Annotated in this window: 51 protein-coding genes and 1 pseudogene (2 of these 52 running past the window's edge); 21 read left to right on the top strand and 31 right to left on the bottom strand. The window is 73.2% G+C overall.

All coding sequences use genetic code 11. The annotated features are described in order from the left end of the window. From GA0070609_RS09295 to GA0070609_RS09305, 3 genes are all read left to right on the top strand, one after another. On the top strand, positions 1-1,040 hold the 3' portion of the coding sequence (locus tag GA0070609_RS09295) for a hypothetical protein (RefSeq protein ID WP_231928598.1). The gene continues 202 nt to the left of window position 1, outside the view; the window shows 1,040 of its 1,242 coding nt (coding positions 203-1,242); its start codon lies beyond the left edge, outside the window; its stop codon occupies positions 1,038-1,040. 146 nt (positions 1,041-1,186) lie between these two features. After that, positions 1,187-2,572 (top strand): FAD-binding oxidoreductase, encoded by a 1,386-nt coding sequence (locus tag GA0070609_RS09300; RefSeq protein WP_088993437.1) that lies wholly within the window; start codon positions 1,187-1,189, stop codon positions 2,570-2,572. Continuing rightward, entirely contained in the window at positions 2,569-3,636 is a 1,068-nt protein-coding gene (locus GA0070609_RS09305) for a (Fe-S)-binding protein (RefSeq protein WP_197700242.1), read from the top strand. Before GA0070609_RS09300 ends, GA0070609_RS09305 begins: the two co-directional genes overlap by 4 nt. A gap of 108 nt (positions 3,637-3,744) precedes the next feature. Here the strand turns inward: GA0070609_RS09305 and GA0070609_RS35020 are convergent, their stop codons facing one another. Genes GA0070609_RS35020 through GA0070609_RS09320 form a run of 4 tightly spaced genes read right to left on the bottom strand, consistent with a single transcriptional unit; the run spans position 3,745 to position 7,215 of the window. Next, the gene (locus GA0070609_RS35020; RefSeq protein WP_331716934.1) at positions 3,745-4,101 is read right to left on the bottom strand and encodes an FtsX-like permease family protein; all 357 of its coding nucleotides are present in this window, start codon (positions 4,099-4,101) and stop codon (positions 3,745-3,747) included. Positions 4,102-4,160: 59 nt separating this feature from the next. Then, the gene (locus GA0070609_RS09310) at positions 4,161-6,017 is read right to left on the bottom strand and encodes an FtsX-like permease family protein (RefSeq protein ID WP_197700243.1); all 1,857 of its coding nucleotides are present in this window, start codon (positions 6,015-6,017) and stop codon (positions 4,161-4,163) included. Beyond that, positions 6,014-6,694 (bottom strand): ABC transporter ATP-binding protein, encoded by a 681-nt coding sequence (locus GA0070609_RS09315; protein WP_088993438.1) that lies wholly within the window; start codon positions 6,692-6,694, stop codon positions 6,014-6,016. The genes GA0070609_RS09310 and GA0070609_RS09315 overlap by 4 nt, the downstream gene beginning before the upstream one ends. After that, positions 6,691-7,215 (bottom strand): PadR family transcriptional regulator, encoded by a 525-nt coding sequence (locus tag GA0070609_RS09320; protein ID WP_088993439.1) that lies wholly within the window; start codon positions 7,213-7,215, stop codon positions 6,691-6,693. The genes GA0070609_RS09315 and GA0070609_RS09320 overlap by 4 nt, the downstream gene beginning before the upstream one ends. Before the next feature lie 144 nt (positions 7,216-7,359). On the opposite strand from GA0070609_RS09320, the gene GA0070609_RS09325 reads away from it, so the two are divergent. Continuing rightward, the gene (locus tag GA0070609_RS09325) at positions 7,360-7,935 is read left to right on the top strand and encodes a GNAT family N-acetyltransferase (RefSeq protein ID WP_088993440.1); all 576 of its coding nucleotides are present in this window, start codon (positions 7,360-7,362) and stop codon (positions 7,933-7,935) included. Here the strand turns inward: GA0070609_RS09325 and GA0070609_RS09330 are convergent. Then, a complete protein-coding gene (locus tag GA0070609_RS09330; RefSeq protein WP_088993441.1) occupies positions 7,906-8,487 on the bottom strand; it encodes a TOPRIM nucleotidyl transferase/hydrolase domain-containing protein in 582 nt (193 codons plus the stop codon). The two genes, GA0070609_RS09325 and GA0070609_RS09330, sit on opposite strands and share 30 nt — an antisense overlap. A 245-nt stretch (positions 8,488-8,732) precedes the next feature. Further along, entirely contained in the window at positions 8,733-10,256 is a 1,524-nt protein-coding gene (locus GA0070609_RS09335; protein ID WP_088997607.1) for a chitinase, read from the bottom strand. A 210-nt stretch (positions 10,257-10,466) separates the two neighbouring features. Between GA0070609_RS09335 and GA0070609_RS09340 the strand changes: the two genes are divergently transcribed. Then, positions 10,467-10,880 (top strand): hypothetical protein, encoded by a 414-nt coding sequence (locus GA0070609_RS09340; protein ID WP_088993442.1) that lies wholly within the window; start codon positions 10,467-10,469, stop codon positions 10,878-10,880. A 129-nt stretch (positions 10,881-11,009) separates the two neighbouring features. Here GA0070609_RS09340 and GA0070609_RS09345 read toward each other — a convergent pair whose 3' ends face one another. Continuing rightward, a complete protein-coding gene (locus tag GA0070609_RS09345) occupies positions 11,010-11,720 on the bottom strand; it encodes an SDR family oxidoreductase (protein ID WP_088993443.1) in 711 nt (236 codons plus the stop codon). Between the two features lie 105 nt (positions 11,721-11,825). On the opposite strand from GA0070609_RS09345, the gene GA0070609_RS09350 reads away from it, so the two are divergent. Further along, positions 11,826-12,221 carry a MerR family transcriptional regulator gene (locus tag GA0070609_RS09350; protein WP_088993444.1) on the top strand — a complete coding sequence of 132 codons (396 nt, stop codon included), beginning with the start codon at positions 11,826-11,828 and terminating at the stop codon, positions 12,219-12,221. Positions 12,222-12,250: 29 nt separating this feature from the next. Here GA0070609_RS09350 and GA0070609_RS09355 read toward each other — a convergent pair whose 3' ends face one another. From GA0070609_RS09355 to GA0070609_RS09385, 7 genes are all read right to left on the bottom strand, one after another. Next, positions 12,251-13,318 carry an ABC transporter ATP-binding protein gene (locus tag GA0070609_RS09355; protein WP_088993445.1) on the bottom strand — a complete coding sequence of 356 codons (1,068 nt, stop codon included), beginning with the start codon at positions 13,316-13,318 and terminating at the stop codon, positions 12,251-12,253. After that, complete coding sequence (locus GA0070609_RS09360) at positions 13,315-14,145, bottom strand: ABC transporter permease (protein ID WP_088993446.1); 831 nt, start codon at positions 14,143-14,145, stop codon at positions 13,315-13,317. The genes GA0070609_RS09355 and GA0070609_RS09360 overlap by 4 nt, the downstream gene beginning before the upstream one ends. Positions 14,146-14,150: 5 nt before the next feature. Next, complete coding sequence (modA, locus tag GA0070609_RS09365) at positions 14,151-14,927, bottom strand: molybdate ABC transporter substrate-binding protein (RefSeq protein ID WP_088993447.1); 777 nt, start codon at positions 14,925-14,927, stop codon at positions 14,151-14,153. Continuing rightward, positions 14,924-15,349 carry a TOBE domain-containing protein gene (locus GA0070609_RS09370; protein WP_088993448.1) on the bottom strand — a complete coding sequence of 142 codons (426 nt, stop codon included), beginning with the start codon at positions 15,347-15,349 and terminating at the stop codon, positions 14,924-14,926. The genes modA and GA0070609_RS09370 overlap by 4 nt, the downstream gene beginning before the upstream one ends. A gap of 141 nt (positions 15,350-15,490) precedes the next feature. After that, a complete protein-coding gene (locus tag GA0070609_RS09375) occupies positions 15,491-15,883 on the bottom strand; it encodes an SCO5389 family protein (protein ID WP_088993449.1) in 393 nt (130 codons plus the stop codon). 210 nt (positions 15,884-16,093) lie between these two features. Next, entirely contained in the window at positions 16,094-16,582 is a 489-nt protein-coding gene (gene smpB, locus GA0070609_RS09380) for an SsrA-binding protein SmpB (RefSeq protein ID WP_088993450.1), read from the bottom strand. Between the two features lie 21 nt (positions 16,583-16,603). Beyond that, positions 16,604-17,497, bottom strand: coding sequence for a LysR family transcriptional regulator (locus tag GA0070609_RS09385; RefSeq protein ID WP_088993451.1), 894 nt, complete (start codon positions 17,495-17,497; stop codon positions 16,604-16,606). Between the two features lie 95 nt (positions 17,498-17,592). Between GA0070609_RS09385 and GA0070609_RS09390 the strand changes: the two genes are divergently transcribed. Together GA0070609_RS09390 and GA0070609_RS09395 are read left to right on the top strand one after the other, a co-directional pair. Further along, positions 17,593-18,414 carry an NAD(P)-dependent oxidoreductase gene (locus GA0070609_RS09390; RefSeq protein WP_088993452.1) on the top strand — a complete coding sequence of 274 codons (822 nt, stop codon included), beginning with the start codon at positions 17,593-17,595 and terminating at the stop codon, positions 18,412-18,414. After that, complete coding sequence (locus tag GA0070609_RS09395; protein ID WP_088993453.1) at positions 18,411-18,830, top strand: RidA family protein; 420 nt, start codon at positions 18,411-18,413, stop codon at positions 18,828-18,830. The genes GA0070609_RS09390 and GA0070609_RS09395 overlap by 4 nt, the downstream gene beginning before the upstream one ends. A 45-nt stretch (positions 18,831-18,875) precedes the next feature. Here the strand turns inward: GA0070609_RS09395 and GA0070609_RS09400 are convergent, their stop codons facing one another. Further along, positions 18,876-21,122, bottom strand: coding sequence for a hypothetical protein (locus GA0070609_RS09400; RefSeq protein WP_088997608.1), 2,247 nt, complete (start codon positions 21,120-21,122; stop codon positions 18,876-18,878). Positions 21,123-21,282: 160 nt separating this feature from the next. On the opposite strand from GA0070609_RS09400, the gene GA0070609_RS09405 reads away from it, so the two are divergent. The 4 genes from GA0070609_RS09405 to GA0070609_RS09420 all read left to right on the top strand — a co-directional run bounded on the left by GA0070609_RS09405 (position 21,283) and on the right by GA0070609_RS09420 (position 27,713). Further along, positions 21,283-22,941: an FAD-dependent oxidoreductase gene (locus tag GA0070609_RS09405; protein WP_088997609.1), complete on the top strand. Its 1,659-nt coding sequence runs from the start codon at positions 21,283-21,285 to the stop codon at positions 22,939-22,941. Next, positions 22,938-24,389: an ATP-binding protein gene (locus GA0070609_RS09410; RefSeq protein WP_088993454.1), complete on the top strand. Its 1,452-nt coding sequence runs from the start codon at positions 22,938-22,940 to the stop codon at positions 24,387-24,389. The genes GA0070609_RS09405 and GA0070609_RS09410 overlap by 4 nt, the downstream gene beginning before the upstream one ends. A 132-nt stretch (positions 24,390-24,521) precedes the next feature. Next, positions 24,522-26,486: an ABC transporter ATP-binding protein gene (locus GA0070609_RS09415; RefSeq protein ID WP_088993455.1), complete on the top strand. Its 1,965-nt coding sequence runs from the start codon at positions 24,522-24,524 to the stop codon at positions 26,484-26,486. A gap of 177 nt (positions 26,487-26,663) precedes the next feature. Then, positions 26,664-27,713, top strand: a complete 1,050-nt coding sequence (locus GA0070609_RS09420; protein WP_088997610.1) for an aldo/keto reductase — start codon at positions 26,664-26,666, stop codon at positions 27,711-27,713. Between the two features lie 92 nt (positions 27,714-27,805). On the opposite strand, the gene GA0070609_RS09425 is transcribed toward GA0070609_RS09420, so the two are convergent. From GA0070609_RS09425 to GA0070609_RS09450, 6 genes are all read right to left on the bottom strand, one after another. Beyond that, a complete protein-coding gene (locus tag GA0070609_RS09425; protein ID WP_088993456.1) occupies positions 27,806-28,450 on the bottom strand; it encodes a C39 family peptidase in 645 nt (214 codons plus the stop codon). 684 nt (positions 28,451-29,134) lie between these two features. Beyond that, positions 29,135-30,187 carry an NlpC/P60 family protein gene (locus GA0070609_RS09430; protein ID WP_088993457.1) on the bottom strand — a complete coding sequence of 351 codons (1,053 nt, stop codon included), beginning with the start codon at positions 30,185-30,187 and terminating at the stop codon, positions 29,135-29,137. A gap of 38 nt (positions 30,188-30,225) precedes the next feature. Beyond that, positions 30,226-30,711, bottom strand: a complete 486-nt coding sequence (locus GA0070609_RS09435) for a poly-gamma-glutamate biosynthesis protein PgsC/CapC (RefSeq protein WP_088993458.1) — start codon at positions 30,709-30,711, stop codon at positions 30,226-30,228. Then, entirely contained in the window at positions 30,708-31,949 is a 1,242-nt protein-coding gene (pgsB, locus tag GA0070609_RS09440; RefSeq protein WP_088993459.1) for a poly-gamma-glutamate synthase PgsB, read from the bottom strand. The genes GA0070609_RS09435 and pgsB overlap by 4 nt, the downstream gene beginning before the upstream one ends. Position 31,950: 1 nt before the next feature. Further along, a complete protein-coding gene (locus GA0070609_RS09445; protein WP_231928599.1) occupies positions 31,951-34,338 on the bottom strand; it encodes a HAMP domain-containing protein in 2,388 nt (795 codons plus the stop codon). 170 nt (positions 34,339-34,508) lie between these two features. Next, the gene (locus tag GA0070609_RS09450) at positions 34,509-36,398 is read right to left on the bottom strand and encodes a gamma-glutamyltransferase family protein (RefSeq protein ID WP_088993460.1); all 1,890 of its coding nucleotides are present in this window, start codon (positions 36,396-36,398) and stop codon (positions 34,509-34,511) included. 616 nt (positions 36,399-37,014) lie between these two features. Between GA0070609_RS09450 and GA0070609_RS09455 the strand changes: the two genes are divergently transcribed. The 4 genes and pseudogenes from GA0070609_RS09455 (at position 37,015) to GA0070609_RS09470 (ending at position 39,715) form a co-directional block, all read left to right on the top strand. Continuing rightward, positions 37,015-37,629, top strand: a complete 615-nt coding sequence (locus GA0070609_RS09455) for a DUF6230 family protein (protein ID WP_088993461.1) — start codon at positions 37,015-37,017, stop codon at positions 37,627-37,629. 72 nt (positions 37,630-37,701) lie between these two features. Further along, a pseudogene (locus tag GA0070609_RS09460) lies at positions 37,702-38,092 on the top strand (DUF6114 domain-containing protein); the annotation flags it as partial. A gap of 346 nt (positions 38,093-38,438) precedes the next feature. Beyond that, positions 38,439-39,098, top strand: a complete 660-nt coding sequence (locus tag GA0070609_RS09465; RefSeq protein WP_157748097.1) for a hypothetical protein — start codon at positions 38,439-38,441, stop codon at positions 39,096-39,098. Between the two features lie 71 nt (positions 39,099-39,169). Further along, on the top strand, positions 39,170-39,715 hold the full coding sequence (locus GA0070609_RS09470; RefSeq protein ID WP_088993463.1) for an RNA 2'-phosphotransferase: 546 nt from the start codon (positions 39,170-39,172) through the stop codon (positions 39,713-39,715). A 34-nt stretch (positions 39,716-39,749) separates the two neighbouring features. Here the strand turns inward: GA0070609_RS09470 and GA0070609_RS09475 are convergent, their stop codons facing one another. From GA0070609_RS09475 to GA0070609_RS09510, 8 genes are all read right to left on the bottom strand, one after another. Next, the gene (locus GA0070609_RS09475; protein WP_088993464.1) at positions 39,750-40,262 is read right to left on the bottom strand and encodes an NUDIX domain-containing protein; all 513 of its coding nucleotides are present in this window, start codon (positions 40,260-40,262) and stop codon (positions 39,750-39,752) included. A 100-nt stretch (positions 40,263-40,362) separates the two neighbouring features. Then, positions 40,363-41,004: an SRPBCC family protein gene (locus GA0070609_RS09480; protein WP_088993465.1), complete on the bottom strand. Its 642-nt coding sequence runs from the start codon at positions 41,002-41,004 to the stop codon at positions 40,363-40,365. Then, a complete protein-coding gene (locus tag GA0070609_RS09485; protein WP_088993466.1) occupies positions 41,001-41,372 on the bottom strand; it encodes an ArsR/SmtB family transcription factor in 372 nt (123 codons plus the stop codon). Before GA0070609_RS09485 ends, GA0070609_RS09480 begins: the two co-directional genes overlap by 4 nt. 70 nt (positions 41,373-41,442) lie before the next feature. Then, positions 41,443-42,117, bottom strand: a complete 675-nt coding sequence (locus GA0070609_RS09490; RefSeq protein WP_088993467.1) for a TMEM175 family protein — start codon at positions 42,115-42,117, stop codon at positions 41,443-41,445. Between the two features lie 117 nt (positions 42,118-42,234). Then, the gene (locus GA0070609_RS09495) at positions 42,235-43,620 is read right to left on the bottom strand and encodes a GH1 family beta-glucosidase (RefSeq protein ID WP_088993468.1); all 1,386 of its coding nucleotides are present in this window, start codon (positions 43,618-43,620) and stop codon (positions 42,235-42,237) included. A gap of 36 nt (positions 43,621-43,656) precedes the next feature. Next, entirely contained in the window at positions 43,657-44,496 is an 840-nt protein-coding gene (locus tag GA0070609_RS09500) for a carbohydrate ABC transporter permease (RefSeq protein WP_088993469.1), read from the bottom strand. After that, positions 44,489-45,475, bottom strand: coding sequence for a carbohydrate ABC transporter permease (locus tag GA0070609_RS09505; protein WP_088993470.1), 987 nt, complete (start codon positions 45,473-45,475; stop codon positions 44,489-44,491). Before GA0070609_RS09505 ends, GA0070609_RS09500 begins: the two co-directional genes overlap by 8 nt. Positions 45,476-45,562: 87 nt before the next feature. Beyond that, the gene (locus GA0070609_RS09510; protein WP_197700245.1) at positions 45,563-46,858 is read right to left on the bottom strand and encodes an ABC transporter substrate-binding protein; all 1,296 of its coding nucleotides are present in this window, start codon (positions 46,856-46,858) and stop codon (positions 45,563-45,565) included. A 230-nt stretch (positions 46,859-47,088) separates the two neighbouring features. Here GA0070609_RS09510 and GA0070609_RS09515 point away from each other — a divergent pair, with 230 nt between their 5' ends. Beyond that, complete coding sequence (locus tag GA0070609_RS09515) at positions 47,089-48,288, top strand: ROK family transcriptional regulator (protein WP_088993472.1); 1,200 nt, start codon at positions 47,089-47,091, stop codon at positions 48,286-48,288. Positions 48,289-48,504: 216 nt separating this feature from the next. Further along, the gene (locus GA0070609_RS09520; RefSeq protein ID WP_088993473.1) at positions 48,505-51,132 is read left to right on the top strand and encodes a discoidin domain-containing protein; all 2,628 of its coding nucleotides are present in this window, start codon (positions 48,505-48,507) and stop codon (positions 51,130-51,132) included. A gap of 52 nt (positions 51,133-51,184) precedes the next feature. On the opposite strand, the gene GA0070609_RS09525 is transcribed toward GA0070609_RS09520, so the two are convergent. Then, complete coding sequence (locus GA0070609_RS09525; protein WP_088993474.1) at positions 51,185-53,239, bottom strand: amylo-alpha-1,6-glucosidase; 2,055 nt, start codon at positions 53,237-53,239, stop codon at positions 51,185-51,187. Then, complete coding sequence (locus GA0070609_RS09530) at positions 53,236-53,655, bottom strand: SCP2 sterol-binding domain-containing protein (protein ID WP_231928856.1); 420 nt, start codon at positions 53,653-53,655, stop codon at positions 53,236-53,238. The genes GA0070609_RS09525 and GA0070609_RS09530 overlap by 4 nt, the downstream gene beginning before the upstream one ends. A 161-nt stretch (positions 53,656-53,816) precedes the next feature. Here GA0070609_RS09530 and GA0070609_RS09535 point away from each other — a divergent pair, with 161 nt between their 5' ends. The 3 genes from GA0070609_RS09535 to GA0070609_RS09545 form a co-directional block, all read left to right on the top strand. After that, positions 53,817-54,194 (top strand): SCP2 sterol-binding domain-containing protein, encoded by a 378-nt coding sequence (locus GA0070609_RS09535; protein WP_157748099.1) that lies wholly within the window; start codon positions 53,817-53,819, stop codon positions 54,192-54,194. After that, positions 54,191-56,227 (top strand): amylo-alpha-1,6-glucosidase, encoded by a 2,037-nt coding sequence (locus GA0070609_RS09540; protein ID WP_088993477.1) that lies wholly within the window; start codon positions 54,191-54,193, stop codon positions 56,225-56,227. The genes GA0070609_RS09535 and GA0070609_RS09540 overlap by 4 nt, the downstream gene beginning before the upstream one ends. A gap of 159 nt (positions 56,228-56,386) precedes the next feature. Next, positions 56,387-57,103 carry the 5' portion of an RNA polymerase sigma factor gene (locus GA0070609_RS09545; protein ID WP_088993478.1) on the top strand. 495 nt of this gene lie beyond the right edge of the window, so the window shows 717 of its 1,212 coding nt (coding positions 1-717); it begins with the start codon at positions 56,387-56,389; its stop codon lies beyond the right edge, outside the window.

Raw genomic sequence — 57,103 nt, forward strand, 5'->3', positions numbered from 1 at the left:
CGCCGCCGCCGTACGAGACGGCGATGCGCGATCAGCAGCGGGCGGTCTCCGGTCACCGGTGGTTCTCGCTCTGGTTCGCCTGGGACACGTTCCTCTACGACCACCTGGCCCGGCTGCCGCTGGACGAGCCCTGGCGCGACTTCGGCTTCCCGTTGCTCTACCCGTTCCTGGCCCGGCCGCTGGCTCCGCTGCTGGGCGGGGACACCGCGCTGGCCCTGCTGGTGGTCGCCAACGTCGCGTTCCTGCTGATGCTCTACTACGCGTACCGGCTGGGGGAGCGGCTGCTCGGCGACGACCCGGCGGCCCGCCGGTTCGTCCGTTACCTGGTGCTGCTGCCGGCGGCGTTCCTGTTCCAGGCGGCGTTGACCGAGTCGCTCTTCCTCTGCCTGGCGCTGGCCGCGTTCCACTACGCCGAGCGGCGGCGCTGGCTGGTGGTCGGCGTGGTCGGCTTCTTCCTGGCGCTGAGCCGCTCGGTCGGGTTCTTCGTCGTCCTCCCGCTGGCCCTGGTGCTGCTGCGGCAGGGCGACTACCGGCTCGGGCCGCGGGCGCTGTGGCGGTACGTCCGCACCGGCTGGCCGCTGCTGCTGGTGCCCGCCGGCTGGTTGACCTTCATGGCCTTCTGTTACTGGCAGAGCGGGGACTGGTTCGCCTACAAGCACACCCAGGAGAAGGGCTGGGGGATCAGCGTGCAGAACCCATTGCGGGTGATCTGGCACGGCCTGACCGACGCGCCGACGCGGGACGCGCTGCGGGTGTGGATCGCGGTGGCCGTGCTGGTCGTCCTGCTCGCGGCCGCCCGCCAGATCGGCCTGCCGTATCTCGTCTACGGGCTGATCATGGTGCTGGTGCCGCTGTCGATGGGCCCGCCGGTGTACAAGAGCCTGCTGCGCTACCTGCTCGCCGTGTTCCCGGTCGGCCTGGCCCTGGCCCGATGGGCCCGGCACGCCACCCTCGACGTCTGGCTGACCGCCGCCCTGGCCCTGCTGCAGGGCGCGCTCTTCGTCACCTGGCTCGCCTACTGGACCCACTTCATCATCTGACCCGCCCGGAGCCGGCGCGCCCGAACGACCGGCGTCTTCACCTGACCGGCGCCGCTCACTATGATCCGATGAAAGTGATTGCCGGCCGAACGATCAGTGGCCGACAGAAATCTTCGGGCGCGGCCGGCGTGCCGGGAAGGGTTGGCATGGCACTGTCCGCGACCGTCCGGGCCGAACTGGCCGGCATCGTCGGCCCGGCGAACGTGCACGACGCCGACGGCGACCTCGTCGCGTACGCCCGCGACGCCACCCCGCTGTTCACCCACCGGCCGGACGCGGTGGTCTTCCCGGCCGACACCGCCGAGGTCGCCGCGGTGCTGGCGCTGGCCACCCGGCAGGGCGTGCCGGTGGTGCCGCGCGGCGCGGGCTCGAACCTGTGCGCGGCCACCGTGCCGCTGCGCGGCGGGATCGTGCTGGTGCTGACCCGACTGAACGAGATCCTGGAGATCAGCGCGGACGAGTTGCTGGCCCGGGTGCAGCCCGGCGTCTCCAGCGCCGTGCTGGCCGACGCCGTCGCCGCGCACGGGCTGCTCTGGGCACCGGATCCGGGCAGCCGGACCGTCGCCACCGTGGGCGGCACCATCGCCACCTGCGCCGGCGGGCTGCGCGGGCTGAAGTACGGGGTCACCCGCAACTACGTGCTCGGGCTGGAGGCGGTGCTGCCCACCGGCGAGGTGATCCGCACCGGCGGCCGGCTCTGGAAGGACGTGGCCGGCTACGACCTCACCCGACTGCTCACCGGTTCCGAGGGCACCCTCGCGGTGCTCACCGAGGCGACCGTGGCGCTGCTGCCGGCGCCCGCGTCCGCGAACACCGGGGTGGCGTACTTCCCGTCGCTGGCCGAGGCGGGGGAGGCGGTGGCCCGGGTGATCCGGGCCGGGGTGGTGCCGGCGACCCTGGAGTTCCTCGACCGGGCCTGCATCGACGCCGTGGAGGACTTCGCGCACCTGGGGCTGCGTACCGACGCCGGGGCGCTGCTGCTCTTCGGTGACGACGGCCCGGCGGACCTGGTCGCCACCCACCTCGACCGGATCGGCGCGGCCTGCGTCGCGGCCGGCGCGGTGGAGGTCACCACCGCCCGCGAGGTCGCCCAGGCCGAGGCGCTGCTGGCCGCCCGGCGGTGCGCGCTGCCCGCGCTGTCCCGGCGCGGCGGGGTGACCATCCTGGAGGACGCCACCGTCCCCCGGCCGCGGATCGCCGAGATGGTCGACCGGATCGACGCGATCGCCGCCCGGCACGACGTCGCCATCGCCACCTTCGGCCACGCCGGCGACGGCAACCTGCACCCCACCTGCGTCCTCGACTCCGCCGACGACACCGACGCGGTACGCCGCGCCGAGGCGGCCTTCGCCGACGTCTTCGCCGCCGCCCTCGACCTCGGCGGCACCATCACCGGCGAGCACGGGGTGGGCGCGGCGAAGCTGCCGTTCCTGGCCGCCCGGCTCGGCGACGACCAGCTCGCCCTGCTCCGCCGGATCAAGACCGCCTTCGACCCGGCGGGCATCCTCAACCCCGGAAAGCTGGGCTCGTGAGCGGCGACGTGTTCGACCCCGAGCAGCTGTCCCGCTGCATCTCCTGCGGCTTCTGCCTGCCGGCCTGCCCCACGTACGCGATGACCGGCGACGAGGCGTCCTCGCCGCGCGGCCGGATCACCCTGATGCGGGCCCTGCAGGACGGCACGCTGCCTCCGGACGACCCCACCCTCGCCGAGCAGTCCTCGTTCTGCCTGGGCTGCCGGGCGTGCGAACCGGTCTGCCCGGCCGGGGTGCAGTACGGCAGCCTGCTGGAGCAGTGGCGGGTGCACCAGTGGCGCGGCCGGCGCCGGCCACCGCTCGCCCGCGCGCTGACCCTGGTCGCCGGGCAACGCTGGCTGCTGCGCCTGCTCGGCCTGGTACGCGGCGCCGCCCGCGGCCCCGCCGCCGCCCCGCCGACCGGGCAGCTCATGCTGGGCTGCTTCGAGCGGGGGCTCTACCCGGGGGTCAGCCGGGCGGCCCGGTCCCTCGACCCGACGCTGGCCGTACCGGCGGCGCAGGGCTGCTGCGGGGCGCTGCACGCGCACAACGGCGACCTGGCCGGCGGCGAACGGCTGGCCCGGGGGCTCGGCGAGGAGCTGCCGGGCACCATCGTGACCACCTCCGGCGGCTGCGCCGCACACCTGGCCTCGGTGCTCGGGCCGCAGCGGGTGCGGGAGCTGTCCACCTGGCTCGCCGGCCGCCCGCCCGGGGTCGAGCTGCGGGTGGCCGGCCGGCGGGCCCGGGTCACCCTGCAGGATTCCTGCCACCTGCGCAACGGCCTGGGGGTCTTCGCCGAGCCCCGGGCGCTGCTCCGGCAGGTCGCCGACTACGTGGAACTGCCCTCGGCGGCCACCTGCTGCGGCGCCGCCGGCACGTACTCGCTGCTGCGGCCGAAGGACTCCCGGCGGATCCTGGACGGCAAGCTCGACGAGATCGAAGCCGCCGGGGTGGACCTGGTGGTGGCGGTGAACCCCGGCTGTCTGCGCCAGCTGCGTACCGGGCTGCGCCGGCGCCGGTCGGCCGTGCGGGCCGTACACCTGGCCGAGCTGCTGGCCGAGGCGGCCACGCCTGACCGGCCCTGACGGCCGCGCCGCCTCCACGCCGCCGGTCTGACCCGGCCCTGACGCCGGGCCGGACCGGGGCGGCCGGACCGATCCCGGCCGGCGGGGGAGCGCCGGCCGGGATCGGGCTCACTCGGTCCGGATGCCGTCCGGGCGGGTGAGCCGCCGCAGCACGGGCAGGCTGAGCCCGGTGACCAGCAGCACCACCGCCGCGCCGAGGGCGGTGGAGAGGCCGACCACCGGCCAGGCGATCACCACCGGGGCCTGCACCATACGCAGCAGCACCACGCCGAGCCCCAGCCCGAAGACCACCGCCAGGGCCAGCCCGATCAGCACCGGCACCGCGGTCTGCCAGAGCACCGACCAGCTCAGCGTGCCCGGCCGGGTGCCGACCGCGACCAGCATGGCCAGCAGCCGGCGCCGTTCGCGGAGCTGCTCCAGGATGCCGACGAGCATGCTGGCGGCGATCAGCAGCAGGGTGACCACCGCGCCGACGTAGAGGCCGCGCTGGATGTTGACGAACTTGGTGGCCTGGGTGGTGCCGGTCAGCGTGAGGACGCTGGCGAACAGGTCGCCGCCGGCGGCCGCGTTGCGGACGTGCTCGATCGCGTCCGGCCGTCCAGGGTCGAGCCGCAGGTACGCGTCGGAGCGCAGCGGGCCCAGCCGGGCCGCCCCGACCGCGGCCGGGGTGGCCAGCACGGCCGACTCCTGACGGCCGACCGGGTCCGGCCGGCCGGGAACCTCCCGGGCGGTCCCGGGCACCTGCCAGCTGCCGCCGTCGCCCACCGCCACGGCGCTCCGGGCCGGATGGCCGGCCGGCTCTCGGCTGCCGGATCCCGGACCAGGAACACGTCGCCGTCGGCGCAGCGGTCCAGCCGGGCAAACTCGGCCAGCGTGGCACAGTCGCCGATCCGCAGGTCGGCGTAGTCGTGCCCGGCGGTGAGCCCGGTGACCAGCGTGGCGTTGCTGGCGCTGACGCCGGGCGCGGTGGCCAGCCGGTCCACCGCGGCGGTGACGTCGGCCCGGGCCGGGAACTGCACCAGCACCTGGGCGCGGGACGGATCCTGCCCGGTCGAGTGGGTGAACTGGTCGGCCACGCCGGCGAAGAGCATCTGCAGTCCGATGGTGCCGGCGACGGCGACCGCGATGCCGTTCACCAGCCGCGCCGAGGCGGCGCTGTCGATCTGGAGCCGGCGTACCGCCAGCTGCCACGGCACCGGGCCGCCGTGCAGCCGGCGTACCACCAGGTCGGTCAGCCAGGGCAGCAGGGTGACCGTGCCGACCAGCAGCAGCACCGCGCCGGCCGCGGTCTGGTTCTCGGCGCCGGCCGGGGCGACGCCGGCCGCGGCGGCCAGCAGCAGCCCCAGCCCGGCGGCCGGCAGCAGCAGCCGCCACGCCAGCCGGCGACGGACCGGGGTGGCCCGGCGGGTCACCCCGAGCGGCTCGACCACCACGGCGCGCAGCGCCACCATGGCCACCAGCACCGCCAGCGCGGGCACCGCCAGGGCGACCCCGACGACCAGCGGCAGCGGCGGGCGCACGTCGGCCGCGTACACGCTCAGGTCCAGCAGCGTGACCAGCGGCACCACCTGGCGTCCGGCCAGGAAGAACAGCCCACCGACCGCGACGCCGAGCAGCGCGGCGGCGGCGGCCTCGCCGGCGGCGATCCGGCGGATCATGCCGGCGTCCGCACCGACCAGCCGCAGCGCGGCCAGCCGCCGGTCCCGGCGTTCGCCGCCGAACCGCACGGCCGCGCCGAGGAAGACCGCGATGGGCAGCAGCAGTACGACGAAGATGACCACCACGAGCAGCATGAGCACCGGCCCGAACCCCTCGCCCGGCAGCCCGCCGCCGAACTCGTCCAGCCGGGCCGCGCCCTCGTCGGCCGAGAGCGTGTCGCTGCCCAGGTAGTAGGCCAGCTCGTTCGGCCCGGCCAGGCCCTCGGCGCCGATGGTGCCGGTAACCCGGGCGCCACCGAGGCGCGGGGCGAGCAGCGCGCCATCGGGTGAGTCGAGCAGGTCGCGCAGCGCGGGGGAGACCACCACCTCGCCCGGACCGGGCAGCGCGGCGACCCCCGGCGGCACCGGCGCGGCCGGACCCTCCGGACGCAGCACCCGGCCCCGGATCGGCCGGTCCCGGAAGGCGGTGTCGGTCGCCCGGATCAGCAGGGTGTTCGCGGCGGCCGGGATCTGGGCGCCCATCCGTAGGTCGTCGCGGGCGTCGCCGCGGGCCTCCCGGGCGTCCAGCGCCTGCGGTACGGCGGCGGCGAGTAGCAGCATCGCCACGCCGATGCCGACGCCGAGCGCGGTCAGCAGCGCACGCAGCCAGCCGTCCCGGCCACCGGTGACGGCCATCCGGGCGCCCATCGCGAGGTCGGCCGCGCCGGCACGCAGCCGGGTCACGCCGCGATCTCCAGGTCGCGGGTACGCCCGTCGCGCACCACCACCTCCCGGTCGGAGTACGCGGCCACCCGCGCCTCGTGCGTCACCAGCACCACCGCGGCGCCGGTCTCCCGGGCGGCCCCGGTGAGCAGCCGCATCACCCGTTCGCCGTTGAGCGAGTCCAGCGCCCCGGTCGGTTCGTCGGCGAAGACCACCTGTGGCCGGGTCACCAGCGCACGGGCCACCGCCACCCGCTGGCCCTGCCCGCCGGAGACCTCGCCGGGCCGCTTGCCGGCCACCTCGGCGACCTCCAGCCGGTCCAGCCACTCGGCCGCCCGGCGCTCGGCTTCCCGCCGGCCGACGCGGTCCAGCCGCAGCGGCAGCGCCACGTTCTCCAGGCAGGTCAGCTCCGGCACCAGCTGACCGAACTGGAACACGAAGCCGAACGCCGCGCGGCGCAGCGCGCTGCGCTCGGTGTCGGAGAGGGCGCCCAGGTCACGCCCGGCGAAGAGCACCCGGCCGGAGTCCGGCCGGACGATGCCGGCCAGGCAGTGCAGCAGGGTGGACTTCCCGGAGCCGGACGAGCCCATCACGGCCACCACCTCACCCCGGTCGACCCGCAGGCTGGCGCCGGCCAGGGCCCGGGTCGGCCCGAAACAGCGGTGCAGGTCATCGGCGACCAGCAGCGGGGCGGTCACGCCAGCACCGCCTTGGCCAGCTCGTCGAGGCGGGCCGCGGTCAGCTCCAGCCAGCGCAGGTCGGCCTCCAAATGGAACAGGGCGTGGTCGCAGATCAGCTGCTCGGCGAGGTCGCCGTCGCGCTTGCGGCGGGTCAGCTCGCGCATCATCCGCAGGTGCTCCGCGCGCTGCACGTCGAGCAGATCGGCGGCGCTGCGGCCGGTGAGCAGCGCGAGCACCACCTTGGTGTAGAGGGTGCTCTGCAGGTAGGGCTCGGGCTTCTCGGCGCGGGCCAGCCAGCCGGCCACGTCGGTGACACCGGCGTCGGTGATCGCGTACCGCTTACGCTCCGGGCCCTCGCCGGGCTCGACGGCCTCGACCTCGACCAGGCCACTGCGCAGCAGCCGGGACAGGGTGGCGTAGACCTGGCCGTAGGCGAGCGGGCGGGCGTGGCCGAAGCGCTCGTCGTAGAGGCGTTTGATGTCGTAGCCGTGCCGGGGGGTGGCCTCCAGGAGGCCGAGGAAGGTCTGTCCGATCGACATGCGGGGACTATACACACCGCGTATACGCCGGATGTATACACCCGGAAGCTCCCGGCTGTCCGGTCCCGCCAGGGGCGCTCGGGCGGCCGGCTCCGGCCGGCGGCAAGATCAGGGGCGACCTGTCCCGCACCCGACGGAGGTTCCGTGTTCGCCCTGCCCATCACCGAGGACGCCGAGCTGCGTCCGCTCGACCCGTGGCTGGCCGAGGAGTTCCTGGCCCACCTGGACCGGGCCCGCGAGCACATCGCGCCCTGGGTGTCTCCGTCCTTCGTGGCCACCGACCTGCCCTCGGCCCGCGCCGTCCTGCAGCGCTACGCCGACCGCTGGGCGCGCGACGCAGGTGGCATCTGGGGCATCTGGCAGGCCGGCACCCTGGTCGGCGGGGTCATGTTCGTCTCGTTCGACGTGGCGGTCGGCGTGGCCGAGGCGGGCTGCTGGCTGGAACCGGGCGCCGAGGGGCGCGGCCTGATCAGCCGGGCGGTCACCCGGATCGTCGACTGGGCGGTACGGGAGCGGGGCATCCAGCGGGTGGAGTGGCGGACCAACGCCGAGAACGCGCGCAGCATCGCGGTCGCCCGCCGGCTCGGCATGCACCACGACGGAACGCTGCGGCAGGTCTACCCCGGCCCGGCCGGGCGGCGCATCGACATCGAGGTGTGGTCGGTGCTGGAACCCGAGTGGCGCGGCGGGTCAGACGTGCGCGAGCACCGCGTCCAGTGACCGGGGCATCCGGTCCGGCTCCAGCGCCTCGACCAGCAGCCGCCCGTACGCCTCCTTGCGGCCGGACCGGGTGCCGAGGAACCGGCGCAGCTGGGCGGTGACCGGGCGGCCCTGCTGCGCCGGCTGGCGTTCGAAGATCCGGAAGGCGCGCAGCTCGCCCTGGGCGGCGAACACCTCCCGGACGCCGGCGGGGCCGACCGCGCGGACGAGTTCGTCCTCCAGGTCGGCGACACAGGCGTGGAAGCCCAGCTTTGCCATGGCCGCCCGGGACAGGCCGGCGCCGAGGCCGGCCCGCTCCAGGCTCCGCCGGACGAAGCCCTCCTCGTTTTCGTCGTAGAGACCGGCCAGCCGCAGGTCGCGCCCGGGTGGGCCGAGCCGGGCGAGGAAGTGGCCGACGTTGGTGACGCCGCCCATCACCACCACGTGCACGCCCTCGGCGGCGAGGTCGCGACCGCGTCGGGCCGCGAGGGCCAGCACCGCGGCCCGGTCGCTGACCCCCTCGACCAGGACGACGGCGCGGGCGTCGACGACGGCGCCGAGTTCGATCCGCACGGGACACCTCCAGCTCGGTCCCGGCCATCATGCCGGCGACCGCGTCGCGCGCCCACCGTAATTCGCCGTGCGCCACGCCCGCCGCCGCGCCGCTGGACCGCGACCACGGTGACCCGTCCGGCCGGCGGTGACCCGGCTGGCCGGCGGTGACCCGGCCGGCCGGCGGTGCCTCGGCCGGCCCGGCGGGCCCGGTGGTGCCCCGGCCGGGGTCGGCCGGGGCACCGGGCGGCGAGCGGAGGCGCCGGTCAGGGCAGTGCCTTCAGGAAGGGGCCGTGGTTCAGCCGGAACTCCCAGTTGTAGTAGCGGTCCCAGTTGATCGACCAGGTCATCAGGCCGCGGAAGTTGGGGTTGGTGCCGCTGCGCGGGGTGTACGACCCGCAGCTCTGGCCGCGTACCAGGCAGGTCACCGCCGCCTGCACCCCGGCCGGGGCGACGTAACCGTTGCCGGCGCTGACCGAGGACGGCGCGCCGAAGGCGACCTGGTCCTCGCGCAGCGGCGGGAAGACGGCGTTGGCGTTGCCGGCCACCGGGAACCCGGCGAGCAGCATGTCGGTCATCGCGATGTGGAAATCGGCCCCGCCCATCGTGTGGTACTGGTTGTCCAGCCCGACGATCGGTCCGGAGTTGTAGTCCTGCACGTGCAGCACGGTCAGGTCGTCGCGCAGCGCGTGGATCACCGGCAGGTACGACCCGGCGCGCGGGTCCTGCCCGCCCCACGGCCCCGGCCCGTAGAACTGGTAGCCGAGCTGGACGAAGAACGTCTCCGGAGCCATGGTGAGCACGAAGTTCGCCCCGTACCGCTGCTTCAACGCGCGGATCGCGGAGATCAGGTTGACGATCACCGGCGTGGTGGGGTTGCGGAAGTCGGTGTCGCCGGCGTTCAGGTAGAGCGAGTGCCCCTCGAAGTCGATGTCCAGCCCGTTCAGCCCGTACCGGTCGATGATCGCCGAGACGGACCGGACGAAGGTGTCCCGGGCGGCGGTGGTGGTGAGCTGCACCTGGCCGTTCTGCCCGCCGATGGAGAGCAGCACCTTCTTGCCCTGCTGCTGCTTGGCGCGGATCGCGGCGATGAACTCGGCCTCGCTCTCCACGCCCGGGCACTCGGCCGGCGGGCAGAGCTGGAAGCGGATGTCGCCGGAGGTCACCGAGGTGGGTTCGCCGAAGGCCAGGTTGACGATGTCCCAGTCGGCCGGCACGTCGGCCATCCGCAGATAGCCGGAGCCGTTGGCGAAGCTGGCGTGCAGGTAGCCGATCAGCGCGTGCTTGGGCAGCCCGCCGGCGGGCGGCGTGGTGGGCGGCGGCGTGGTCGGTGGCGGGGTCGTCGGCGGTGGGGTGGTGGGTGGGGTGCTGGTGGGCGGCGGCGTGGTCGGCGGGCTGGTCGGGGTGCCACCGCCGCACGGCGCGCCGTTCAACGTGCAGTCGGTGGGGGAGCCGGAACCGGTGGCCAGGAAGCCGAACGAGACCGAGGCGCCGGGGGCGATGGTGCCGTTCCACGAGCGGTTGGTGAAGGTGTGCCGCTGGCCGGCGCTGCTCACCGTGGCGTCCCAGTAGGACCCGAGCGTGGTGCCGGCCGGCAGGCTGAAGGCGACCTGCCAGCCGTTGATCGTGCCGGTGCCGCCGTTGGTGATGGTGTATCTGCCCTCCCAGCCGGTGCCCCAGTCGGCGGTCTTGACGAAGGTGGCGGTCGGGCCGGCGGCCCGGGCCGGGGCGGCCAGGACGAGCGTGGTGGCGGCGGCGGTGGTGAGGGCCGCGACCGCGGCCAGCAACAGGTGTCGGGCAGGGCGACGCATCCGGACCTCCCGGTTCGAGGGCCGTCGGATCGACGGATGCACAATTATTAGGATTGTTAACTGTAGATGTCCAGCCCTCGTCCGGCACTCCTGCCGCGGATCCACCGGGCCGCCGTTGCCTCCGCCGATGATCCGTCCTACCAGGACGCCCGGCCGGAGATTGTCGTACCCGGCGGTCACCATGCATCCATGGCTGTCCCCGCCCGCACCCCGCCGTCGGCCCAGCCGCGCTCGCTGCCCCTGCGCGAGGCGCGCACCCGGCTGACCCAGCTCGTCGCGCTCGCCGAGCTGACCGACACCGTCACGGTGCTCACCCGCGACCGCGACGCCCGTCCGGTGGCCGCGATCGTGCCGGCCGCCGCCGCCCGCACCGCCGCCCAGGCCCGCGCCGACGCCGACCGGCTCGCCGAGGTCACCGCCGGCTGGGCGCGCCGCCTGGACGACCTGCACCGGCAGAGCGGCCGGCGGCACGCCGCCGAGCTGCACGCGGTGCGCACCGCGCTCGCCGAGGTCTGGGCCGAGCTGGACCGCCGGGTGGTGCCGGGCAGCGATCCCGGGCTGACCCGGCTGCGCGCCGCGCACGCCGACCTGCTGCCCCGCTGAGCAGCGCCGCGGCGCCACGTCCGGCCCGGTCGGTGGCGGGCCCGATCCCGGGTGGCACCCGTGGTCAGCACGTCGCCGGCGTCGAGCCACCCCTTCCACTGGCGACGTGGGCGTCCGGGAGATCGGAGTTCAGGCGGCCCGGCCGACCCAGGTGTAGAACTCGCCGGGGTCGCGGGCCAGCGACGCCTTGACGTGCCGGCTCCAGTCGTCGACGAGCACCTCCAGCATGCCCGCCTCGACGCCGTCCAGGGCCGCCCGGGCGACCTCGGCGGGGTCCACCTTGTCCCCTTCGACGTCGGCGCTCATGTCGGTGTCGGCGGCGCCGAGGTGCAGGCCGGTCACCAGCGTCCCCTGGCCGGCGAGTTCGAGCCGGATGCCGTTGGTGAGGTTCCAGGCGGCGGCCTTGGCGGCGGCGTAGGCGTTGGCGCCGTCGTAGGCGAACCAGGACAGCGCGGACAACGTGTTCAGGATCGCCCCGCCCCCGTTGGCGCCCAGCACCGGCGCGAACGCGCGGACCAGCCGCAGGGTGCCGTAGAAGTGGGTGTCCATCTCGAGCCGGATCTGGTCCATGTCCCCGGTGACCAGGTTGGCGTGGGTCAGTACGCCGGCGTTGTTGACCAGCAGGGTGACGTCCGTGGCCACGGCTGCCGCGGCGGCGACCGACGCGGGGTCGGTGACGTCCAGGCGGAGGGGCTCCACGCCCGGGATGTCGACGCGCTCGGGGTCGCGGGCGGTCGCGTAGACCTTCGCCGCGCCCCGCGCCACGAGTTGCTCGGCGAGGCGGCGGCCGATGCCCCGGTTGGCGCCGGTGACGAGTGCGACGGAATCGGCGATCTTCATGCTGGTCTCCCAAGGTCGATGAGTGGGTCGTACGGGCGCTACGCTAAAACCTGACGTTGACGTCAAAGGCAAATGTTGTGACCCGGACCATGGTGAGGAGGACCCGTGCGCATCGGCGAGCTCGCCGCCAGGGCCGGCGTCAGCACCCGGGCCCTGCGCTACTACGAGGAGCAGAAGCTGCTGACCGCCGAGCGCAGCGCGAGCGGCCAGCGGCACTACCCGGAGAGCGCTGTCGCCCGGGTCCAGTGGATCCAGCGGCTCTATGCGGCCGGCCTGCCCAGCCGCACGGTCGCCGGCCTGCTTCCCTGCGTGTTCTCGCCCGATTCGGTCAGCGCGCCGGAGATGCTCGGGAAGATGTCGGCCGAGCGCGACCGCATCGACGCGAAGGTCGCCGACCTGGTCGCCACCCGCGACAAGCTCGACACCCTGATCGAGGCGGCCCGGGAGTTCTTCACCGACCGCTCGACGCCCGCGGGGGCCGGGGAAGCCGTCGGACCGTGACCGGGCCGGCGGAGCCGGTCGAGGGCCGGTCAGCCGCTCGCCGGGTAGGCGTGGGTCTCGGCGGCCTTCACCGCCGCCCAGACCGGCTGCCCGGGCGCCAGGCGCAGCTGGGCGGCGGCCGCCGGGGTGACGTCCGCGGCGACCACGATCGGGCCGTCCAACTGCACCCGCAGGTTGTCGCCGTGCCGCTGCACCCCGCTCACCCGCGCCGGCCAGGTGTTGCGCGGGCTGCCCGCGGGGCGGTCCGGATGCAGGGCCACCGCCGCCGGCCGGAAGGCCACGAAGGCGTCCCCGTCGAGCCGCTCGGCGACGGTGAGCGCCAGGTCGTCGGCGACCCGCACGACGTGCCCGTCCGCCTTGCCGCGGTGCAGGTTCAGCCCGACCAGCCGGGCCACGTAGTCGGTGCGCGGCCGGGCGGTCACCGTGGCGGCGTCGCCCTCCTGCACCACCCGGCCGTCCTCCACGATGACCAGCCGGTCGGCCAGCACCAGCGCGTCCAGCGGGTCGTGGGTGACCAGCAGCGTCGCCCCCGGGTGGGCGGCGAGATGCCGGTGCAGTTCGGCGCGGGTGTCCAGCCGGGTCCGCGCGTCCAGGGCGGCGAGCGGCTCGTCCAGCAGCAGCAGCGACGGCGTGACGGCGAGCGCGCGGGCCAGCGCCACCCGCTGGGCCTGCCCGCCGGAGAGCTGCCGGGGTCGCCGGTGGGCGTGCTCGGCCAGCCCCACCCGGTCGAGCCAGTCGAGGGCCGTCCGCCGGGCGGCACGCCGGTCCAGGCCGTGCCGGCGTAGCCCGAAGGCCACGTTGTCCCGCGCGCTGAGGTGCGGGAAGAGCAGGTAGTCCTGGAAGACCACGCCGACCGGCCGGCGCTCGGTCGGCGTACGCACCCGGCGCCGGGGCCGGTCCAGGTCCGCGCCGGCCAGCGTGACGTGCCCGTCGGTCAGCGGATGCAGGCCGGCGAGCGCGCGCAGCGCGGTGGTCTTGCCGGCGCCGTTCGGGCCGAGCAGCGCGACCACCTCGCCGGCGGCGATCCGCAGCGGCACGTCGAGGTGAAACGTGCCCCGGTCGGCGACGAGGTGGGCGTCGAGCAGCGCGTCGGTCATGGGCTGGTGATCCACCGGTCGCGCAGGGCGGCGAGGATGGCAACCGAGACGGTGAGCAGGATCAGGCTGAGCACCACGGCCGCCTCCAGGTCGGTCTCCAGCGCCAGGTAGACCGCCAGCGGCATGGTCTGCGTCCGGCCCGGGTAGTTGCCGGCGAAGGTGATGGTGGCGCCGAACTCGCCCAGCGCCCGAGCCCAGCAGAGCACCGCGCCGGCGGCCAGCCCGGGGGCCACCAGCGGCACGGTGACGTGGGTGAAGGTGGTCCACCGGCCGGCGCCGAGGGTGGCTGCCGCCTCCTCGTAACGCTGGTCCGCCCCGCGCAGCGCGCCTTCGACCGCGATGACCAGGAACGGCATCGCGACGAACGCCTCGGCGAGCACCACGCCGGCGGTGGTGAACGGCAGGGTGATGCCGAACGTCGCGTCGAGCCAGCCGCCGAGCAGTCCGCGCCGGCCGAAGACCAGCAGCAGCGCCACCCCGCCGACCACCGGCGGCAGCACCAGCGGCACGGTGACCAGGGCGCGGACCAACCGCCGGCCGGGGAACTCGACCCGGGCCAGCAGCCAGGCCAGCGGCACCCCGAGCAGCAGGCAGAGCAGGGTGGCCAGGGTGGCGGTCTGCAGCGACAGCCGCAGCGCGGTGAGCACGCCGGGCTCGGCGAGCCGCCGTGGCAGGTCGGCCCAGGGCGTACGGGCCAGCAGCCCGACCAGCGGCAGGGTGAGGAAGACCAGCCCGAGTGCCGCCGGGAGCAGCAGCGCGACGGGAATGCCCGGGCGCGCCCGGGCCGGCCTGACCCGTGGCGGAGCCGAGGTGTCGGTGCGGGCCATCGGCGCTACGGTGCCTGGAACCCGGCCTCGGCGAGCACCGCCTGCCCCCGGCCGGAGCGGACGTACTCGACGAACGCCCGCCCGCCCGCCGGGTTCGGCGCGTCCCGGAGCGCGACGATCGGGTAGTCGGTGACGGCCCGGGCCGACTCGGGGAACTCGACGCCGGTCACCTTCGCCGCGACGGCCCGGGTGTCCGTGCGGTAGACCAGGGCGGCGTCGACCTCGCCGAGCGTCACCTTGGACAACGCCCCCTTCACGTCCCGCTCGAGGGTGACCGGGGTGAGCGCCACCGACGCGGCGTCCAGCGCAACGCGGGCGGCCGTGCCGCAGGGCACCTGGTCGGCGCAGAGCGCCACCGTCACGTCCGGGCCTGCCAGGTCGGCGAGGCCGGTGATGCCCTTCGGGTTGCCGGCCGGCACGGCGATGACCAACTGGTTGCGGGCGAAGGTGACCGGCGTGCCGTCGGCGTTGCCGGCCTCGGTGACGGTGACCATGGTGCGGGCGGCGGCCGAGGCGAAGACGTCGGCCGGCGCGCCCTGGTTGATCTGGGTGGCGAGCCCGGAGCTGCCGGCGAAGTTGAAGACCACCGTGGTGCCCGGGTGGGCGGCCTCGAAGTCCCGGCCGATCCGGGTGAAGGACTCGGTCAGCGACGCGGCCGCGAAGACGCTCACCGTGCCGGTGACGCCGCCGGTCGCGTCGGCCGGCCCGGTGGCCGGGTCGCCGCCACACCCGGCGACCAGGGCGGCCACCGCGGCGCCGGCCAGGGCCCGCACCCGCCTCACGCGGCGCCCCGTCCCCGGCCGGCGCCGGCCGGCCCGCCGCGCTCCACCACCACGGTGGTCGACTTGATCACCGCTACCGCCACCGTGCCGACCCGCAGGTCCAGCTCGTCGACCGCCTCCCGGCTCATCAGCGACACGAGCCGGAACGGCCCGGCCTGGATGTCGACCTGCGCCATCACGGTGTCCTTGACGACGTTGACGACGATGCCGCGCAGCCGGTTGCGGGCGGAGGAGGCGTCCGAGCGGTCGTCCGGATCGGCCGCCTGCGACCGGGCGTACGCGGCCAGGTCGACGCCGTCGACCACCCGGTGGCCGTGCTCGTCGCGGACCGCGGCGAGCCGGCCGCCGTCGATCCACCGCCGTACGGTGTCCGGGCTGACGCCGAGCAGTTCGGCCGCCTCCCCGATCCGGAACCTCGTCACCGGGCCACCATAGCGGACGCATCTGCGAACCGGTGCTGCCCTGATCAGCCGTGGATCGCGGCTCGGATGGCAGGAACGCCTCGCACCTGCGGCGGGCATCGGGACGTCCCGCGCCGGTGCGGGACGTCCCGACCGGCCCGGTCAGCAGTTGCGCAGCTCGGGGGACTGGTTGAGCAACTGGCCCCGGGCTGAGACGAAGGCCCGGTACGCCGCGGAGTCGACCGCGGCCGGGCGGAACGCGGCCACCCGGTGGCAGTTCTGGAAGGCGAGCCGGACGTTGAAGTGCCGCTCCAGGCCGCCCCGGATCGCGTCGCTGGCCAGGGCCCGCAGCAACTGGCCGCGCTCGGCCTCGGTGGGTGGCGGGACGGCGTCGTCGGCGTGGTCGGCGCCGGTGGCCTCCAGTTCGGTCACCACCCGGCGCACGGTCTCGAAGGCGTACGGCAGGGAGTCGCGGACGCAGGCGACGAACTCGGCGTCGTCGACCGGGCCGCGCTCGGCGGCGTCGAGCAGGGCGGGTGAGACGGTGAGCGACATGGCATCTCCTTCGGTGGGTCCTCAGGTCGGATTGGTAATGAACACGGTTTCCATTACCGACGTACGCTGAGGACACCACAGGGTCGACGAGGGCGTCAACAGGTTCCGGCGGGTCGCGTCGACAGCACGTGATCGGCGGCGGCGCGGCGGTGCGCGTCGGTGACGGGCGGCCGGGCCGTGGCGGGGTACGGGGACGAGGGCTGCCGGCGGTCAGCCGCGCCGGGTCCGGCCCTTGAGGTGGCGGCCCAGTTCCCGGGCGATCTCCCGGTTGGCGTCCCGCTCGGCCAGCGCCTGCCGCTTGTCGTACGACCGGCGGCCCTTGGCCAGGGCGAGCTCGACCTTGGCCCACCCGTTGGCGAAGTACATCGACAGCGGCACCAGGGTCAGGCCACCCTCGCGGACCTTCTCCCGGATCCGGTCGATCTCGACCCGATGCAGCAGCAGCTTGCGGGTCCGCCGCGGCGCGTGGTTGGTCCAGCTGCCGAAGCCGTACTCGGCGATGTGCAGGCCGTACAGCATGAGCTCGCCGTCGCGCTCCTGGGCGAACGCGTCGACCAGCGACGCCCGGCCCTCGCGCAGCGACTTCACCTCGGTGCCGGCCAGCACGATCCCCGCCTCGTACGTCTTGAGCACGGTGTAGTCGTGCCGCGCCCGCTTGTTCGAGGCGATCAGCGTGCGTTCCTGCCGGGACCGGTCCACCGGGCGAAGGATAGCCGCCGGTCAGCCGGCGCGGGCCTGGGTGGCGAGGCCGTCGAGCAGCCGGTCGACCGCGGGCGAGCGGTGCCGCCCGGCGACGGTGGCCGCGTACACCCGCCGCACCGGGGCGTCGTCGGGGTGCAGCCGGAGCAGCGCCAGGTCGGCCGGGGCGGCCCGGACGGCCAGCGCGGGCACCAGCGCGACGCCCAGCCCGGCCGCAACGCAGCCCAGCTTGCCGGTCCAGTCGGCGGCGACGATGTCGATCCGGGGCCGGAAGCCGGGCGGCATGGCGGCCCGCATCAGCGGGTCGTCGGCGCCGGTCGAGCCGGTGACGAACGAGTCGTCGCCCAGTTCGGCCAGGCGTACCGTGCGCCGCCGGGCCAGCCGGTGGTCTCGGGGCACGGCCACCAGCAGCCGCTCGTCGAGCAGGTGGCGCAGGTCGAACCGGCCGGCGTCCAGCGGCTGGTCCGGCGGCGCGGTCACCACCGCCAGGTCGGCGTCGCCGGCCAGCAGCCGCTCCAGCAGGACCGGCGTCCGACCCTCCACCAGGGAGAGCGCCACCTGCCGGTGGGCGGCCCGGAACGCGGCCAGTGCGCGTGGCACGAGGGCCGCCATCGCGGTGGGGAACGCCCCGACCCGGAGGCGGCCGGCACCCAGCCCGCGCAGCGCGTCCAGTTCGCGGTGCACCGTGTCCAGCCGCTCCAGCACCGCCTCCGCGTGCGGCAGCAGGCAGCGCCCCGGTTCGGTCAGCGCCACCCCGCGGGGCAGCCGGTCGAAGAGCACCACCCCGAGGTCGGCCTCCAGGGCGGCGATCTGCCGGGACACGGCCGACTGGGTGTACCGGAGTTCCCGCGCGGCGGCGGTGATCGACCCGTGCCGGGCCACGGTGCGGAACACGTCGAGGGAGTGCGGCTGCATGACCGGCAGGCTATCCGGTGCCATGCGTGGAACGCATGGCAGTCATCCCCAACATTCGTTGGTAGCATCCTTTCGGCGCTCCTACCGTTGCCGGCATGACAGAGATCGCCGTACTCGGCACGGGCCGGATGGGCGCGTCGGTCGCCCACCGGCTGCTCGACGCCGGTCACCCGGTGACGGTGTGGAACCGCACCGCCGTACGCACCGTGCCGCTCCAGCGCGCCGGCGCCCGGGTGGCCGGCTCCCCGGCCGACGCCGTCCGTCGGGCCGCCGTCGTCGTCACCATGCTCACCGACGCGACCGCCGTCGACGCGGTGCTGTCCGGTCCGCACGGCGCGGCGGCGGCGCTGGCTCCGGGCGCCTGCCTCGTCGAGATGTCGACCATCGGCCCGGCCGCGGTGCGGGACCTGGCGCGCCGGCTGCCCCCGGCGGTCGACCTGGTCGACGCCCCCGTCGGCGGCAGCGTCGCCGCCGCCCGGGCCGGCCAGCTACGGGTGTTCGCCGGCGGCGCCGCCCCGGCGGTGGAGCGGGTCACCCCCGTGCTCGCCGCGCTCGGCAGCGTCCGGCACTGCGGCGACCTCGGCAGCGGCGCGGCGCTGAAGCTGGTGCTGAACACCGCGCTGCTGGTCGCGGTCACCGGGCTGGCCGACACGCTCGCGGTGGCCGGCGCGGTCGGTGTCGACCCGCGGACCGCCCTGGACGCGCTGGCCGGCGGCCCGCTCGCCGGGGCGCTCGCCCGGGCCACCGCGCCGGACGCCGACTTCCCGGTCGCGCTCGCCGGCAAGGACCTCGACCTGGTGCGGGCCGCCCTCGCCGGCGCACCGGCACCCCTCGTCAGCGCGGCCCGCACCGCGCTGGCCGCCGCCTCCGACCCCACCGCCGACATCGCCACCCTCGTCACCCGGGAGTACCTGTGAAGCTCACCCTCGACAACCCGAGCACCGTCGCCGCCCCGTTCGGCGACCGCTTCGCCCACCTGGCCCGCCTCGACCTGCCCGGCGGCGGCGCCCTGCTCGTGCTCGCCGGCCAGGTGGCCGTCGACGACGCCGGTGCGGTGGTCGGGGTGGGCGACATCGTCGCGCAGTCCGAGCGGATCTTCGAGATCGTCGGCGGGGTGCTGGCCGCCCACGGCGCGACCCTGGCCGACGTGCTGCACATCCGGACGTTCCTCACCGACCTCGGCGACCTGCCCGGCTACGCCGTGGTCCGGCGCCGGCTCTTCACCGCCGTGCCGCCGCCGGCCAGCACGACCGTGGAGGTGAGCCGGCTCTTCCTGCCCGACGCGCTGATCGAGGTGGAGGTGACCGCCGCCGTGCCGGCCGGGCGGGCCTGACCGCCGGGCGAACCGGCCCGCCCCGGGCCGCCGGGGTCCCGGCGGTCAGCGGTACGCCTGCCGGCGCAGCCGCTCGGCCAGTTCCCGGACCGCCTCGGCGAAGCGGTCGTCGGACTCGGCGGGCCAGTGCCCGAGGATCGGCGGCGGGACGCTGTCGCTGGGCGGGGGCACCACGTCCCACGGGTCACGCAGCCGCCGGTCGACCGTGCCCGCCGGTCCGGGCGCCGCCGGCGGCTCGCCAAGGCGGTGCGGGGAGAAGATCCAGCTGCCGATCTGGTCGGTGTCGCGCCACAGGTTCACCCACCGCCAGCCGACCCGGTCGCCCACCTCGCGCAGCACGTCGGGGTTGACGTACTCGGGGAAGAGCCGGGTGTAGAGCCGGCGCAGCGGCGACCCGTACGTCAGCAGGGCCACCCGGTCGCTGACGTGCGCCGGCAGTTGGAGCACGGTCGCGGCGAGCAGCACCGAGCCGTGACTGTGCCCGGCCAGCAGCACCCCGACGCCGCTCTCGGCGAGGTAGGTGATCCGCCGGCCCAACTCCGGTACGGCCCGCTCGGCGTAGCAGGGCGGCGCGAACGGATGGGCCGCCCGCGGCCAGAAGGTGCCCAGGTCCCACAGCACCCCGATGTACCGGCGGAACTCGGCCGTCCGGTAGGCGAAGATGCCACCCATCACCAGCACGAGCACCACGCCCGCGACCGCGTAGCTGCCCATGCCGATGCCAAAGTTGACCATGTCGGCCGGCACCCCGAGGTACCGCTGGACGAACTCGCCCGGGTGGAGGTCCAGCAGCCCGAGGACGCTGGTGGCCATGCCGAGCGCGATCAGGCAGGCGTACACCGCGGCGAGCGGTTCCAACCGCTCGGTGAACCGGGCCCGCGCGATCGTCCGGGTGACCTGCCGCAGCCGGGCAGCGGCCTCCGGCGGGGCGTCGGGGAAATCCCGGGCGACGGTCGCCGCGGCGGCGCGCAGCCGACCCCGGCGGGTGAGCACGGTGACCAGCGCGGCGGCCAGCAGCATGGTGAGCACCGCGAGGAAGAAGCCGAAGATCGCCCACTTGTACATCAGCGGCGGGCTGAGCGCCACCCGGTCCGCGGTCGGCTCGTTGCGGTCGAGGAAGTCCGCCGCCCGGTAGACCAGCTCGGCGGAGAACGCCACCGCCAGGCCGGTCGCGGCGGCCGCGATGATCGGGGCGCCCAGCGCGCGCAGCGGCCCGCCGCCGTGTCGGCCCCGCCGCCGCCAGCCGCTGCGCCGGACGCGCACCCACAGCACCAGCGCCCCGAGCCCGGCGAGCAGGAGGGTCTGGAAGACCAGCAGGTAGGTGACCATCTCCCCGTGCCCGGGCAGGCCGACCGCGGCGGGCCAGGGCGCCGGGTGCGCCGCCACCACGACGAGCACCAGCACGGTCAGGCCGCTGGCGGTGAACCGTAGCCAGCGGGCCACCCGGTCGACCCGCCGGCCCACCTCGGTCTGGTCGATCGCCGGATGCGCGCAGACCAGCACGACACAGGTCACCAGCACCGCGCCGGTGGCCACCGCGAGCACGACGGTGGCCGGGGCGGCGCCCGCCCGGGCCCGCGCGGTGAGCAGGGCGGCGTCCAGCGTGCCGAACGCGACCGCGACATGGATCGACCGCAGCCGCCCGACCAGCGGCGCCGCGTCCCACTGGCCCACGGCGCTGAGCTGGTGCACGGTGGTGGTGGCGCGCGGCGCCCGGAACGCGTCGAAGTTGCGACCCGGGCGGGCGCCGAGCCGCCAGACCAGGCCGATCGCGGCGATCGGGACGATCGAGAGCACGGCCAGCCGCAGGCCCGCCGGCCGATCGCCGAGCCAGGACAGCCAGGTGCGCTCGCTCAAGCACTGCGGCGACGCCAGGCACCGCCAGGCGACCAGGTCCAGCGCCACCCCGACGATGGAGAGCACGTACAGGGCGGTCAGTGAGAGCGCCAGCACCCGGCACAGCGCCTTGAGTACCAGTTCGCTGCGACCCAGGCCGCGCGGACGCATCCAGATCGCCACGTTGCAGAGCATGAAGGGCAGCAGGAAGACCAGCGACAGCGTCCGGATCGCGGTGCCCGAGGGCAGGTCGCTCCAGCGGTACGCCTCCAGCACCACACCGGCCGACCCTCGGGTGTCCGGGTAGCCGGGGCGCGGCCGGAAGAAGCCGCCGCTGCGGTCCCCGGCCACCTGCGCCACGTTCGGGCGGTCCAGCACCTGGTCCGCGCCCGCGCCGGACACCCCGTGCACCCGCAGCTCCACGACGTCGTACGACGCCGCCGGTCCATCGGACATCGGCTCCCCGAGACGTCTCCGGCCGGTGCCGCCGGCCACCCGGCGCCGGCACCGTCTACCCGTCCTGGGGCTGGTCAACCGTGCCGCCGTGCGGCGCGGGCGACCGTCCGCGCCCCGGCCGGTGGTGCGCCGCCCGGTCGGCGGGTGGTTGGATCACGCCATGGCGAACCCGGTGATCCTGAGCATCGACGACGACCCGGCGGTGTCCCGCGCGGTCGCCCGCGACCTGCGCCGCCGCTACGGCGACCGGTACCGGGTGGTCCGGGCGGCCTCCGGCGCGGACGGGTTGACCGCGCTGCGGGAGATCAAACTCCGTGGCGAGCAGGTGGCCGTGCTGCTGGCCGACTACCGGATGCCGGAGATGAACGGCATCGATTTCCTCGAGGCCGCGATGGACCTGTTCCCGGCCGCCCGCCGGGTGCTGCTCACCGCGTACGCGGACACCGACGCCGCGATCGACGCGATCAACCTCGTCGACCTGGACCACTACCTGCTCAAGCCGTGGCATCCGCCGGAGGAGAAGCTGTACCCGGTGGTGGACACGCTGCTTCGGGCGTGGGCAGCCAGCCCGGACGCCACGGCGACCGAGATCCGGGTGGTCGGGCACCGCTGGTCGGCCCCGTCGTTCAAGGTGCGCGACTTCCTCGCCCGCAACCTGGTCCCGTTCCGCTGGCTGCTGGCCGACGACCCGGAGGGCGTCCGGCTGCTCGCCGCGGCCGGAGCGACCGAGGCGGACCTGCCGCTGGTGGTCACCGGCGAGGGCAAGGCGTTGGTCGCCCCGACCGAGGCGGAGCTGGCCGGGCTGGCCGGGCTCACCGTGGTGCCCGCTGCCGACTTCTACGACCTGGTGGTGGTCGGCGGCGGCCCGGCCGGCCTCGGCGCGGCGGTGTACGGCGCCTCCGAGGGACTGCGCACGGTGCTGGTCGAACGCCGGGCCACCGGCGGGCAGGCCGGGCAGAGCAGCCGGATCGAGAACTACCTGGGCTTTCCCGACGGGGTCTCCGGCGCGCAGCTCACCGACCGGGCCCGCCGGCAGGCGTTGAAGTTCGGCGCCGAGCTGCTCAGCACGCGGGAGGTGGTGGGGCTGGCCGAGGCCGGCTCGGCCCGGCTGCTGCGCTTCGGCGACGGCACCGAGATCGCCGCGCACACCGTGGTGCTGGCCACCGGCGTGTCCTACCGGGTGCTCGACGCCCCCGGGCTGGCCGAGTTCACCGGGCAGGGCGTCTTCTACGGCTCCACCGCGACCGAGGCGCCGAGCTGCGAGGCGCAGGACGTCTACATCGTGGGTGGGGCCAACTCGGCCGGCCAGGCGGCGGTGCACTTCGCCCGGTACGCCGCGCGGGTGCACCTGCTGATCCGCGGTGCCGACCTCACCGCCTCGATGTCGCGCTACCTGATCAACCAGCTCGACCGGATCGACAACATCGTCGTGCACCCGCACACCGTGGTGGCCGGCGGATCCGGCAGCGGCCACCTGGAACAGCTCACCCTCTGCGACACCCGCAGCGGTGAGACCCGCACGGTGGACGCGTCCTGGCTGTTCATCTTCATCGGCGCGGAGCCGCGCACCGAGTGGCTGGACGGGGTGCTGGTCCGGGACCGGCGGGGTTTCGTGGTCACCGGTCCCGACCTGGTCACCGACGGCCGGCGGCCGGCCGGCTGGGCGCTGTCGCGGGACCCGTACCACCTGGAGACCAGCCTGCCGGGCGTCTTCGCCGCCGGCGACGTCCGGGCCGAGTCGGTGAAACGGGTCGCCTCCGCCGTCGGCGAGGGCGCGATGGCCGTCTCGCTGGTGCATCGCTACCTGGAGGCGCAGTGACCACCCCGACCGACCGGCTGACCCCCGACGAGCTGCGCACCCTGTTCCTGTTCGAGGCGCTCGACGACCGGCAGCTCGACTGGCTGGCCGAGCACGGCCGGGTGGAGCAGCGCGCCGCCGGCACCGTCGTCTACGCCGAGGGCGAGCCGGCGACCTGCTTCTTCGTCCTGCTCCGCGGGGCGGTGGCGCTGAGCCGGCGGGTGCACGGCGACGAGGTGGAGGTCACCCGGACCGGCCAGCGCGGGGTGTACGGCGGGGCGACCCAGGCGTACCTCGACGACGAGGCCGAGCAGGTCTACCGCAACACCTTGCGGGCGGTCGACGAGGCGGAGTTCTTCGTGCTCCCCGCGGAGAGCTTCGCGCACGCCGTGCGCTCCTGGTTCCCGATGGCGATGCACCTGCTGGAGGGGCTCTTCATCGGGATGCGGAACGCCCAGACCATCGTCGGCGAGCGGGAACGGTTGCTGGCGCTGGGCTCCCTGTCGGCGGGGCTGACCCACGAGCTGAACAACCCGGCCGCCGCGGCGGTCCGGGCCACCTCGGTGCTGCGCGACCGGGTGGCCGGGATGCGGCACAAGCTGGCGATGATCGCCGACGGGCGGCTGGACGGGCGGGCACTGCACACGCTGGTGGAACTCCAGGAGGAGGCGGTCGCCCGGGTGGCCGCCGCACCGCAGCTGAGCGCGATGGCCGCCGCGGACGCCGAGGACGCCCTGGCCGACTGGCTGGCGGAGCAGCGGATCGGCGCCGGCTGGGACCTGGCGCCGACCCTGGTCGCCGGCGGGCTGGACGAGGAGTGGCTGGCCCGGGTGCGGGCGGCGGTGGGCGCGGCGGACCTGGAGGCCGCCGTCCGGTGGTTGACCTACACGGTCGAGACCGAGTTGCTGATGCGGGAGATCGGCGACGCGGTCACCCGGATCTCCGGCCTGGTCGGCGCGGCCAAGCAGTACTCGCAGCTGGACCGGGCGCCGTACCAGGTGGTCGACGTGCACGACCTGCTCGACGCCACCCTGGTGATGTTCAAGGGCAAGCTGCCCGCCGGGGTCCGGCTGGTCAAGGAGTACGACCGCGGCCTCCCGCCGGTGCCGGCGTACGCGGCGGAGCTCAACCAGGTCTGGACCAACCTGATCGACAACGCGCTCGGCGCGATGGGGGAGAAGGGCACGCTGACCCTGCGGACCGGGCGGGATGGCGACCTGCTCGCGGTGGAGATCGCCGACACCGGGCCGGGCATCCCGCCGGACGTGCGGCCGCGCATCTTCGAGCCGTTCTTCACCACCAAGCCGGTCGGCTCCGGCACCGGCCTGGGGTTGGACATCTCGTACCGGATCGTGGTCCACAAGCACCACGGCGACATCCGGGTCGAGTCGACCCCCGGCGCCACCACCTTCCGGGTGCTGCTGCCGCTGACCGCCGCCCCGGCGGCCGGACCGGAGCCGGTGCCCTGACGCGGCCCGGCCGACACGCCGTTGGCACGGGAGTTCGACACGCCGTTCACGCCACGACACGACCCGATCGCTGTCGGTAGTCTCGGGCGGCGTCCGGTTCACCCGCGTCCCCCGGGAGGGTCCGTGGAGTCGATGGCCCGCCAGCGCCACCCGTCCGAGCCGGACGACCCACCGGCCGAACCGACCGACGACACCGTCACCGGCCCGGTCCTGCCGGAGCTGGAGGACGCCGCCTGGATGCACCACGCCACCGCGTTCGCGCACACCAGCTTTCGCGCGGTGGCCCGCCGGCTGCCCCGGCTGGTGCGGGACGCGGTGGCGCTGGCCTGGGCCACCAGTCGCCGGGACACCGTCGCCTCCATCGGGCTGAACGTCGCCGCCGGGGTGATGACCACGTTCGGGCTGCTCGCCACGACCAGCGTGCTGCGCGAGCTGTTCGCCGCCGGCCCCACTCCGGACCGGGTGCGCGCGGCGCTGCCGGCGCTGGTCCTGGCCGCCGCGGCGGTCTCCGCCCGGGGCGGGTTGATGATCGCGGCCGGCTGGGCCCAGGCCCGGCTCACCCCGCAGATCAACTACGAGGTGGAGCTGCGCCTGTTCGAGGCCACCACGGCGGTCGACCTCGCCGCGTTCGACGACGCCGGTTTCGCCGAGGAGATGGACCGGGCCCGGGAGCGGGGGATGGCCGAGGCGGCGTACATCGTGGACCACACTGTCAACCTGGTAACCGGGGTGGTCGGGATGGCCGCCACCGCGGTGGCGGTCGCGGTGATCCAGCCGATCCTGCTGCCCTGCCTGCTGCTCGCGGCGGTGCCGGAGGCGGTCACCGCAGTCCGGGTGGCCCGCCGGCAGTACCTGGCCATGCTGGCCCGGATCACCCGCCGCCGGCGGATGTGGATGCTGGCGCACCTGATGGCCAACCGACGCACCGCGGCCGAGGTGCGCGCCTACCAGATGCGCGGGTTCCTGATCGCCGAGTACCGCCGGGTGATGGCCGTCGAGACCCGGGCCCAGCTGCGCCTGGTCCGGTCGCAGACCGGCACCCGGGTGGCCGGTGCGAGCGTCGCCGGGCTCGCCGCGTTCGGCGTCTACGCCGTCCTCGGCGCGCTGCTGCTCGGCGGGCTGGTCGCGCTCGCCGCGGCGGCCACGGCGCTGCTGGCCATCCAGTCCGCCCGGACCAGCCTCGGCGTCGCGGTCCTGGCCACCAACTCGCTCTACGAGGACGCCCTCTACTACCAGGACTACCGCGACTTCCTGGAGCGCGCCCGGAGCCGGATGCCGGCCACCGGCGGGCGGGCCGTCGACGGCTTCGACGTGATCGAACTCGACCGGGTCAGCCTGCGCTACCCGGACACCGAGCAGCCGGCCGTCGACGAGGTGAGCCTCACCCTGCGCCGGGGCCAGGTGATCGCGCTGGTCGGCGAGAACGGCTCGGGCAAGACCACCCTGGCCAAGCTGATCGCCGGCCTCTACCGGCCGACCGGGGGCGTCATCAGGTGGGACGGGGTGGACACCGCCGATCTCGACCCGCGGGCGGTCGGCGAGCACGTGGCGGTGATGACCCAGGACTGGTGGCGGTTCCCGTTCACCGCGGGGCAGAACATCCGCATCGGCCGCCACGACCGGGCGCCCGGGCGATCCGGGCCGAGCGTGCGGGAGGCCGCCCGGGCCGCCGCCGCCGACGAGGTGATCGACAACCTGCCGTACGGCTACGACACGCTGCTGGACCGCGAGTTCAAGAACGGCCACGACCTGTCCGGCGGGCAGTGGCAGCGGCTGGTCGCCGCGCGTGGGCTCTACCGCGACGCCGCGCTGCTGATCTGTGACGAGCCGTCCGCCTCCCTCGACGCCCGGGCCGAGCACGCGCTCTTCCAGCACCTGCGCCGGCACCCGGACCGGGCCGTCGTCCTGATCACCCACCGGCTCGCCAACGTCCGGCACGCCGACCAGATCTTCGTGCTCGACCAGGGGCGGTTGGTCCAGCACGGCACCCACGACGAGCTGATGGCCGCCGACGGCCTCTACCGTGAGCTGTTCGACCTGCAGGCCAGCGGCTACCTGGCCGGCTCCCCGCAGGCCGGCGACGCCGTGCCCCGGTGACCGGCCACCACGGCCGGGGCACGTCCGCTCGGTCGGCGGCACGGGCTGGCGCGTCCGGCGATCCGGGGCGTCGCGGCGGCACCGCCCGGTGTTGACCTCGAGCGCACTCGAATTCCTAGCGTGGGCGGCGCCGCCGGCGGATCCGCCGCCGGGGCGGACACCGCGAGGAGCACCACCATGCGTTACCGGGTACTGGGCGGCACCGGCATCGAGGTCAGCGTCCACGCCCTCGGCACGATGATGTTCGGCGCGGTCGGCAACCCCGACCACGACGACTGCGTGCGGATCATCCACGCCGCGCTCGACCGGGGGATCAACCTGGTCGACACCGCGGACATGTACTCGGCCGGGGAGAGCGAGCGAATCGTCGGCCGGGCGCTGCGGGGCCGGCGGGACGACGTGGTGCTCGCCACCAAGGTGCACTTCCCGATGGGCGAGGGCCCCAACCGGGGCGGCAACTCGCGCCGCTGGATCCTGCGCGCGGTGCACGACAGCCTGCGCCGGCTGGGCACCGACTGGATCGACCTCTACCAGGTCCACCGTCCCGACCACACCACCGACGTCGAGGAGACCCTCGGCGTGCTCAGTGACCTGGTCCGGGCCGGCACCATCCGGGCGTTCGGCTGCTCCACCTTCCCGGCCGAGGAGATCGTCGAGGCGCACCACGTCGCCGAGCGGCGCGCTCTGGGACGGTTCCGCACCGAGCAGCCGCCGTACTCGATCCTGGCCCGGGGCATCGAGGCCGACGTGCTGCCGGTCTGTCAGCGGTACGGCATGGGGGTGCTGGTCTGGAGCCCGCTCGCCTCCGGCTTCCTCTCCGGCCGCTACCGGCAGGGCCGGCCGGTGGACCTGACGGCGGGTCGTCCCGCGCTGACCCCGGCCCGCTTCGACCCGGCGCTGCCCGGCAACGGAGCCAAGTACCGCGCGGTCGAGCAGCTCGTGGAGCTGGCCGCCGACCTCGGTCGGACGCTGCCGGAACTGGCGGTGGCGTTCACCGTCGCTCACCCGGGGGTGACCTCGACGATCATCGGCCCGCGCACCATGGACCAGCTGGACGGGCTGCTCGCCGGCGCCACCCTGACCCTCGACGACGCCACCCTGGACCGGATCGACGAGATCGTCCCGCCCGGCACCAACCTGTACGCCCCCGACGGCGTCTGGCGCCCGCCGGCGCTGACCGATCCGGCCCGCCGGCGCCGCCCGACCGCCGACCGCGCCGCCGCCTGAGGGCGGACGCCTGTGGCGCCGGGCGTCGGGCGCGGGAAAGCCGTGGCCCGGGCTCCCGCCGGGAGCCCGGGCCACGACCATGCCACGCGGCGTCAGCTGGAGTAGCCGCGCTCCGCGATCCAGGTGGCCACCTTGTCGTCGCTCATCCAGTAGTGCTTCTTCGGGTCGTACGGGTCGGCGATCTGCACCGCCTCACCGTTGTCGCGGTAGCCGATGATGGTCACGTAGTGTCCGCCCGGGAACGAGTGTCGCCGGCCCTCGGTGTCGACAGCGGTGCCCATGGTGTTGGCCACCACGCCCCGCTTGCCGTCGACCGCCTCGACCACGTCGGCGCGCAGCTCATCGACCTGTGCCGGCTCGGCGGTGGGGCCGTCGATCTCGGTGGTCTCGTAGCCGCCGCCGGTCATCTCGTTCAGGACGCGGGTGGTGTCGTCGGCCGACTGGGTACCGGCCTTGGTGGTGCCCAGCTTCTCCGCCACCTCGCGCTGACTCGGCGTCTTACCCTGCGTGGACAGGGCGATCCGAGTCGCCGCCGGAGCGCAGTAGTACGCGTTCGGTTGCCGCTGGTACTCGTGGTCGAGCACCTTCTTGTCCTGACCAGGGGGCTCCTCCGCCTGCACCGCGATGGCCGGTTTCGCTGGCGCGGTCTCGGCGGCGATCGCCGGAACGGCGACGGCTCCACCGGTCATCAGCAGACCGGCAACCGACAGCGCGCTCTTGCGGAAGATCGAGTTCATCGTGAAGCTCCCATCGGGGTTGACGCCGCTGGGATCGGGAGCGCAAGCACCGCAGGTAGCAGAACCCCGCGCGTACGCCGGAGTCGCTGTTTCCGGACGCTCCCGGTTCCCGGGCTCTCGATTGGCTTCCCGGCTCTCTCGCCAGACGATTACCCGGCCCGGGTTCGTGAAAACGCCCGCAGGCCGACGCGGTTGGTACTACACTCCTGGTCCCCCTCGAGCCCCGGCGGTGGCCGACCCATCCGCCCCGGTCCGTCGAGCTCCGGGATCGCTCCCACGCAAGGGGCCAAGCCGCACCGGGGACGACCGATCCAGAGCTGGTTCGCCGGCCCGTGGACGGGCGCTTCCGCGTCCACCTCGAACCCGCTGCCGCCCCGGCATCCGACAGCTGCGGCGGGGACTCAGCCGGAGCGACGGCCGGTCTGCCGCCCCAGGCTCCGACAGTTGCGGCGGCGGGACTCAGCCAGCTGCGGATACCCGCCGCCGGCCCTGACCCTGAGCGGGTAGCGATCAGCGGGCGGTTGAGCAGCCTCGTGCGCTGCTCAACCGCCCGCTGACGACCAGACGGGGCCGGTCGGGCATCGTCGTGCGATACCCGACTCGGCCGCGGGTGGGCCGCCGGGCGGGGCATGCCGCCCGGCGGCGGGAACGCGTAGCCGGTGCCGCTGACGCTCGGTGGGCGGCTCAGATCCGGCGGGCGGTGCGCCACCGGTCCGGCCAGTAGCCCATGCCGTCGAGGATGGGTTCGCCGGACAGGTCGCCCATGGTCGGGCCGTCCGTCTGCGAACGGCTGGAGACGAACCGGTGATGGCCGCTGTCATCGAGGCCGAGGTAGATGCCGGAGTGGTCGATCTGCCGGCTCGGTACCGGCTGCGCGTTGAAGAACAACAGGTCGCCGGGGAGCAGGCGGTCGATGCCGCGGGCTCGCTGACCGGTGTTCGGCGTCAGGGCGACCCCTGGGCCCACTTCGGCCATCGCGTACGCGCGGCGCGGCAGCCCGTCACCCGGGTTGTTGGTGCCGAGCAGCGGAAACCCGAGCCGGTGCCCGTAGACCATCCGCAGGTAGCCGGAGCAGTCCAGCGCCAGGGCGCGTTCGGGGTCGGGCAGCGAGTTCTTACCGTCCGAGAACGACCACGGGACCTGCAGGTAGTCGTAGAAGTCCGAGCGCTCGGCCCGGCCATCGGGATCCAACGGGTCCGGTGGCCCGAACGACGCGTCGCCGGAATACTGCTGTCCCTGGTTGTCCTTCTTCGCCGGCGCGCCGTCGACATATTCGAAGGCGATCGCCAGCACGTCCGGCGAGCGGTCGTTGCGCACCCCCTCGAGCCAGTCGATGAACCACTGCTCCTGTTCGGCGCCCGCCCGCCACGCCTGTGGGGCGAGGCGGACCCAGACGTTGGTCTCGACCTTGGCGGCGGTGAAGCGTGGTTCCTCGAACGTTCGGAGCGGACCGTAGATCTGCACGGTCCGCGCGCCGTCGGTCATGGTCGCGACGGGTTCCCCCGACGAGTCGATGATCTCCGTGCGATCAGGCTCCGTCAGGCGCTGGTAGGTGTACCCGGACGCGCCGCGGGTCGGGCCCTGGGACGGCATGCCCGTGCCCAGGGTGATCTCCGTCTGGTCCGCCGGCGACGGCAGCACCACCGCGTAGGTACCCGCACCGGCGGTGAGCAGCAGGACGAACACGCCGGTAGTCAGAAGTACGGTCCGTCTGCGCAGGTACGTCCAGTACTTCATGCCCGCGTCTCCTTTCGCGACTCGGCTCTGGGCTGCGGTCAGGTCACCGGCACGAAACCGGCCACGACGCCGCTGTACGCGACCCCGAAGGTGATGGCGGTGACGATGACGGTCGCCATGATGGTGGCCTTCGGCGGCTGCCGCACGAGCTGGTACGCGATGAGCCCGGGGATGACGAAGCCCAGCGTCTGGTGGGCGAACAGCAGCGGAAGGTCACGTTGGACGATGACGAACAGGGTCAGCTGCAACAGGACGCTGAGTAGCACGATCGCCGCGAACAGCCGCTTGCCGTACAGGATCACCACCCGTTGCATCAGCAGGGTGAGCAGGTAGGTGAGCACGGTCATCCCGGCGATGATCACCGCCTGCAGTTGGTCCTCGATGAGCGTCAGGGCGATCCACCCGGGCGTGATCATGCCGCCCGGCGAGAGGTTCGTGGTCAGATAGCACAGCAGCGCGAACACCAGGCCGATCCCGAGGCTCGCGGTGGCCAGTTGGGCGCTGAGTTCTCCGCCGAAGGTCATCGCTGAATCCTTTCTCCGGTCGGCGTACGAAGCGTGGAGGCCGATGGAGACCCGTCCTCGCAGGTCCAGCCCGGCAGTTCCGCCAGCTTGTGGATCAGGACCTCGCCTTGCCCGTGGATGTTCCCCACGGCGACGATCGAGGAGTCGGCCGGCGTCTCCGCCATCACGCCCTCCAGCAGGCGGTCAGGGGCGAGCTTGCCGCCGATGTCGACCACCCGGTCCTGAAGCTCCGACGGCACGCTCGTCCGCGCGCTCTTGGTCACCTCGCCGATGAGAACGATCTTCTCCGGTCGCACCCGGCCGCTGAGTTCACCCATCTGACCGTTGCGCTCGATCCGGTCCGGCCGGCAGTTGACCACCATCGTCAGCGGACGGGTGATGAGGTGCTGATTCTCCAGTTGCTGGATGTTCATGAAGGTGGACTCGGGATCGTTGGCGGCGAAGATGTTGGCGAACCGCATCCGCTTGCTGCCGTGCATCACCCGCGCCACGGACAGCACACCGGGGTCGGGCGGGGCCTCCCACATGCCCCGCAGCGCGCTGTGCCGGTCAACGCCCAGTTGCTCGGCGACGGCCAGCGCGATGGCGACGTTCTCCTTGAACGTGATCCACCCGAACCCGTCCATCTCGCGGTCGGTCACCGACTCGGGATCGACCGCGATCAGGCGGCAGTCGCGCCGTTCGGCCTCCTCCTGCAGGATCGCCAGCCGTTCCCGCTCGGCGGTGATGCAGACACCACCCACCGGCATGGACCGGCTCAGCGACCGGGCCACATCGTCCAGGGTGGGACCCATCTCGGTGAGATGGTCCTCGCGCACGTTGCACAGCACCCCGATGTTCGACCGGATCAGCTTGCTCTGGTTGACCTCCTGCAGCGCCGGCATCACCGCCATGCACTCCATGACCAGGGCGTCGGGGTGGTAGACGGCGGCCCGCCGCACGATCCCGATCTGCTCCACCACGTTCGCGATGCCGAACTTCCGGTGCACCGGCTCTTCACTGGCGTCCGGGAAGATGAACCGGGCCGCGGTGCCGGTGGTCTTGGCCACCACCACCCGCCCACCGCCGCGCAGCGCGCCGGCACAGAGCCGGGTGATGGAGCTCTTGCCGCGAATGCCGTTGACCAGCACGCGGTCCGGGATCTTGTCCAGGTTGCGGTTGTGGTTGCGGTGCTCGACGATCCCGGCGACGAGCAGAGCCAGGCAGCAAAGGACGAATACGACGTATAGATATGCCACGTCAATCCCCTTCGTCTCGGCCGGCAGACTGGTGACCGCCGCGATAGACGGTCGGCGGGGCGACCCTCTCCGGACTGGCCGGCGGTGGCACCTCGGGGAGCACCACGGTCGGGTCGTCCTCCGTGCCGCGAATCCGCGGCACCCCGCCCAACCGATCCGAGCCGGTGTGCCGGGCCTGACGGCAGACCTCCAGACACATGGCCAGTTCCCCGATGTCGTCGTGCCGCTGCGGCGGGATGGGCGTCTCGACCGAGCCGCCGCGGATCCGGTCGGCTTCGGTCGCCAGCCGCCGCAGCGGCCGGGCGAAGACGTAGTACTGCCACACCTGACTGAGCAGCACGACACCGGTCGCGGCGCCGGCGACCAGCAGCGTCCACCGGCGTCCGTCGCTCTGCGGCAGCCGCAGTCCGGCCAGGTCCTGCTCCACGACCAGGGACCACTTCAGCGGCGCAACCGTGTTGGGTTTGTTCAAGCCGGCGGCGGCGATCAGGGCCGCACCGCCCCCAGGCGTCTCGGCCCGCCCCACGGTGCCGCCCTTCAACGCCTCGGCCGCGGCGCCACGGGCGCTGCCCTCCAGCTCCTCGAAGGCGCGGAAGCCCTCCGAGTCGAAGACCGTGCGCAGATCCTCGTCCACGATCCGGGCCTGGCCGTCCACCTCGCGCAGCATCCCCAGCAGGTAGTCGATGTTGTACTCACCCACCGTGGCGACGCCGTTGGCGCCGACCCGGAAGGCGTAGACCACCGGGACTCGGGCGGTCTTGTCGTCCAGGTCGATGCCGGCCTCACCCCGCAGCGGCTCCTTCCGCAGCGGCTCGCGTCCGGCCGAGCTGATCACCGATCCGCTCGAATCCATCAGGTAGAGGCTGCGGAACCGCTGCTTGTCGGCCAGTTCGTGCTTGAGTAGCGGCGTCAGCTGCGCGGGGTCGCTGGACTCGGCGGTCTGCGAGACGCGGATCACCGTCTGCAGCCCGTTGTTGAGCGCCTTGCCCATCATCGTGCTCGCCGCCTCGGCCCGGCTCTCCTCGTCCTTGACGAGCTGGTCGGGGATCGACGGCTTGGGCGCGCCGAGGGCGGTCGCCACCGCCGCCGCCGGCCAGAGCAGCGCTACGACCGTGGCCACGGCCAGGGCCTGCGTCACGGTCGGCCGCCAACGCCACCGCCACCGGGTGCGCGGGCTGCTGGCCGACGAGGTGTCGCCGGACGTGAAAGCCAGCGCCTGGGCGATGCGGTGCGCCTCCGCGATCCGCAGCGGATGTCGTTTGGCCGGGGCGGCGCCGGAGGCGTTGGCCTTGGCCTGCTCGAGCAGCGAGCGCACGGGACGGACCAGCGCCAGCCGCATCAACAGGAAGCTCGGCACCGCCAACGCCAACAGGGTCAGGCCGAGCAGGAGACCGCGGACCGCGGAGGTACCGCCCGCCTCGTCGGCGACGATCAGGGTCGCCAGCGTCACGCCGGTGTTCCCCACCGGAGCGGACGAGACGACCAACTGGCGGTCCTGCCACTCGGTCACCCTGATCGGGTGGCCCTCGCTGGAGTCGGACTGTGCCAGCTCGCCGAAGACCACCGGCAGGTGGACCTCGTCGACGGCACTCACCCCCTGCATCAGCGTGCTCTTCCCGTCCGGCGTGAGCACGAAGACGCCCTGGCGGGCCTTGGGATTGAGCCGCAACTCGTCCACGTTGAGCGGTTGCATCGCCAGCAAGGTCCGCGACTGGTCAAGCGCGATACTGCGGACCAGCGCCGGACCGTCGGCCGTGCTGACCGGGAACACGTTGGCCGGCAGTGTCGGCGGCAGTTGCTCGAGCGGCAGCTGCGGCCCCAGGGTCGCCACCGGGCGCCGGCTGGCCGTTTCCATGATCGTGGCCCCGTTCCAGGTGGCTCCGTCGCCCACCGCCTGCTTCAGCAGTTCGGGGTCCGGCGTCCCGGGTGCCCGGGTGGAGACCCGCTGGTCGAGCTCCTCGACCGAGTGCTGGATGGTCATTCGCGTGCTGGTGGCGACCTTCGACACGTTGTCCCGTTGCGAATCCACCACGGCGGGGGGCACGCCCCGCTGGTGGTTGACGGCGAACCCCAGCACGATGGCCGCCGCCAGGCACATCGTCACCCAGAGATACACCAGCGAGGGTGTCCCGGAACCCGCTGGAAACCCGGCAGCCGGTAGCTGCTGCTCCAGGGCGCGTCGCCGCCAGGCGACCATTTCCTCCGGCGGCAGCTCGGCCGGCTTCCCCGTCACGGGAGCCTGGCCACGGAAGCTCTGCTGTTCTGTGTCCCGGTCAGGCGCAGGCTGTTCGCCTTCGCTCCTTCTATTCATGGCGACCCCTTCCCTTCCGTGAACACCGGAAGTTGCACGGTCGAATCGATCATCGGACTCGACGGGGTGAGCCAGCATCACCTCACCGGGACGAACCTGGGCATGCCTCGGACCTCTGCCGGACCCCGCCAAACGCTGGATGGGGCGGTATGACCCGATCATGGAACTCGGCAGGGTGAGCCAGCCTCACCCTGCCGAGATGAACCCGCGTGCCGGGCCGGCGCGGCACGACACCGGCCGGCGTGACGTCAGCCCCCGGTGGCGGTGCCGTCCCGGCGTGGGTCGGCCGCGCCGAGCAGCTGCTTGCCGCGAATCTCGATCGCCGTGAGACCGCTGTCCAGTGCGATGAGTCGGGGACAGGGGTGCCGACGCTCGACGAGGTTCGGCATCCGTAGGGCCACTCTCCGGTTCGCCTCGATGGCCGACGGCGCATCCCGTTCCCCATCACAGTCGCGGGTGATGTCCTGTCCGCTGTAATGGCCCTGGTTGATCGCCTCTGCCGGGGTCATGCCGTCGACGATCACTCCCACGATGGTCTGGACCACGTAGTCAGGAATGTGGGAGCCGCCGGCAGCGCCGACCACCAGCCTCAGTTCCTTACCCTCACCGTCCAGCACGAGCGTCGGCGCCATCGAGGCCGTGGGCCGCTTCCCCGGCTGCATGACGTTGACGGGCTTTCCCGGTGAGACCGACGCGGTGTCCGTGAAGTTGTTCAACGCGTTGTTGAGAATCATCCCCTGGACTTCCAGGTGCGACCCGAAATGACTGTTGTTGGTGGTCGTCATGGAGACGGCGTTGCCCTCGGCGTCGACGATGCTCACGTTGCTCGTCGGGTCGCCGACGTCCACCGTGGCGGGTTCGTCGCCCACCACCGGAGGTTCGGGTCGCACTCCCGGCGGGTCACCCGGTTCGACGGGTCGGACCGCCCGGTCGCGAGAGAAGAGGGAGAAGCGGTTGTCGAGGTACCGGTCGTCGAGGAGACCGTCCACGGGCACGCCGTGATAGTCCGGGTCACCGATGTAGGCGCGACGGTCCAGATTCGCCAACCGGCTGGCCTCCAGCGACAGATGGATTCGGGCGGCCGAGCCCGGGTCGGTCTTCTTCACGTCGCCGCGTTCGAGCAGGCCGAGCTCTTCCAGGACCGCCACTCCGCCGAACGCGGGGGGCGGTGAGGTGCACACCGAGACGCCGAACGGCTTCCGGCAGATCTCGGTGCGCTCCACCGGGGTGTAGTCGGCGAAGTCCTGCGGGGTGATCAGGGAGGGGATCACCACCGGGCCCGCCGTGTTGCCCTTGAGCTTGATCGGGCCCTTCGCCGCGTGCTTGGCGATGGTCGGGGCGATCTCGCCGTCCGGGTCGTAGAACGCCTCCGCGCCCCCGTCCCGCACCAGCCGCAGCACCTCGGCGATCTCAGGGTTGTAGAGCGTGCTGCCCACCGGCTTGGGCTCGTCGCCGTTGCAGTAGCGGGGGCGCAGGTCGGGATAGTTGCAGCGCTTCCGCCCGTTGAAACGCTCCTCGAAACCGTCGTGCAGGTTCGGGGACATGGGGAACCCGTCCTTGGCCAGCCTGATGGCGTCGTCGAAGAGCTGGTTCCACGGGAGTTCGCCGTACAACTCGTGCACGTCCGCGAGCACCCGCAGGGTGCCGGGAACGCCGAACGCGCGTCCGGTCGCCGAGGCGTCGTTCGGGAAGCGATCCGTTCCGAGATCCTCGGCCTCCTGCGCGGTGGGCGTCCGCACATTCTCGGTCACGTTCCGCGGCGCTCTGGACATGCCGTCGAAGAAGCGGATGTCGCGCTTGTCCTTGTCCCAGTGGTTGATGAGCGTGCCGCCGGCGAGCCCGGAGGCGTGCGGCTCCACGACAGCGAGGACCGCCTGAACGGACACCGCGGCGTCCGCGGCGCTGCCGCCCCTGGCAATGATCTTGCAACCGGCCTCGGCGGCGAGCGGATGGGCGGCGGCCACCATGAACTTCTCGACGACAGCGTCGTCCTCCCGGCCGCTCTTGCTTCTCGGATTCTTCGTGCAGGCCTCGGCGGGCGCAGCGACCGGAGTTGACGCGGGTGCCACGGCCACGGCGGACATACCCAGCGCCATCGCCAGCGCGGGAATGAGATGGTGCGCCCTGCGTGCGAACATGGAGTGACCTTTCGAGATCGGTCCGGAGCGAAGCGTTCACGCTGACCATCACGAAGCTCCCCAACCGGAATGCGTCTCCCTGTCTTGCCTCCCGGGCCTGCCGCCCGCGCTCTTCGCCCCGACGTCTCCCGCAGGTGGGCTGCGATCCCGGATGGCCCGACCGTCCGAACGGCAGCAGGCGAAGTTAGGGGCATCATCGATGTCACCCGGGTGATGGCGCAGGACATCGCCGGAAGTCGTGGCCTGCGGGGCGAAGGTGTCGCCGGTGATAGCGGAGAAAGTCCACGCACCTCGACTCGGCGCGCAGGCCGACCGGCGGGCCCTGGTCGTCCCCCGACTGGCCGCCAGTGGCGATTCGACGGTTCAGTGCACCACGGTCCGGGCTGTCCGTTCCGCAGGCGCCAGCCGGCGCAATCGGGGCCATCTTACGCTCAGTGAGGAATTGACCCCGAGAAGTCCACTCTGTGTTAGCGTCGAGGAGGCGGGCCCTGTGATGTGCGGCACTTGCGCCATCACACCGGAACCCATCGCCCTGCCCGACAACAGGTGGTCAGGCGCCGTGCGCGACCACCACATCCGTCCGGAAGACCGCGCGACATCCACCCGAGGAGCAATCGTGCAGGAACGGATCGGTAACCCCGTGGGACGTACCCGGTGGCGAAGGTTCGCCGCGATGCTGGTGCCGGCGAGCGCGGTCGCTGCCGGGATCGTCTTCGGTATGGCCAACGGCGCGATCGCCGCCTCGTTCGCCGTGTCCGGGCAGACGTTCAAGGTGTCGGCCTCGGAGTTGCAAGGGGAGGGCTTCGTCCAGTACGGCGGGGTCGCCAGGGAGGTCGACGGAACGGAGCACCCGGTGGCGGTCACCGGCATCCGCGAGGCGCGGCTGTTCGACCTGTGCCAGTCGGTGAAGGCGCCGGGCGCTCCCGTAGTGCTCACCATCACCGCCGGCGGTGGCGGCCGACCCGCCACGGCGAGCGACCTGCTGCTCGATGTCGAGTCGCTCGAGGGCGACGTCAGGTTCACCAACATCAACATCGGGCAGGACGCGTCGACCCTCGAGGGCGGCCCGCCCGGCGCCCGGGGTCCCCGGGGCGCCTTCGGCCAACAGGCCGACGCGGTCAACATCAAGAACCTGCGTCAGGTGGCCCGCTCCACCCAGGCCGGGCAGTTCAACCTCACCGGACTGCGGTTGAAGGTCAATGTCGGCCCGGCCGCCAGGGAATGCTTCTGAGCCGGCCGTCCCGGCCGCCAGGCTCTCCGCGTGCCCTCCCCACCGTCCACTCCTCATCCGGCAGGAGGATGCGTGACAGACGCCGAACTCCAGCAGGCCCGGCCCGGCCGGTTCCGCCTGGCACGGGACGGTTTCCGCCACTGGCGGCGGACCCGGCCCTTCTGGGGCGGCCTGCTCACCGGCCTGGCCGGCCTCGAAATCTTCGGCACCACCCAGATGTCGCTCGCTGGTCTCTCCTTCCAGACGGGGCCGACGGGCTTTCTCTCCTGGCTGATCCCCGCCATCCTGGTGACCTGCGGGCTGCTGATGTGGTTCAAGCCGCAACACCGGGCCCTCTACGCCGTGGTCGCCGCGGTCACCGCCCTCTTCTCGCTGATCGGGGTCAACCTCGGCGGCTTCTTCTTCGGTCTGATCCTCGGCATCGTGGGCAGTGCCCTGGGCTACGCGTGGACGCCGGAACCCGCCCCCGCGGTCGGACGCGCAGAGCCCGAGGACGACGCGACGACACGCGAGTCGACCGGGGAGGGGCGGGGCGGGTCGCCCGACGCCGCGCGGGACGGGTCACCGGACGAGGCGACGACGCGGCGCGATCGGGCGGCCGGGCCGGACCCTGACCGCCCGGCCCCCGGTGCAGGACCGGCGCCGAGCGGGAGTAGCCGGCCGTCGTCGACGAGCTGATGTCGGGCCGGGACGGCTGCGGTCCGCGCGTCGTCTCGCGGGCAGCCGCCGACGAGGTTCCCTGCGGGCCGGGGACGGCCCAGCGAATCGGTGACGTCCCGCCTCGCAAGCCCGACCGCCGGACCGTCGCGGTGCTGCTCGGACTGCTCGGCCTGGTGGCCGCCGTGGCGCCCGCCGCGCTGAGCCCGACGCGGGCGTCCGCGGTGCCGGCTACTGTGCGGGACGGACCTACCTGCCCGAGCCCGCCGGGACCGGGCGTGCCGCAGGGGAGTCCGCCCGCGTCGTCCGGCCCGAGCGGCGTCCGTCCGGCTGACTGCGACCGAGCGAAGTCGTTCCCGGGCGCGACCGGCGGCGTCGACGCCGGTACCGCGTTGCCGTGGATCAGCGCCGATCCGGGGCAGCCGCTGGTCGCGGCGATCCCCGCGAAGCTGACCGGCTCCAAGCTGACCATGAGCGGGCTCCGGCTGGAAGGGATCGTCCAACTGCCCACCGCCGACGGCCCCCTCACGGCGTTGAAGTTCAGCATGAACGAGGCGGTCACCGAGGATGTCGTGCTGCGGCCGCCGGGCCCGCCGGACCGGACCGTCCGGCTCGCCGCCGTGACGGCCCGCGGTGACGTCGCGCTCTACGCCACCCGCTTCGTCGGGCGACTCCCCGGCTTCACCATCACGCTGGCTCCCGACCTGCCGGTGCCGGCCGGCGTCCCGATCATGTCGACCGGTGCGATCACCTTCACCGATCCCGCCATCGACCTGGCCTTCGTCAAGAGCGACACGTTCAGCGGCCGGTAGGCGAGCCGTTCGCGGGACCTGCGCCGGGACGGGTCGTGATCGGGGGGGCGCGCTCGGGTGACAATGCCGAGGTGGATCACGCGGATCTGGTCAGGTTGAGCAAGCGGATGTCGCTCGCGTTGCGGCACCAGCCCGGCCGGTTCGGCCTCACGCTCGACGGGGCGGGCTGGGTGCCGGTCGGGGAGTTCCTCGCCGCGCTGCGGATCGACCGCGCCGACCTCGACGCGGTGGTGGCCGGCAACGACAAGCAGCGGTTCGCGGTCGAGCGGGGTCCGGACGGGGTGGAGCGGATCCGGGCCAGCCAGGGGCACTCGATCCCGGTCGACCTCGGGTTGGTGCCCGTGCCACCGCCGGACACGCTCTACCACGGCACCGGGGCGGCCGCCGTCGCGTCGATCCGGGCCTCCGGCCTGCACCGCGGCGGACGGCACCACGTCCACCTGTCGCCCGACGTCGAGACCGCCCGGCGGGTGGGCGCCCGGCGTAATGGGGCGGTGGTGGTGCTCAGCATCGACGCGGCGGCGATGGCCCGCGACGGACACGTCTTCTATCGCAGCGCGAACGGGGTCTGGCTCACCGATGCGGTCCCCGCCGGCTACCTGACCGGCACCGACTGAGCGTCGCAGTCACCGCCGGCGGCGGGGGCGCGGCTCAGCCGGCGCGGCGGGCGAGGAAGTCGGCCAGTACCCGGGTGTGCGTGGAGAACGCCAGCTCGGTCGGCTCGGTGAGCACCAGCCACTCGGTCGCCTCCTCGGTCGGCGCGGACGGCGGCAACTCCTCGGCCGGCCGCTCGGGCAGTTCGCCGAAGAGCATCATGGTGCCGCCGGCCGGGGCGCTGTGCACCGCGAAGAGCCGGGCGTCGGCGGCGTCGGCGAGCAGGCCCGTCTCCTCGCGCAGTTCCCGCACCAGCGCGTCGTTCCACTCCTCGCCGTACTCGACGAAGCCGCCCGGCAGCGCGAGCAGCCCGCGGGCCGGCTCGATGTCCCGGCGTACGACGACGACGCCGAGACCCGCGGCCGTGCGGACCGGCAGCACCGCCACCGCGACGGGCAGCGGGTTGCGCCAGACCGTCTGGCCGCAGACCGCGCAGATCCGCGGCCAGCCGGCCGCCGCCGGGTAGGCGGCCCCGCAGTAGGAGCAGTGGGAGTACGGCACGCCACTCATGCCGCTGCACGTTACCGGCCCGGGGTGGGCCCTCACGACGGGCGGCGTGGGCCCGCACGACGGGCGGCGCGCTCGACCGGAACCGTTCGGGCGGCGGGGGTCAGCTCTCCGGGGTGCCGGTGTAGAAGGCGGTGGTGCGCCCGGCGGCGGCCCGGGCCGCCGCGGCGTCGGTGCCGGCGGCGATGCTCGCGTCCCCCCACCGGTCGCTGGCCGACGACATGAACGCCCGGCCCTCCGGGGAGGCGCTCCAGACCTCGCTCTGCTCGGGGCTGACCCCGCTGCCGTCGTCGGCCAGGTGTGTGGCCAGGCCGAGCAGGGCCAGGTCCCAGCCCACCCCGACCGCGCCGGGGCCGAACTGGTCCCAGCGCTCCTGGTCGACGTGCGCGATGTGCTCCAGCTCGAACCGGGTGCGACCGTCGCCGGTCGGGGTCAGCCGGACCTCGATCCAGCTCACCTCGCCCATCATCTCCCAGGTGGCGGCGAAGCTCTTCGGTGGGTCGCAGCGCTCGATGACGCCGGAGGCGTTGCCCTCCAACTGGTAGCGGCCGTGCAGGCGCAGGTCGCCGCTGACCGGCAGGAACCAGCGGGGGATGCGCTCGGCGTTGGTGCAGGCGTCCCAGACGTCCTCCAGCGGCGCGTCGTACGTCTGGCTGATGGTCGTCACCCGGGCCTCGCCGGCCTCCAGCGTCCGCTGGCCCACCTGGCGACGCACGGCGTTGAGCTGGCTGGTCGCGTCGATCATGATTCTCTCCTGTCGTCGGGAGCCTCGGCGCGCTGCTCGCGCAGTCGCCGTTCGCGCTTGCCCCTGGCGAGCTCGGTGGCGAGCGCCTGCAGCGGTGGGGTCCAGAACCGGCGGAAGTGACCGAGCCAGTCGTCGACCTCGCGCAGCGGCGCCGGGTCCACGGCGTAGAGCCGGCGGGTCCCCTCCGGCCGCACGGTGGTGAAGCCGCTGTCCCGCAGCACCTTCAGGTGCTGGGAGACGGCCGGCTGGGAGATGCCGAACTCGGCGCGGATCACGTCGCAGAGCCCGCCGGCGGTCATCTCGCCGCCGGCGAGCAGTTCGAGGATCCGGCGCCGCACCGGATCGCCGAGCACGTCGAAGGCATGCACCGGACCTTTATATCAGTACACGCTTATTTAAGCGAGGACGCATAGGGGTCGGCGGGGTCGGCCCGGCGGATCAGCCCGGCCGGCGAGCCGGCGAGCGCCGGCGGCGGATTCCCTCGCTGGTGACGGCGTGATAGATGATCATGACGATGATGGCGACCAGCCCGACCATCGGGTCCACGAACCAGCCGAGCAGCCCGGCCAGACCGTAGAGGACCAGGCCGGTGATCGGCCGCCGCGCCTGAGCCCGCACGTAGGCGTGGTCGACGCCAGTCGCGTACACCTCCGGCCGCCGGCGCAGGTAGCCGAAGACCACCAGCCACGGCAGCGACATCAGCGCCGCGGCGAGCGCGTACAGAGCGACCGCCGCCTGCCGGTCGTGCCGGTCGCCGTGGTCGGTGAACGCCGAGGCGAGCACCGCGGTCGGAAACGGGATGATCACCACGCCGAACAGGATCGCCAGGTTGATCCAGTTCAGGGCCGGATTGGTGCCGCGCAGCAGCCGCAGCAGCGCGTGGTGGTTGAGCCAGAGAACGCCGACGTAGCCGAAGGAGATCACGAAGGCGAGATAGGCGGAGCCCTCGTGCAGCAGCCCGGTCAGCAGTTCGCCCGGCTCGTACGACGGGACGCGCAATTCCAGCACGAGGAGGGTGATGACGATCGCGAAGACGCCGTCGCTGAACGCCTTCATCCGGTCGATCTCGGCCAGGCTGGCGCCGCCCGTCGGGTCCTGCTCCGTCGCGGCCACGGGGGGAGGCTATCGCCGTTCGGGCCGGCGCCGGAGTGCCTCCGCGACCGACCACCCGGACGGGGCCCTGGGTGCCGCCCGGTGCGGCACCCAGGGTTCCCGGGCCCCGTCGGCCCGCTATCCGGCCACCGGGGCGACGGCCTCCGCCGCTCCGGCGCGCCGCTGGTGGGAGCGGATCAGCTCGGCGTAGCGGTGACCGCTCGCCTTCACCGTCCGCCGCTGCGTCGGGTAGTCCACGTGCACCAGGCCGAACCGCTTGTCGTAGCCGTACGCCCACTCGAAGTTGTCCAGCAGCGACCAGACGAAGTAGCCGGCGAGCGGGACGCCCCGGCCGACCGCCCCGGCGCAGGCGGCCAGGTGCTGCTCCAGGTGGTCGGTGCGCTCCTTGTCCTCCACGGTGCCGTCCGGGGTGACCTCGTCGTCCGGCCAGGCCGAGCCGCTCTCGGTGACGACGATCCTCGCCGGCCGGTACTCCTCGTGCACCGCGACCAGCAGCTGCTCCAGCCCGGGCGGGTACATCTCCCAGCCCATCGCGGTCTCCACCGAGCCGGGCACCGGCACCTGCCGGGCGTACGGCGGCGGCCCGGCCGGGTCGTCCATCACCACCTGCCGGAAGTAGTAGTTGACGCCGAGGAAGTCGGTCGGGGTGGCGATCACCGCCAGGTCGTCGCCGCGCACCGGCGGCTCCACCCCGTAGGTGGCGAGCATGTCGGCGGGATAGCCGCGGCCGTGCACCGGGTCCAGCCACCAGCGGTTGACGTGGCCGTCCATCCGCCGGGCCGCCGCGACGTCCGCCGGCCGGTCGGTGGCGGCCGGCTCGATCGGGCTGAGGTTGAGCACCAGCCCGACCGACGCGGGGCGCGCGGCGTTCGCCCGGATCGCCCGGGTGGCCAGGCCGTGCCCGAGCAGCACGTGGTGCGCGGCGCGGACCGCCCGGCCCAGGTCCCGCTCACCCGGGGCCATCCGCCCCTCCAGGTGCCCGATCCAGCACACGCAGAGCGGCTCGTTGACGGTGGTCCAGTCGGCCACCCGGTCGCCGAGCCGGGCGGCCACCACGGCCGCGTAGTCCGCGAACGCCTCGGCGGTGGACCGCTCCGGCCAGCCGCCCCGGTCCTGGAGCACCTGCGGCAGGTCCCAGTGGTAGAGCGTGACGAACGGTCGGATCCCGGCGGCCAGCAGCGCGTCGACCAGCCGGTCGTAGAAGTCCAGCCCCTTCGCGTTCACCGCGCCGACGCCGTCCGGGCGCACCCGCGGCCAGGCCACCGAGAACCGGTACGCGTCGACGCCGAGCCGCCGCATCAGCGCCACGTCCTCCGGCCAGCGGCGGTAGTGGTCGCAGGCGACGGCGCCGGTGTCGCCGTTGTCGACGGCCCCGGGCAGCCGGCAGAAGGTGTCCCAGATGGACGGTGCCCGACCGTCGGTGTCGACGGCGCCCTCGATCTGGTACGCCGAGGTGGCGACGCCCCAGAGGAAGTCGGGCGGCAGGTTGGACAGGTCCGGCACTTCTCGATTCTCCTTCAGACGGCGGTGAACGTGGTCCTACTTGACCGCGCCGGCGGTCAGGCCGGCGACGAAGTAGCGCTGCAACGCCAGGAAGCCGGCGACGACCGGGACGCTGACCACCAGCGACGCCGCCATGATCTGGTTCCAGTAGACGTTGAACTGGGTGGAGTAGCCCTGCAGACCGACGGCCAGCGTGCGGCTGGACTCGTCGGTCATCACCGAGGCGAAGAGCACCTCGCCCCAGGCGGTCATGAACGCGTACACGGTCACCGCGACCACGCCGGGCACCGCCGCCGGCAGCACCACCTGGAACAGGGTGCGCAGCGGCCCGGCCCCGTCGACCTGGGCGGCCTCGTCCAGCCCGCGGGGGATGGAGTCGAAGTAGCCCACCAGCATCCAGATCGAGAACGGCAGCGAGAAGGTCAGGTACGTGATGATCAGGCCGGTCCGGCTGGCGTACAGCTGGAGGCCGGTGGCGTTGCCGAGGTTGACGTAGATCAGGAAGAGCGGCAGCAGGAACAGGATCCCGGGGAACATCTGGGTCGACAGCACGGTGACCGAGAACAGGCCCCGGCCGCGGAACCGGTAGCGGCTCACCGCGAACGCCGCGAAGATCGCCACGGTGACCGAGAAGACCGCCGCCACGCTGGCGACGACCAGGCTGTTCACCAGGTAGCGGCCGAGTGGCACGGTCGACCACATGTCCACGAACGCCTGCAACGTCGGGCGCCGCGGCCACCAGGTGAACGCGTTCTGCACGTCCTGCAGCGGCTTGATCGCCGAGCTGACCATCACGTACAGCGGCACCAGCACGAAGATCGCCAGCAGGGTCAGCACCATCCGGCGGGCCCAGCGCTCGGTCGCGGTCTCACGCATCGTTCCTCCGGCGGTTGGTGATCAGCAGGTACCCGGCGGTGACCACGAGCAGGAACAGCAGCAGCGCCACCGACATCGCCGAGCCGGAGCCGAAGTCCCAGGTCTTGAAGGAGCTGCGGTAGATGTGGATCGAGATCAGGTCCGCCTGCTCCGGCGCGGAGCCGCCGAAGAGCACGTACGGGGTGTTGAAGTCGTTGAAGGTCCACAGGAACAGCACCAGCACCAGCACCAGGTTCACCGGCCGCAGCATGGGCAGGGTCACCGAGCGCAGCCGCCGCCAGAAGCCGGCCCCGTCCATGGCCGCGGCCTCGTACAGGTCGCCGGGGATGTTCTGCAGGCCGGCCATGATGCACAGGAAGGCGAACGGCCAGGAGCGCCAGACCGACACGATCAGCAGCGCGACGAAGCTGTTCCCGCCGATCAGCCAGAACGGCTTCTCGCCGAACAGGTGCAGCTGGTCGACCAGGACGTGGTTGACCAGGCCGGTGTCCCGCTGGAACAGGAAGCTCCAGGTGATCACCGCGGTGTAGACCGGCAGCGCGTACGGGGTGAGGAAGAGCGCGCGCAGCACGCCGCGGCCGCGGAACGGCCGTTGCAGCAGCACCGCCGCGGTGGTGCCGAGCAGCCAGGAGAGCCCGACCGAGGCGACCGTGTAGAGCACGGTCACCCAGAACGAGTGCAGCAGTTCGGCCCCGGCGGCGGAGTCGAAGTCGAGCACCACCCGGTAGTTCTCCAGACCGACGAAGGGCGCGGTCGACCAGTCGCGAATGTGGAACTGGGTCAGCTCCAGCAGGCTCATCCACGCGCCGACCAGCATCGGCACCACGTGGATCGCCAGCTCCAGCACGATGGCCGGGGCGAGCAGCAGGTACGGCAGGAGCGACCGGCGGGGCCGCCGCAGGCGGCTCCGGCCCGGCTTGCCGCCCCGGGCCGGTCGGTCGGGCGCGGTGACGTCCCGGGGGGTGGTGCTGGTTGCCATCGGGGTCCTCTCGCTGGGTGGCCGTGGGAGGGTCGGCGTCCCTCCCACGGCCACCGGTCCGGCGGGCAGCGCGTCGTCGGCGCGTCGTCAGCGCATCTGCTGCTGGGCCTGGGTCAACTTCTGTCGGACGCTGTCCTCGGTCACCGGCTTGCCGCTGGCCGCGTCGGCGAAAAGCTCCTTGATGGCGGTGCCGACCAGCGTCTCGAAGGTGCTCTCCTCGGGCACCTGCGGCAGTGGCGCGGCCGTGCTGGCCAGGGTCTCCTGGAGCACCTTCTGCTCCGGGGCGGCGAACGCCGGGTCGCCGGCCACGGTCTTCACCGGGGGCAGCGAGCCGTACGTCTTGTTGAGCGTCACCTGCTCGGCGTCGCTGGTCATGAACTTGACGAACTCCAGCGCGGCGTCCCGGTTCTTCGTGTGCTTGAAGACCGCCATGTTGATCCCGGCGACCATGCTGTTGACCTTCTTGCCACCGGCCGGCGGGGCGGCCAGGAACGGCACCGGGGCGATCCCGTACGCGTCCGCGGCCATGTTCTGCGACTTCAGGTTCGACCCGGCGGCCTGCCAGAGCAGCATCGCGGCCTTGCCGTTGGCGAAGTCGGAGACGGACTGGTTCTGCGCGTACTCGGCGTTGCTCGGGTTGACGATCTTGTCGGCGGCCATCAGGTCGACGTAGCGCTTCACCGCCGCGACGTTCTGCGGGGTGTCGAAGGTCGGCTTGCCGGCCGAGTCGAACCACTCGCCGCCGTACTGCTGGCTGAAGGTGAAGGCGTGGTGGGCGTTCTCCGACGGGTTGGCGCCCTCGACCGCGAGGCCCCACCGGCCGCCGCCGGTGAGCTTCCGGCCGGCCTCGGCCACCTGCTCCCAGGTGGTCGGCGGGCTGGTGATGCCGGCGTCGGCGAACGCCTTCTTGTTGTAGTAGAGGGCGTAGGCGAGGCTGTAGAGGGGCACCGCCGCGGGCGGCTTGCCGGGGGCGCCGGCGGCGGCCAGCGCGGCCGGGACGAACCGGTCCTTGCCGCCGACCTTGGCCAGCGTGGCGTCGTCGAACTCCACCAGCGCGCCGGTGGCCTGCAACGAGGCCGACCAGGTGTTGCCGATGTTGACCACGTCCGGGCCCTGGCCGGAGGTGGCGGCGGCGAGCAGCCGGTTGAGCAGGTCCGACCAGGGCACCACCTCGACGTTGACCTTGATGCCGGTCTGCTGCTCGAACTTGTCCAGCTCAGGCTGGAGGATCTGCTTGTCGGCCTCCAGGCTGGCGCCCTGGTTGCTGGCCCAGTAGGTGAGCGTCTTCGCGCCGCCCGAGGAGGAGTCGTCGCCGCCGCAGGCGGTCAGCGAGGCGGCGGCCAGCACGGCCGCGGTGAGTATCGCCAGGTGTCGTCTCGACACGGGTCTGCCCTTCCGGTGCGAGTGGTGGGGGTCGCCGGCGCCGGGTGGTGCGGGGGTCGCGGACGGGCCGGCGGAACGGGTGGGGCCGGTTCCGGCGGTGGCCGCCGGACGGTGTCGCGGGAGTTGCATCACGGCTTAATGAATGTCGTCATTAAAGTGGTTGTCGTCATGGGCCGTCAAGCACGGGGTCGTACAGTCGCCTCGGACGGCCCGGGGGATCGAGGTGGCGTGTGGAGTTGGCCCGAGCGACGAATCGTGGCGTCCGGCTGCGGAACCGGTCGGCGCTGCTGTCGAAGCTCTTCCTCGACGGCCCGCTGACCCGTCAGGACCTGGTCCGCAGCACCGGGCTCAGCCAGCCGGCGGTGAGCAACGTGGTGGGCGACCTGATCGACGAGGGCCTGGTGGTCGAGGCGGGCGCGGCCGAGTCCGACGGCGGCCGGCCCAGCATGATCCTCCGGGTCGCGCCGCGGTTCGCCTTCGTGGTCGGCGTGGATGTCGGTGAGACCCGGGTGCGGGTCGAGCTGTTCGACTTCGCGATGGCCCTGCTGGCCAGCGTCGAGTACCCGCTGGACCCGGCGCGTACCGAGCCGTCGGTGGTGGCCGGGCACGTGCTGGCCGGGATCGACGCGGTCACCGACCGGGCCGGGGTGGACACCGACGACGTGCTCGGCGTCGGCATCGGCGTCTCCGGCGTGGTCGAGCAGGGGGATCGGGCGGTGGTGCACGCCCAGGCGCTCGGCTGGGACCGCGTGCCGCTGGAGGGGCTGATCGCCGCCGGCACCGACCTGCCGCTGCACATCGACAACGGCGCCAAGACCCTCGGCCAGGCGGAGATGTGGTTCGGCGCCGGCCGGGGCGCCCGGCACGCGGTGTTCGCGCTGGTCGGCTCCGGCGTCGGGGCCGCCGTGGTGACCAACGGGGTCACCTACCGGGGGGCGTCCAGCAGCGCGGGGGAGTGGGGGCACACCACCCTGGTGTACGGGGGCCGGCCCTGCCGTTGCGGCGCGCGGGGCTGCCTGGAGGCGTACGTCGGGGCCGAGGCGCTGATCGACCGGTACCGGGAGGCGCGGGGCGGCCGGGCGGTGCCGGGCGACGACGAGGAGTCCCAGCTGGCCGCCCTGGTCGAGGCGGCCGCCACGTCGGCCACCGCCCGCCAGGTGCTCGACGAGACCGCCGGCTACCTGGGCGCCGGGGTGGCCAACCTGATCAACCTGTTCAACCCGGAGCGGGTGGTGCTGGGCGGCTGGGCCGCGATGGCGCTGGGCGACCTGCTGCCGGCGGTGCGCGAGGCCGCCGGCCGGCAGGCGCTGCGCCAGCCGTACGAGCAGGCGTCGATCGAGCTGTGCCGGCTCGGTGTCGACGCGGTGGCGCTGGGGGCGGCCACCCTGCCGATCGCCCGGCTGCTGGCGGCCGGCGGCGTCCGGCCCTGACCGGCCCGTCGGGCAAACCGCACGCATCGAACCTTCGGGATATATAACAGCGTTATAGATCGATGTCTTGACGCCGTCGCAACCGCGCCGTAACACTTCCCCGAGAGCGCTCTCCGGTCGCGGTGCCCGTCCCGGTGGCACACGTCCCGCGCCGCGGCCGGCCTCCCGTCACCCCGTCATGCCCGGCGTCCGTACCCCCTATCGACAGGCGAAGTCATGACATCTCGCGCTACATCCGTACGCCCGGCACCGGGCCGGCGACCCCGCCGGCGTACCCTCATCGGCCTGGTGGTCGCGCTCGTCGCGGCGCTGGCGCCGACCGGCCCGACACCCCCGGCGCAGGCGGCGCCGGTGCTGCTCTCCCAGGGCCGCCCGGCCACCGCCTCCTCCACCGAGAACGCCGGCACCCCCGCCGCGGCCGCCGTCGACGGGAACACCGGCACCCGCTGGTCCAGCGCCTTCAGCGACCCGCAGTGGCTCCGGGTCGACCTCGGCGCCCGGGCCACCATCAGCCAGGTCACCCTGGTCTGGGAGGGCGCCTACGCCCGGGCCTTCCAGCTCCAGACCTCCGACGACGGCAGCACCTGGACCACCATCCACACCACCACCGCCGGCACCGGCGGCACGCAGACCCTGACGGTCAGCGGCGCCGGCCGCTACGTCCGGATGTACGGCACCGCGCGCGCCACCGGCTACGGTTACTCGCTCTGGGAGTTCCAGGTCTACGGCGAGACCGGCGGCGGCACGCCCACCTGCGGCAGCGCCAACGCCGCCCAGGGCCGCCCGGCCACCGCCTCGTCCACCGAGAACCCCGGCCTGCCCGCCTCGGCCGCGGTGGACGGCAACACCGGGACCCGCTGGGCCAGCGCGGCGAGCGACCCCCAGTGGCTCCGGGTCGACCTGGGCAGCACCCAGACCATCTGCCGGGTGGTGCTGAACTGGGAGGCCGCGTACGCCCGGGCGTTCCAGCTGCAGACGTCCGTCGACGGCGCCGCCTGGACCACGATCTACAGCACCACCACCGGCACCGGCGGTGTGCAGACCCTCGACGTGACCGGCAGCGGCCGCTACCTGCGGGTCTACGGCACCGCGCGGGGCACCGGCTACGGCTACTCGCTCTGGGAGTTCCAGGTGAACACCACCGGAGGCACGACCGACCCGGGCATCCCGCCGACCGACCCACGCAACCCGAACTTCGGCCCGAACACGTTCGTCTTCGACCCGTCCACCCCGACCGCCACCATCCAGAGCCGGCTGAACACCCTGTTCACCCAGCAGGAGACCAACCAGTTCGGCCCGCAGCGGTACGCGGTGCTGTTCAAGCCCGGCAGCTACACCGCCGACGTCAACCTCGGCTTCTTCACCCAGGTCGCCGGGCTCGGCATGAGCCCGGACGACGTGAACCTCAACGGCCACGTCCGGGTCGAGGCGTTCTGGATGGGCGGCAACGCCACCCAGAACTTCTGGCGGGCCGCCGAGAACCTGTCGGTGACCCTGCCGGCCGGGGTGACCGTGGAGCGGTGGGCGGTGTCCCAGGCCGCGCCGTACCGCCGGATGCACCTGCGCGGCGGGCAGAACCAGATCCAGCTCTGGAACGGCGGCGACGGCTGGTCCAGCGGCGGGCTGATGGCCGACACCCGGATCGACGGCCTGGTCGTCTCCGGCTCCCAGCAGCAGTGGTACTCGCGCAACAGCGAGTTCGGCAACGGCTGGACCGGCTCGGTGTGGAACATGGTCTTCCAGGGCGTCGTCGGGGCACCCGCGCCGCACTTCCCGAACCCGTCGCACACCGTCATCGCGCAGACCCCACAGGTGCGGGAGAAGCCGTTCCTCTACGTCGACGGCACCGGCGAGTACCGCGTCTTCGTCCCGGCGCTGCGCACCAACTCCACCGGCACCAGCTGGTACGGCAGGACCCCGGCCGGCTCGTCCATCTCGCTGTCGCAGTTCTACCTGGTCCAGCCGGGCACCAGCGCGGCCACCATCAACGCCGCCCTCGCCCAGGGCCGGCACCTGCTGTTCACCCCGGGCGTGCACCACGTCACCGAGCCGATCCGGGTGGACCGGCCGGACACGGTGGTCCTCGGCCTCGGCCTGGCCACCATCCAGGCCGACAACGGCACCGTGGCGATGCGGGTGGCCGACGTGGACGGCGTCAAGGTGGCCGGCATCATGTTCGAGGCCGGCCAGGTCACCTCGCCGGTGCTGATGGAGGTCGGCCCGCCCGGCTCGGCGGCCAGCCACGCGGCCAACCCGACCTCGCTGCACGACGTGTTCTTCCGGATCGGCGGGCCGGGCGTCGGCCGGGCCACCAACACGCTGACCATCCACAGCGACAACGTGATCGGCGATCACATGTGGCTGTGGCGGGCCGACCACGGCGACGGTGTCGGGTGGACGGTCAACACCGCCGACACCGGGCTCACCGTGAACGGCGACAACGTCACCATGTACGGCCTCTTCGTCGAGCACTACCAGAAGTACCAGACCGTCTGGAACGGCAACGGCGGGCGGACGTACTTCTACCAGAACGAGATGCCGTACGACCCGCCGAACCAGGCCGGCTGGATGAACGGGTCGACCCGGGGCTACGCCGCGTACAAGGTGGCCGACTCGGTGACCAGCCACCAGGCGTGGGGGCTGGGCAGCTACTGTTACTTCAACGTCAACCCCGCGGTGGTCGCCGACCGGGCCTTCGAGGTGCCGACCAACCCGAACGTGCGGTTCACCAACATGGTCACCGTCTCGCTCGGCGGGGTCGGCACGATCAACAGGGTGATCAACAACACCGGTGACACCGCGAACGCCGCCCACCAGCAGTCCTACCTGACCAACTACCCGTAGGCCGATCCCGCGGCGGGCCCGGCCGGGTGTCCGGCCGGGCCCACCCGAAGCGCTACGCCCGGCGGGCGTCGGTGCGCACGTTACCGATGGCGTCGAGCCGGCCCCACCGGCCGGGGATGTCGAGCAGTTCCACCCGGCCGAAGCGCTCGGACAGCTCCGGGTCGACCACCAGGTCCTCGCCGTACGGATTCAACCCCAGCACCGTCCGCAGCAGCAGGAACGCGGCCCCGGTGGAGCCGGCGTACGGGCTGGAGGCCGTGGGGTACTGGACCGGGTGCCGGGTCAGCTCGCGGTCGTACCCGCCGAACGCCTCCGGCAGCCGGCCGTCGAAGAAGTCCCCGGCGTCGATGATGCCCTCGGCGATGCGGGCCGCCTCCCGGCCGTACCCGTACCGGCGCAGCCCCCAGGCGATGAACGAGTTGTCGGCCGGCCAGACGGTGCCGACGTGGTAGCCGAGCGGGTTGTACCGCGCCTGGCCGGTGGCCAGCGTCCGCACGCCCCAGCCGGAGAAGAGTCGGGGACCGAGCAGGTGTTCAGCGATCTTTCCGGCCCGGGATTCGTCGACGATGCCGCTCCACAGCAGGTGGCCGATGTTCGAGGACAGGGCGTCGACCTGCCGGCCGTCGGCGTCCAGGGCGAGGGCGTAGTACTCGCCGTCGGCGACCCAGAAGTCCCGGTTGAACCGCTGCTTGAGCTCGGCCGCCTCCCGCTCCAACCGGTCGGCGTAGACCGGGTCACCCCAGAACTGTCGGGCCAGTCGGGCGCCGCGCCGCTTCGCGTCGTAGGCGTAGCCCTGCAACTCGCACGTGGCCCGGGGCAGGCCCGGCAACGTGCCGTCCCGGTACGAGATCGAGTCCCACGACTCCTTCCAGGACTGGTTCTCCAGGCCGGTGCGTTCGTTGCGGCGCTGGTAGCGCACGTAGCCGTCGCCGAGCAGGTCGCCGTACTCGTCGATCCAGTGCAGCGCCGCCCGTGCTTCGTCCTCGAACTCCCGTACCAGCCCGACGTCGCCGGTCCAGCGTTCGTACTCGTCGAGCAGGACCACGTAGAGCGGGGTCGCGTCGGCGGTGCCGAAGTAGGGCGACTGTGGTCGTTCCTCGAACGCGGCCCACTCGCCGTAGCGGAACTCGCGCAGGATCTTGCCCGGCTCTTCGTCCCGGAAGTCGTCCAGCACGGAGCCCTGGTCGACGCCGAGCATGCGCAGTGTCGCGGCGGCCAGTTCCGGCGCGATGTGCAGCGACTGGAAGCTGGCAAGGATGCTGTCCCGACCGATGATGGTGGCGGCCCACGGCAGACCGGCGGCGGGCATGGCCTGGTCCGGGAGGGTCAGCGGCGAGTAGCGCAACGCCGCGAGGTCGACCAGGCTGCGCCGGTAGATGCTGGTCAGGGCCGGCCAGTCGCATTTCAGCTTCGGCGCCCGGTCGAGCCACCGGTCGAGATCGCGCTGGAGTTGCGGCGCGGTCCGCCGGCGGCGCGGCGGACGGATGCGGTCCCGGACGTCGTCGCCGTCCGGGCGCAGCACCGACCCGCGGATGTGCAGGGTGGTGCTCCACGAACCGTGCGGCCCGACCCGGATGTGGTACGTCAGCCCGTGTTCGTCGATCTGGGCCGGCTCGCTGGTGACGATGGTCGTCTCGCGCCGGAACTTCTCCCGTTCGTAGCCGAGCCGCAGGCATCCGGCCTCGACGCTCCGGTAGGTCCGGCCCGCCGGGTTCGGGGGTTGCGCGACCGCCAGGATCGGGATGAAGTCACTGTCCGCCGTCAGGCGGACGGTGAAGTCGGCCGGTTCGTCGCTGTGGTTGAGGACGGTCAGCCGCTCCTCGAAGCTGCCCGCGACGGACCGCTCGCGCAGGACCGACACCTTGGCGTCGAGGTAGTGGGTCGGCTCGCCCGGCACCAGGAAGAAGCGCACCGCGAAGTACTTCAGGTCGTCGATGGCCAGGGCGTGCAGCCGCTCGCCGTCGACCGTCAGCTGCCACTTGGAGAGGAACCGGGTGTCGAAGGAGAAGAACCCGCACGGAACGGCGGGCGACGACTCGATGTCGCCGCTGCGGTAGCTGAGCACGAAGATGTTGCCGTCCAGGATCCTGACCAGGTCCGACCTCATCGCCGTCCCCTGTGCTCCCGGACGAACTCGCGCGGGTGGTGCGCCCCGGGCGGCTGCCGGAACAGCCGCTCGAGCAGGACGATCGGCCAGTATTCGCCCTCGGTGGTGATGTCGTTGCGCAGCCAGGCGGGCAGCGGTTTGACCTCGCCGAGCACCATCCGGTCGAAGACGGCGTTCTCGGCATGGATCACGCAATCGGCGTCACTCTCCTCTCTGGACACCCGTACCTGACCGTTCCGGATGGTGACGAACCAGTGGTCGTCCCCGTGCTCGTGCGCGAGGTCGAAGCGGATCGTGCCGGTGGTCTTCCGCAGCAGGCGCTCGGCGCCGTGGCGCGCGAGCCGGTCGAAGAACTCCTCGGTCGTGTCCGACATCAGCACCCCCCGCAGCGAGTCGGCCCGGCCGAGATAAAGCATCACCCGGAGCACCGCACGGCCGCATCACCCGCTCCGGGTGAGATCGGCGGGGCACGCGCCGGCGAGGCGAACCCGCCGCCGGATCTCACCCGTTCCGGGTGATGACGGGGCGCTCGAACCCGCGCGAGGCTGACGTGTCAGTGCTGACCCGAGGGAGTCTGATGTCGGATCGTACGGCGGAGTTCTTCGACCGGCTCGACCGTCGCGGGCACGAACCCCTGTTCGAGGGAGCCTCCGGCACCCTCCGTGTCGACCTCGTGCACGACCGCGGCGTCGACCGCTGGTTCGTGGTGATCACCCACGGGGGCGTCCACGTCACCCGGGCGGACCGCGAGGCCGACGCGGTCCTCCGTGTCGATCGGGCGCTGTTCGACCGGTTCGTCACCGGGGAGGCGAACATCTACGCGGCGTGGGTGCGCAACGAGCTGATCGCCGAGGGCGACGTGCTGTTGCCCTGGTTGCTCCAGCGGATCATGCCGCAGCCGGCGGGCGCGCGCCACCCGCGGACCTTCGTGGCGGAACGGAGTCGGCCCGCATGAGCGAGGACCTCGTCCGGCTGCTGGACGGCAACACGTTCGTGGTCAGCGAGGAGAGCGGTGACGTCGACGCCTCTCCGACCATCCCGACCGGCCTGTTCTCGTTCGACACCCGATTCCTGTCCAGGTGGATCCTGACCGTCGACGGGGTACGGCTCAGCCCGCTCACCATCGACGACATCGAGTACTTCGAGGCCCGCTTCTTCCTCGTCCCGGTCACCTCGACGCCGCTCACCGACCCAACGGTGTCGGTGATCCGCCAGCGCTCGATCGACGGCGGGCTCATCGAGCGGCTGACCGTGGTCAACCACCAGGCCACCCCGGTCGAGCTGGGGATCCGGCTCGACGTCGGCAGCGACTTCGCCGACCTGTTCGAGATCAAGGACGTGCGAAACAAGAAGGGGACCTACTACGCGCGGGTGGAGAACGGATGCCTGCGGCTCGGTTACGAGCGGGCGGATTTCCGGCGCGAGACGGTGATCTCGAGCACGGTGCCGGCGCACGTCGACGAAAACGGGCTGAGCTATCACGTCCAGATCGGACCGCACGCCGAATGGGCCACCGAACTGCGGGTCAGGACGTTGGGCGTGCACGGGCGGGACATCCGGGAGAGCCTCGAGGGCCGGCCCGTCCGGCGCCGGACGGAGCTGCGCCGGGATCTCGAACGGTGGCTCGCCGAGGCGCCCCGGCTGACCTGCGACTGCGAGTCGCTCACCAGGACTTACCGGCGCAGCCTGGTGGACCTCGCCGCGCTGCGGTTCACGCCGCTGACGATGGGCGGGCGGACCGTGCCCGCTGCCGGGCTGCCCTGGTTCATGGCGGTGTTCGGCCGGGACAGCATCCTCACCAGCCTCCAGGCCCTGCCGTTCGCCCCCGATCTGGCCGCCACCACGCTGCGCCTGCTGGCCCTGACCCAGGGCTCCGTGCTGGACGACTTCCGGGAGGAGGAGCCGGGCAAGATCCTGCACGAGTTGCGCTACGGCGAGAGCATCGGCTTCGAGGAACAGCCGCACTCGCCGTACTTCGGCAGCGCCGACGCGACCCCGCTCTACGTGGTCCTGCTCGACGAGTACGAACGCTGGTCCGGGGACGCCGAGACGGTTCGCCACCTCGAACGGGCTGGGCGGGCGGCGCTGCACTGGATCGACGAGTACGGCGACCTGCTCGGTGACGGCTACGTGCGCTACCAGCGCCGCAACGAGCGGTGCGGGCTGGACAACCAGTGCTGGAAGGACTCCTGGGACTCGATCTCGTACCGGGACGGGACGTTGCCGGGCCTGCCCCGGGCCACCTGCGAGTTGCAGGGCTACGCCTACGACGCGAAGCGGCGCGGCGCCCGGCTGGCGCGGGAGTTCTGGCACGATCCGGTCTACGCCGACCGGTTGGAGCGGGAGGCGGCCGAGCTCAAGCAGCGGTTCAACCGGGACTTCTGGGTCGCCGACGGCGAGTACTACGCCCTCGCCCTGGACGCCGACGGCCGGCAGGTCGACGCGCTGTCGTCGAACATCGGCCACCTGCTGTGGAGCGGCATCGTCGACGAATCCCGAGCCGGGAAGATCGCCGAACACCTGCTCGGCCCCCGGCTCTTCTCCGGCTGGGGGGTGCGGACGCTGGCCACCGGCCAGTCGCGGTACAACCCGGTCGGCTACCACGTTGGCACCGTCTGGCCGTTCGACAACTCGTTCATCGCCTGGGGGCTGCGCCGCTACGGCTACGACCGGGAGGCCGCCCGGATCGCCGAGGGCATCATCGACGCGGCCGACCTGTTCCACGGCCGGCTACCGGAGGCATTCGCCGGGTACGACCGGGAGCTGACCCGGTATCCGGTGCACTACCCGACGGCGTGCAGCCCGCAGGCGTGGTCCACCGGGACCCCGCTGCTGCTGCTGCGCACGATGCTCGGGATGGACCCGCGCGGCGACCACCTGGTGGCCCGGCCGGCGGTGCCGGTGAAGGTCGGGCGGATCGAACTGCTCGACATCCCGGGACGCTGGGGTAGGGCCGACGTCTTCGGGCGTGGCCGCGCCGACCGGTGACCCCGCCCGGTGCCTTCGCCCGGTGACTCCGCCCGCGGCCGGCGGCCGGTTTCGGCGGCGGTGCGGCACGCCGGGGCCGCCGTGTCGTTTCGGGCCGGGGCGGTTCGTGTAGAGGATGAGAGGCCGGCGTCGGGCCGGCCGCCCCGGAGGAGGAGGCCGGTGGCCGATGTGGAGCAGGTCTTCCGCGCGGAGTACGGCCGCGCGGTGGCCGTCCTGGCCCGTCTCCTCGGCGACCTCGACCTCGCCGAGGAGGCGGTGCAGGACGCCTTCACCGTCGCCGCCGCCCGCTGGCCGGAGACCGGTCCGCCGCCCAGCCCGGCCGGGTGGATCATCACCACCGCCCGGAACCGGGCGATCGACCGGCTGCGCCGGGAGGCGTCCCGGGCCGACCGGCACGCCCAGGCCGCCCTGCTGTACGCCGCCGGCGAACCCGTCGAGGAGGGACCCGTGCGCGACGACCGGCTCCGGTTGATCTTCACCTGCTGCCACCCGGCGTTGAACCCGGCCGCCCGGGTCACGCTGACCCTGCGCCTGCTCGGCGGGCTGAGCACCGCCGAGATCGCCCGGGCGTTCCTGGTGCCGGAGAAGACCATGGCGCAGCGGCTGGTCCGGGCCAAGGCGAAGATTCGGGACGCCGGCATCCCGTACCGGGTGCCTCGGGAGGCCGACCTGCCCGATCGGCTCCGGGCCGTGCTGGCGGTGATCTACCTGATCTTCACCGAGGGGCACACGGCGACCTCCGGCGCCCGGCTGGTCCGCGACGACCTGTGCGCCGAGGCGATCCGGCTCGGCCGGCTGCTGGTGGAGCTGATGCCGGACGAGCCGGAGGCGCAGGGTCTGCTGGCCCTGATGCTGCTCACCGAGGCGCGCCGGCCC

It is taken from the genome of Micromonospora echinaurantiaca (genome assembly GCF_900090235.1).
GTDB lineage: Bacteria > Actinomycetota > Actinomycetes > Mycobacteriales > Micromonosporaceae > Micromonospora > Micromonospora echinaurantiaca.

Excerpts from the sequence above, each read along its gene's own strand:
- GA0070609_RS09430 (WP_088993457.1), bottom strand. The coding sequence starts at position 30,187 with ATGAAGTACTGGACGTACCTGCGCAGACGGACCGTACTTCTGACTACC.
- GA0070609_RS09500 (WP_088993469.1), bottom strand. The coding sequence starts at position 44,496 with ATGCGTGAGACCGCGACCGAGCGCTGGGCCCGCCGGATGGTGCTGACC.
- GA0070609_RS09345 (WP_088993443.1), bottom strand. The coding sequence starts at position 11,720 with ATGAAGATCGCCGATTCCGTCGCACTCGTCACCGGCGCCAACCGGGGC.
- GA0070609_RS09405 (WP_088997609.1), top strand. The coding sequence starts at position 21,283 with ATGGCGAACCCGGTGATCCTGAGCATCGACGACGACCCGGCGGTGTCC.
- GA0070609_RS09445 (WP_231928599.1), bottom strand. The coding sequence starts at position 34,338 with ATGCTGGCTCACCCCGTCGAGTCCGATGATCGATTCGACCGTGCAACT.
- GA0070609_RS09475 (WP_088993464.1), bottom strand. The coding sequence starts at position 40,262 with ATGAGTGGCGTGCCGTACTCCCACTGCTCCTACTGCGGGGCCGCCTAC.
- GA0070609_RS09385 (WP_088993451.1), bottom strand. The coding sequence starts at position 17,497 with ATGCAGCCGCACTCCCTCGACGTGTTCCGCACCGTGGCCCGGCACGGG.
- GA0070609_RS09320 (WP_088993439.1), bottom strand. The coding sequence starts at position 7,215 with ATGTCGATCGGACAGACCTTCCTCGGCCTCCTGGAGGCCACCCCCCGG.
- GA0070609_RS09420 (WP_088997610.1), top strand. The coding sequence starts at position 26,664 with ATGCGTTACCGGGTACTGGGCGGCACCGGCATCGAGGTCAGCGTCCAC.
- GA0070609_RS09355 (WP_088993445.1), bottom strand. The coding sequence starts at position 13,318 with ATGACCGACGCGCTGCTCGACGCCCACCTCGTCGCCGACCGGGGCACG.
- GA0070609_RS09400 (WP_088997608.1), bottom strand. The coding sequence starts at position 21,122 with ATGTCCGATGGACCGGCGGCGTCGTACGACGTCGTGGAGCTGCGGGTG.
- GA0070609_RS09540 (WP_088993477.1), top strand. The coding sequence starts at position 54,191 with ATGAGCGAGGACCTCGTCCGGCTGCTGGACGGCAACACGTTCGTGGTC.
- GA0070609_RS09425 (WP_088993456.1), bottom strand. The coding sequence starts at position 28,450 with ATGAACTCGATCTTCCGCAAGAGCGCGCTGTCGGTTGCCGGTCTGCTG.
- GA0070609_RS09525 (WP_088993474.1), bottom strand. The coding sequence starts at position 53,239 with ATGAGGTCGGACCTGGTCAGGATCCTGGACGGCAACATCTTCGTGCTC.
- GA0070609_RS09360 (WP_088993446.1), bottom strand. The coding sequence starts at position 14,145 with ATGGCCCGCACCGACACCTCGGCTCCGCCACGGGTCAGGCCGGCCCGG.
- GA0070609_RS09375 (WP_088993449.1), bottom strand. The coding sequence starts at position 15,883 with ATGTCGCTCACCGTCTCACCCGCCCTGCTCGACGCCGCCGAGCGCGGC.
- GA0070609_RS09340 (WP_088993442.1), top strand. The coding sequence starts at position 10,467 with ATGGCTGTCCCCGCCCGCACCCCGCCGTCGGCCCAGCCGCGCTCGCTG.
- GA0070609_RS09415 (WP_088993455.1), top strand. The coding sequence starts at position 24,522 with ATGGCCCGCCAGCGCCACCCGTCCGAGCCGGACGACCCACCGGCCGAA.
- GA0070609_RS09300 (WP_088993437.1), top strand. The coding sequence starts at position 1,187 with ATGGCACTGTCCGCGACCGTCCGGGCCGAACTGGCCGGCATCGTCGGC.
- GA0070609_RS09535 (WP_157748099.1), top strand. The coding sequence starts at position 53,817 with ATGTCGGATCGTACGGCGGAGTTCTTCGACCGGCTCGACCGTCGCGGG.
- GA0070609_RS09480 (WP_088993465.1), bottom strand. The coding sequence starts at position 41,004 with ATGATCGACGCGACCAGCCAGCTCAACGCCGTGCGTCGCCAGGTGGGC.
- GA0070609_RS09505 (WP_088993470.1), bottom strand. The coding sequence starts at position 45,475 with ATGGCAACCAGCACCACCCCCCGGGACGTCACCGCGCCCGACCGACCG.
- GA0070609_RS09520 (WP_088993473.1), top strand. The coding sequence starts at position 48,505 with ATGACATCTCGCGCTACATCCGTACGCCCGGCACCGGGCCGGCGACCC.
- GA0070609_RS09435 (WP_088993458.1), bottom strand. The coding sequence starts at position 30,711 with ATGACCTTCGGCGGAGAACTCAGCGCCCAACTGGCCACCGCGAGCCTC.
- GA0070609_RS09390 (WP_088993452.1), top strand. The coding sequence starts at position 17,593 with ATGACAGAGATCGCCGTACTCGGCACGGGCCGGATGGGCGCGTCGGTC.
- GA0070609_RS09450 (WP_088993460.1), bottom strand. The coding sequence starts at position 36,398 with ATGTTCGCACGCAGGGCGCACCATCTCATTCCCGCGCTGGCGATGGCG.
- GA0070609_RS09530 (WP_231928856.1), bottom strand. The coding sequence starts at position 53,655 with ATGCTTTATCTCGGCCGGGCCGACTCGCTGCGGGGGGTGCTGATGTCG.